56 protein-coding genes and 1 tRNA gene (1 of these 57 running past the window's edge) are annotated in these 55,694 nt (G+C 67.9%); 29 read left to right on the forward strand and 28 right to left on the reverse strand.

The window, feature by feature from the left end; genetic code table 11:
* Positions 1–534: transposase (locus EWE75_RS07590; RefSeq protein WP_130156080.1), on the forward strand; the 534-nt coding region annotated here is incomplete at its 5' end.
* A gap of 131 nt (positions 535–665) precedes the next feature.
* A complete protein-coding gene (locus tag EWE75_RS07595; RefSeq protein WP_130156082.1) occupies positions 666–1,595 on the forward strand; it encodes a right-handed parallel beta-helix repeat-containing protein in 930 nt (309 codons plus the stop codon).
* Between the two features lie 15 nt (positions 1,596–1,610).
* Here the strand turns inward: EWE75_RS07595 and EWE75_RS07600 are convergent, their stop codons facing one another.
* The 3 genes from EWE75_RS07600 to EWE75_RS07610 all read right to left on the reverse strand — a co-directional run bounded on the left by EWE75_RS07600 (position 1,611) and on the right by EWE75_RS07610 (position 5,211).
* Positions 1,611–2,255 carry a DUF4893 domain-containing protein gene (locus tag EWE75_RS07600; RefSeq protein WP_231708266.1) on the reverse strand — a complete coding sequence of 215 codons (645 nt, stop codon included), beginning with the start codon at positions 2,253–2,255 and terminating at the stop codon, positions 1,611–1,613.
* Between the two features lie 67 nt (positions 2,256–2,322).
* Positions 2,323–3,420 carry a histidinol-phosphate transaminase gene (hisC, locus tag EWE75_RS07605; protein WP_130156084.1) on the reverse strand — a complete coding sequence of 366 codons (1,098 nt, stop codon included), beginning with the start codon at positions 3,418–3,420 and terminating at the stop codon, positions 2,323–2,325.
* 90 nt (positions 3,421–3,510) lie between these two features.
* Entirely contained in the window at positions 3,511–5,211 is a 1,701-nt protein-coding gene (locus EWE75_RS07610) for a DEAD/DEAH box helicase (protein ID WP_130156086.1), read from the reverse strand.
* Positions 5,212–5,386: 175 nt separating this feature from the next.
* Between EWE75_RS07610 and EWE75_RS07615 the strand changes: the two genes are divergently transcribed.
* Positions 5,387–6,565, forward strand: a complete 1,179-nt coding sequence (locus EWE75_RS07615) for an acyltransferase family protein (RefSeq protein ID WP_130156088.1) — start codon at positions 5,387–5,389, stop codon at positions 6,563–6,565.
* A 2-nt stretch (positions 6,566–6,567) separates the two neighbouring features.
* Here EWE75_RS07615 and EWE75_RS07620 read toward each other — a convergent pair whose 3' ends face one another.
* Entirely contained in the window at positions 6,568–7,521 is a 954-nt protein-coding gene (locus EWE75_RS07620) for a cation diffusion facilitator family transporter (protein WP_130156090.1), read from the reverse strand.
* Between the two features lie 75 nt (positions 7,522–7,596).
* Between EWE75_RS07620 and EWE75_RS07625 the strand changes: the two genes are divergently transcribed.
* The 6 genes from EWE75_RS07625 to EWE75_RS07650 all read left to right on the forward strand — a co-directional run bounded on the left by EWE75_RS07625 (position 7,597) and on the right by EWE75_RS07650 (position 12,246).
* Positions 7,597–7,842: an AbrB/MazE/SpoVT family DNA-binding domain-containing protein gene (locus EWE75_RS07625; protein ID WP_069204174.1), complete on the forward strand. Its 246-nt coding sequence runs from the start codon at positions 7,597–7,599 to the stop codon at positions 7,840–7,842.
* A 4-nt stretch (positions 7,843–7,846) separates the two neighbouring features.
* The gene (locus tag EWE75_RS07630) at positions 7,847–8,236 is read left to right on the forward strand and encodes a type II toxin-antitoxin system death-on-curing family toxin (protein WP_130156092.1); all 390 of its coding nucleotides are present in this window, start codon (positions 7,847–7,849) and stop codon (positions 8,234–8,236) included.
* Positions 8,237–8,277: 41 nt separating this feature from the next.
* Complete coding sequence (locus tag EWE75_RS07635; protein ID WP_130156093.1) at positions 8,278–9,402, forward strand: 8-amino-7-oxononanoate synthase; 1,125 nt, start codon at positions 8,278–8,280, stop codon at positions 9,400–9,402.
* Positions 9,399–10,013, forward strand: coding sequence for a dethiobiotin synthase (gene bioD / locus EWE75_RS07640; RefSeq protein ID WP_130156095.1), 615 nt, complete (start codon positions 9,399–9,401; stop codon positions 10,011–10,013). Before EWE75_RS07635 ends, bioD begins: the two co-directional genes overlap by 4 nt.
* A gap of 76 nt (positions 10,014–10,089) precedes the next feature.
* A complete protein-coding gene (locus EWE75_RS07645) occupies positions 10,090–11,355 on the forward strand; it encodes an adenosylmethionine--8-amino-7-oxononanoate transaminase (RefSeq protein ID WP_130156097.1) in 1,266 nt (421 codons plus the stop codon).
* 48 nt (positions 11,356–11,403) lie between these two features.
* Positions 11,404–12,246: an FAH family protein gene (locus EWE75_RS07650; RefSeq protein ID WP_130156099.1), complete on the forward strand. Its 843-nt coding sequence runs from the start codon at positions 11,404–11,406 to the stop codon at positions 12,244–12,246.
* 93 nt (positions 12,247–12,339) lie between these two features.
* Here the strand turns inward: EWE75_RS07650 and EWE75_RS07655 are convergent, their stop codons facing one another.
* The 5 genes from EWE75_RS07655 to EWE75_RS07675 all read right to left on the reverse strand — a co-directional run bounded on the left by EWE75_RS07655 (position 12,340) and on the right by EWE75_RS07675 (position 18,940).
* Positions 12,340–13,788 (reverse strand): mannitol dehydrogenase family protein, encoded by a 1,449-nt coding sequence (locus EWE75_RS07655; RefSeq protein WP_130156101.1) that lies wholly within the window; start codon positions 13,786–13,788, stop codon positions 12,340–12,342.
* Positions 13,785–15,197, reverse strand: a complete 1,413-nt coding sequence (gene uxaC / locus EWE75_RS07660) for a glucuronate isomerase (protein WP_130156103.1) — start codon at positions 15,195–15,197, stop codon at positions 13,785–13,787. The genes EWE75_RS07655 and uxaC overlap by 4 nt, the downstream gene beginning before the upstream one ends.
* Before the next feature lie 85 nt (positions 15,198–15,282).
* On the reverse strand, positions 15,283–16,590 hold the full coding sequence (locus EWE75_RS07665) for an MFS transporter (RefSeq protein WP_130156105.1): 1,308 nt from the start codon (positions 16,588–16,590) through the stop codon (positions 15,283–15,285).
* Positions 16,591–16,691: 101 nt separating this feature from the next.
* Positions 16,692–18,170, reverse strand: coding sequence for a UxaA family hydrolase (locus tag EWE75_RS07670; protein ID WP_130156107.1), 1,479 nt, complete (start codon positions 18,168–18,170; stop codon positions 16,692–16,694).
* Positions 18,171–18,223: 53 nt separating this feature from the next.
* Complete coding sequence (locus tag EWE75_RS07675) at positions 18,224–18,940, reverse strand: FadR/GntR family transcriptional regulator (protein WP_130156109.1); 717 nt, start codon at positions 18,938–18,940, stop codon at positions 18,224–18,226.
* A gap of 122 nt (positions 18,941–19,062) precedes the next feature.
* Here EWE75_RS07675 and EWE75_RS07680 point away from each other — a divergent pair, with 122 nt between their 5' ends.
* Positions 19,063–19,377 carry an L-rhamnose mutarotase gene (locus tag EWE75_RS07680; RefSeq protein WP_130156111.1) on the forward strand — a complete coding sequence of 105 codons (315 nt, stop codon included), beginning with the start codon at positions 19,063–19,065 and terminating at the stop codon, positions 19,375–19,377.
* Positions 19,378–19,577: 200 nt separating this feature from the next.
* Entirely contained in the window at positions 19,578–20,759 is a 1,182-nt protein-coding gene (locus tag EWE75_RS07685; RefSeq protein WP_130156113.1) for an SGNH/GDSL hydrolase family protein, read from the forward strand.
* 51 nt (positions 20,760–20,810) lie between these two features.
* On the opposite strand, the gene rhaT is transcribed toward EWE75_RS07685, so the two are convergent.
* The 5 genes from rhaT to rhmD form a co-directional block, all read right to left on the reverse strand.
* A complete protein-coding gene (gene rhaT, locus EWE75_RS07690) occupies positions 20,811–21,878 on the reverse strand; it encodes an L-rhamnose/proton symporter RhaT (protein WP_130156115.1) in 1,068 nt (355 codons plus the stop codon).
* Positions 21,875–22,777 (reverse strand): amidohydrolase family protein, encoded by a 903-nt coding sequence (locus tag EWE75_RS07695; protein WP_130156117.1) that lies wholly within the window; start codon positions 22,775–22,777, stop codon positions 21,875–21,877. The genes rhaT and EWE75_RS07695 overlap by 4 nt, the downstream gene beginning before the upstream one ends.
* A 220-nt stretch (positions 22,778–22,997) precedes the next feature.
* A complete protein-coding gene (locus EWE75_RS07700) occupies positions 22,998–23,747 on the reverse strand; it encodes an SDR family NAD(P)-dependent oxidoreductase (protein WP_130156119.1) in 750 nt (249 codons plus the stop codon).
* Positions 23,744–24,601, reverse strand: a complete 858-nt coding sequence (locus EWE75_RS07705; RefSeq protein ID WP_130156121.1) for a 2,4-didehydro-3-deoxy-L-rhamnonate hydrolase — start codon at positions 24,599–24,601, stop codon at positions 23,744–23,746. Before EWE75_RS07705 ends, EWE75_RS07700 begins: the two co-directional genes overlap by 4 nt.
* A 24-nt stretch (positions 24,602–24,625) precedes the next feature.
* Positions 24,626–25,819, reverse strand: coding sequence for an L-rhamnonate dehydratase (gene rhmD, locus EWE75_RS07710; RefSeq protein WP_206364715.1), 1,194 nt, complete (start codon positions 25,817–25,819; stop codon positions 24,626–24,628).
* 177 nt (positions 25,820–25,996) lie between these two features.
* On the opposite strand from rhmD, the gene EWE75_RS07715 reads away from it, so the two are divergent.
* Genes EWE75_RS07715 through EWE75_RS07745 form a run of 7 tightly spaced genes read left to right on the forward strand, consistent with a single transcriptional unit; the run spans position 25,997 to position 32,130 of the window.
* A complete protein-coding gene (locus tag EWE75_RS07715; RefSeq protein ID WP_130156126.1) occupies positions 25,997–26,821 on the forward strand; it encodes an IclR family transcriptional regulator in 825 nt (274 codons plus the stop codon).
* A gap of 22 nt (positions 26,822–26,843) precedes the next feature.
* A complete protein-coding gene (gene lra1, locus EWE75_RS07720) occupies positions 26,844–27,608 on the forward strand; it encodes an L-rhamnose 1-dehydrogenase Lra1 (RefSeq protein WP_130156127.1) in 765 nt (254 codons plus the stop codon).
* Positions 27,605–28,408 carry a rhamnogalacturonan acetylesterase gene (locus EWE75_RS07725; protein WP_130156129.1) on the forward strand — a complete coding sequence of 268 codons (804 nt, stop codon included), beginning with the start codon at positions 27,605–27,607 and terminating at the stop codon, positions 28,406–28,408. The genes lra1 and EWE75_RS07725 overlap by 4 nt, the downstream gene beginning before the upstream one ends.
* Complete coding sequence (locus EWE75_RS07730; RefSeq protein WP_130156131.1) at positions 28,405–29,376, forward strand: alpha/beta hydrolase; 972 nt, start codon at positions 28,405–28,407, stop codon at positions 29,374–29,376. Before EWE75_RS07725 ends, EWE75_RS07730 begins: the two co-directional genes overlap by 4 nt.
* A complete protein-coding gene (locus EWE75_RS07735; RefSeq protein WP_130156133.1) occupies positions 29,373–30,140 on the forward strand; it encodes a (Fe-S)-binding protein in 768 nt (255 codons plus the stop codon). The genes EWE75_RS07730 and EWE75_RS07735 overlap by 4 nt, the downstream gene beginning before the upstream one ends.
* The gene (locus EWE75_RS07740) at positions 30,137–31,528 is read left to right on the forward strand and encodes a lactate utilization protein B (RefSeq protein WP_130156136.1); all 1,392 of its coding nucleotides are present in this window, start codon (positions 30,137–30,139) and stop codon (positions 31,526–31,528) included. The genes EWE75_RS07735 and EWE75_RS07740 overlap by 4 nt, the downstream gene beginning before the upstream one ends.
* The gene (locus EWE75_RS07745; protein ID WP_130156138.1) at positions 31,525–32,130 is read left to right on the forward strand and encodes a LutC/YkgG family protein; all 606 of its coding nucleotides are present in this window, start codon (positions 31,525–31,527) and stop codon (positions 32,128–32,130) included. The genes EWE75_RS07740 and EWE75_RS07745 overlap by 4 nt, the downstream gene beginning before the upstream one ends.
* A 91-nt stretch (positions 32,131–32,221) precedes the next feature.
* Here EWE75_RS07745 and EWE75_RS07750 read toward each other — a convergent pair whose 3' ends face one another.
* The 6 genes from EWE75_RS07750 to EWE75_RS07775 all read right to left on the reverse strand — a co-directional run bounded on the left by EWE75_RS07750 (position 32,222) and on the right by EWE75_RS07775 (position 37,183).
* A complete protein-coding gene (locus EWE75_RS07750; protein WP_130156140.1) occupies positions 32,222–33,235 on the reverse strand; it encodes a sugar kinase in 1,014 nt (337 codons plus the stop codon).
* Positions 33,236–33,245: 10 nt separating this feature from the next.
* The gene (kduD, locus tag EWE75_RS07755) at positions 33,246–34,001 is read right to left on the reverse strand and encodes a 2-dehydro-3-deoxy-D-gluconate 5-dehydrogenase KduD (RefSeq protein WP_130156142.1); all 756 of its coding nucleotides are present in this window, start codon (positions 33,999–34,001) and stop codon (positions 33,246–33,248) included.
* Positions 33,998–34,840: a 5-dehydro-4-deoxy-D-glucuronate isomerase gene (gene kduI / locus EWE75_RS07760; protein ID WP_130156144.1), complete on the reverse strand. Its 843-nt coding sequence runs from the start codon at positions 34,838–34,840 to the stop codon at positions 33,998–34,000. Before kduI ends, kduD begins: the two co-directional genes overlap by 4 nt.
* A 98-nt stretch (positions 34,841–34,938) precedes the next feature.
* Positions 34,939–36,225, reverse strand: a complete 1,287-nt coding sequence (locus EWE75_RS07765; RefSeq protein WP_231708267.1) for an ATP-binding protein — start codon at positions 36,223–36,225, stop codon at positions 34,939–34,941.
* Between the two features lie 26 nt (positions 36,226–36,251).
* Complete coding sequence (locus EWE75_RS07770) at positions 36,252–36,998, reverse strand: response regulator (protein ID WP_130156148.1); 747 nt, start codon at positions 36,996–36,998, stop codon at positions 36,252–36,254.
* Positions 36,998–37,183, reverse strand: coding sequence for a hypothetical protein (locus EWE75_RS07775; RefSeq protein ID WP_130156150.1), 186 nt, complete (start codon positions 37,181–37,183; stop codon positions 36,998–37,000). The genes EWE75_RS07770 and EWE75_RS07775 overlap by 1 nt, the downstream gene beginning before the upstream one ends.
* 197 nt (positions 37,184–37,380) lie before the next feature.
* Between EWE75_RS07775 and EWE75_RS07780 the strand changes: the two genes are divergently transcribed.
* Entirely contained in the window at positions 37,381–38,217 is an 837-nt protein-coding gene (locus EWE75_RS07780; RefSeq protein WP_130156152.1) for an alpha/beta fold hydrolase, read from the forward strand.
* Between the two features lie 45 nt (positions 38,218–38,262).
* Here EWE75_RS07780 and EWE75_RS07785 read toward each other — a convergent pair whose 3' ends face one another.
* The 3 genes from EWE75_RS07785 to EWE75_RS07795 form a co-directional block, all read right to left on the reverse strand.
* Complete coding sequence (locus tag EWE75_RS07785; RefSeq protein WP_130156154.1) at positions 38,263–38,535, reverse strand: DUF1488 family protein; 273 nt, start codon at positions 38,533–38,535, stop codon at positions 38,263–38,265.
* Positions 38,536–38,642: 107 nt separating this feature from the next.
* Positions 38,643–40,055, reverse strand: a complete 1,413-nt coding sequence (locus tag EWE75_RS07790; RefSeq protein ID WP_231708269.1) for a glycoside hydrolase family 43 protein — start codon at positions 40,053–40,055, stop codon at positions 38,643–38,645.
* 29 nt (positions 40,056–40,084) lie between these two features.
* Positions 40,085–42,973: a TIM-barrel domain-containing protein gene (locus tag EWE75_RS07795; protein ID WP_231708270.1), complete on the reverse strand. Its 2,889-nt coding sequence runs from the start codon at positions 42,971–42,973 to the stop codon at positions 40,085–40,087.
* A gap of 293 nt (positions 42,974–43,266) precedes the next feature.
* On the opposite strand from EWE75_RS07795, the gene EWE75_RS07800 reads away from it, so the two are divergent.
* Both EWE75_RS07800 and EWE75_RS24930 read left to right on the forward strand, forming a co-directional pair.
* Entirely contained in the window at positions 43,267–45,129 is a 1,863-nt protein-coding gene (locus EWE75_RS07800; protein WP_427915776.1) for a beta-L-arabinofuranosidase domain-containing protein, read from the forward strand.
* A gap of 72 nt (positions 45,130–45,201) precedes the next feature.
* Entirely contained in the window at positions 45,202–45,348 is a 147-nt protein-coding gene (locus tag EWE75_RS24930) for a hypothetical protein (RefSeq protein ID WP_165388299.1), read from the forward strand.
* A 55-nt stretch (positions 45,349–45,403) separates the two neighbouring features.
* On the opposite strand, the gene EWE75_RS07805 is transcribed toward EWE75_RS24930, so the two are convergent.
* A tRNA-Gly gene (locus tag EWE75_RS07805) sits at positions 45,404–45,478 on the reverse strand.
* 202 nt (positions 45,479–45,680) lie between these two features.
* Here EWE75_RS07805 and EWE75_RS07810 point away from each other — a divergent pair.
* Both EWE75_RS07810 and EWE75_RS07815 read left to right on the forward strand, forming a co-directional pair.
* Positions 45,681–46,577, forward strand: coding sequence for a tetratricopeptide repeat protein (locus EWE75_RS07810; protein WP_130156308.1), 897 nt, complete (start codon positions 45,681–45,683; stop codon positions 46,575–46,577).
* 23 nt (positions 46,578–46,600) lie between these two features.
* A complete protein-coding gene (locus EWE75_RS07815; RefSeq protein ID WP_130156161.1) occupies positions 46,601–47,242 on the forward strand; it encodes an LON peptidase substrate-binding domain-containing protein in 642 nt (213 codons plus the stop codon).
* Between the two features lie 171 nt (positions 47,243–47,413).
* On the opposite strand, the gene EWE75_RS07820 is transcribed toward EWE75_RS07815, so the two are convergent.
* The 3 genes from EWE75_RS07820 to hemC are packed head-to-tail and all read right to left on the reverse strand — an operon-like array spanning position 47,414 to position 49,953.
* On the reverse strand, positions 47,414–48,349 hold the full coding sequence (locus EWE75_RS07820; protein ID WP_130156163.1) for a hypothetical protein: 936 nt from the start codon (positions 48,347–48,349) through the stop codon (positions 47,414–47,416).
* 30 nt (positions 48,350–48,379) lie between these two features.
* The gene (locus EWE75_RS07825) at positions 48,380–49,048 is read right to left on the reverse strand and encodes a uroporphyrinogen-III synthase (RefSeq protein WP_130156165.1); all 669 of its coding nucleotides are present in this window, start codon (positions 49,046–49,048) and stop codon (positions 48,380–48,382) included.
* Positions 49,045–49,953, reverse strand: a complete 909-nt coding sequence (gene hemC / locus EWE75_RS07830) for a hydroxymethylbilane synthase (RefSeq protein ID WP_130156167.1) — start codon at positions 49,951–49,953, stop codon at positions 49,045–49,047. The genes EWE75_RS07825 and hemC overlap by 4 nt, the downstream gene beginning before the upstream one ends.
* Positions 49,954–50,143: 190 nt before the next feature.
* Between hemC and tsaD the strand changes: the two genes are divergently transcribed.
* From tsaD to EWE75_RS07845, 3 genes are all read left to right on the forward strand, one after another.
* Positions 50,144–51,181 carry a tRNA (adenosine(37)-N6)-threonylcarbamoyltransferase complex transferase subunit TsaD gene (gene tsaD, locus EWE75_RS07835; protein WP_130156169.1) on the forward strand — a complete coding sequence of 346 codons (1,038 nt, stop codon included), beginning with the start codon at positions 50,144–50,146 and terminating at the stop codon, positions 51,179–51,181.
* 8 nt (positions 51,182–51,189) lie between these two features.
* Positions 51,190–52,167, forward strand: coding sequence for an NAD(P)H-dependent glycerol-3-phosphate dehydrogenase (locus EWE75_RS07840; RefSeq protein ID WP_130156310.1), 978 nt, complete (start codon positions 51,190–51,192; stop codon positions 52,165–52,167).
* An 84-nt stretch (positions 52,168–52,251) separates the two neighbouring features.
* Positions 52,252–53,133 (forward strand): AraC family transcriptional regulator, encoded by an 882-nt coding sequence (locus tag EWE75_RS07845; RefSeq protein WP_130156171.1) that lies wholly within the window; start codon positions 52,252–52,254, stop codon positions 53,131–53,133.
* Between the two features lie 117 nt (positions 53,134–53,250).
* On the opposite strand, the gene EWE75_RS07850 is transcribed toward EWE75_RS07845, so the two are convergent.
* A complete protein-coding gene (locus EWE75_RS07850; RefSeq protein WP_130156173.1) occupies positions 53,251–53,409 on the reverse strand; it encodes a DUF1674 domain-containing protein in 159 nt (52 codons plus the stop codon).
* Between EWE75_RS07850 and EWE75_RS07855 the strand changes: the two genes are divergently transcribed.
* The 3 genes in view from EWE75_RS07855 to EWE75_RS07865 are tightly spaced (at most 37 nt apart) and all read left to right on the forward strand, a layout consistent with a single transcriptional unit that may run on beyond the window.
* Positions 53,389–54,765: an RsmB/NOP family class I SAM-dependent RNA methyltransferase gene (locus EWE75_RS07855; protein WP_130156175.1), complete on the forward strand. Its 1,377-nt coding sequence runs from the start codon at positions 53,389–53,391 to the stop codon at positions 54,763–54,765. The genes EWE75_RS07850 and EWE75_RS07855 overlap by 21 nt on opposite strands.
* A gap of 37 nt (positions 54,766–54,802) precedes the next feature.
* The gene (rpe, locus tag EWE75_RS07860) at positions 54,803–55,465 is read left to right on the forward strand and encodes a ribulose-phosphate 3-epimerase (protein WP_130156177.1); all 663 of its coding nucleotides are present in this window, start codon (positions 54,803–54,805) and stop codon (positions 55,463–55,465) included.
* A protein-coding gene (locus EWE75_RS07865) for a heparinase II/III family protein (RefSeq protein ID WP_231708272.1) crosses the window boundary here: on the forward strand, positions 55,462–55,694 show its start. 1,516 nt of this gene lie beyond the right edge of the window; only the first 233 of its 1,749 coding nucleotides appear in the window; the start codon lies at positions 55,462–55,464; its stop codon lies off the right edge, out of view. Before rpe ends, EWE75_RS07865 begins: the two co-directional genes overlap by 4 nt.

Genomic DNA, 55,694 nt, shown 5'->3' on the forward strand with positions numbered 1-55,694 from the left:
GTTGCCCAGCGCATCCAGCTCGGCAATCAGCTCGAGACCCTCGACGACCCTGCCATGCGCCGCCTGGTCAAAGCCCAGGTCGGCAACCTCAAGGCGCTCGCCCTGCGGATCGAAAAGGCCATCGCCGCCCTCATCGCCGCAAGCCCCGATCTGGCGACACGCGAACGCCTGATGCGCTCGGCACCCGGAATCGGCCCGATCGTGGCGGCATGCCTGCTCGCGCACATGCCAGAACTCGGCGCGCTCTCCAGCCGACAAGCCGCAGCCCTCGTCGGTGTCGCCCCCTTCGACCGGCAAAGCGGCGCCACCCGAAAACCCGGACGGTGCGCCGGCGGAAGACCCGCTGTACGCAGGTGCCTCTACCTCGCCGCTCTCGCTATCGCACGCTCCAAAAAAGGCCACCTCGCACAAACCTGCCAGCGCCTCCGCGACAACGGCAAACCCGCCAAGGTCGCCCTCGTCGCAACCATGCGAAAACTCATCATCACACTCAATGCCATGCTCAAATCACAGCAAACATACCGGCCGGCATGAACACAGTTGCTCGGCACGAACGGCTTTGGTTTGACTCTCGGGGTTGTGAACACGGAACAGGTTAACCCTCAATTCGCCTTCTCAAATCCCCGCCGCGCGCGCATCCCCTCGCGTCCAAGGGAGTCCGGTACATGCGTCACATCCTGCCGATCGCGCTGCTCGCGCTCGCCGCGCCGGTCGCGGCACAAAGCCCCGCGCAGCCGTTCACCGTCCAGGGTGGGCAGGGTTTCGCCAAGCTCGACGAGGCGCTGATGGCGGTGCGCGGGCAAGACGCGACGATCCTGATCGCGCCCGGCACCTATCACGAATGCGCGATCCAGCAGGCCGGGCACATCACTTTCAAGGCGGCCACGCCCGGCCGCGTGATCTTCGAGCAGACCGCGTGCGAGGGCAAGGCGGCGCTGGTGCTGCGCGGCGACGGCTCGGTGGTCGATGGCATCGTCTTCCGGGGGTTCCGCGTCAGCGACGGCAACGGCGCGGGCATCCGCATCGAGCGCGGCGAGCTCACCGTGCGCAACGCGATGTTCCTCGACAGTCAGGAGGGCATTCTCGGCGGAGCGGGCGCGGACATGCCGATCACGATCGACCACACCACTTTCTCCGGCCTCGGCCAGTGCGACGAAAGCCCGAGCTGCGCGCATTCGATCTATCTGGAGACGCAAGGCCTAGTTACCGTCACCAATTCCCGCTTCGAGCGCGGGCGCGGCGGGCATTACGTCAAGGTACGCGGGCCGCGCGTGATGATCGCCAACAACAGTTTCGACGATACCGCCGGGCACAAGACCAATTACATGATCGACCTGCCCAACGGCGCGACCGGCACGATCCGCGGCAACACGTTCGTTCAGGGCCGCGACAAGGAAAACTGGACCGGCTTCATCGTCGTCGCCGCCGAAGCGCACGATCACAGCGCGGCGGGTTTGCGGATCGAGGGCAATACCGCCAGCCTCGCGCCGGGCGAGACCCGCAGCCCCGCCTTCGTCGCCGACTATAGCCACGAACGCCTCGCGATCGGCACCAACACGCTCGGCAAGGGCGTGCGCGCGTTCGAGACGCGGTAAACCCGCCCGACCGCGTTACGCCGGCACGATCTCGATGATGTCGAGCATCGATTCGAAGCGCGGTGCGGGCAGCACCAGCCGCCAGCGCTTCTCGCCGATCCGCTCGATATAGCCGGCCATGTCGCGCAGCCGGTCTTGCCCGTAGCGGAACGGCTTGTCCTCGTCGCCGTACACCATCGTGCCGAGGAAGATCGCGCGCGCGCCGTCCGGGTAGAGCAGCCCGTCGGGGCGCTGCACGCCACCGGTTTTGTGGAATTCGAACAACCCGCCGCCGCCCGCGATCTCGCATTCGGTCGGTTCGAACTTGGTGAAATCGGCCATCGCGGTGCCGTTCGCGCCGATCTTGTAGACCGTGCAGCGGTACGCGCCGGCCGGCGGCAGCGGATCGGTGAGCGCGCGGTCGGCATCGGCGAGTTCGTGCAGGCCGTCGATCGCGGCACCGCGCCCGCCCTTGCGCGCCTTGTCGACCGCCGCCAGCCAGGTGTCGCGCCAGCCGCGCAGCCGGTTGCGATCGTCATCGGTGGCGATCAACCGCCAGTTCTGCTCAGGCGCGACGGCAGCGGCGGGCGCAGCGCCCTCCGGCTTGGGCCGCTCCTTGCCGCCGCAGCCGGCCAGCGCCGCGCAGCCGCACAAGAGCGTAACGATTGCGGCTGTTCTCAAGCGACCGTCTTCCTTGTCATCGGCGCACACCTAACCACGCAGGCCGCGCGTTGCCAAGGCCGTGCTCTTAAACCCCGGCGACGATATCGCGCAGCGCCGCCGCGACACCGCGCGTTTCGTCCTCGGTGCCGATCGTGATGCGCAGCCCGTTCGCCAGCCCCTGTCCGGGCAGCCAGCGCACGATATAGCCGCGCTCCATCAACTGTGTGTAGGCCGTCTCGGCGGTCAGCGCGCCCTCGAACAGCACCAGCACGAAGTTCGCCTCGCTCGGCACCACGCGCAGGCTCGCCGCGCTCAGCTTGCCGATTTCCTCGGCGAACCACGCGCGCCACACGCGGTTGTGCTCGCGCGTCTGCTCGACCCACGCATCGTCCTGCACCGCCGCGATCGCCGCCGCCTGCCCGGCGATCGTGCAGCAGAACGGTGCGCGGATACGGTGCATCGCCGCGACCGCCTCGGCCGAGCCATAGCCCCAGCCGATCCGCTCGGCGGCGAGGCCGTGGATCTTGGAGAAGGTGCGGGTCACGATCACGTTGGGCGCGGTGCGCGCCAGATCAAGCGCGCCATCGTCATCCTCGGCATCGAGGAACTCGGCATAGGCCTGATCGATCACCAGCATCACCCGGTTGGGCAGATTGGCATGCAACCGCGCGATTTCCGCGCGCGAGGTGAAGGTGCCGGTCGGGTTGTTGGGGTTGGCGATGAAGACGACGCGAGTCGCGCTCGTCATGCAGGCAAGGATCGCATCGACGTCGGTCGCATAGTCCTTGTCGCGCGCGATCACCGGCAGCGCGCCGACGCGCCGCGTCGCGATCTCGTACACGGTGAAGCCGTAGCGGACGTGGATCACCTCGTCGCCCGGGCCGGCATAGGCGCCGGCGATCAGATGGAGAATTTCATCCGATCCGGTGCCGTAGATGATCCGGTCCGGTTCCAGATCATATTTCGCGCCGATCGCCGCGCGCAATTCGGTCGCGCTGGCGTCGGGGTAGCGCGCAAGATCGGTGCTATGCGCGGCGAAGGCGGCGATCGCCTTCGGGCTGGTGCCGAGCGCGTTCTCGTTCGAGGAGAGCTTGACGGCTTTCGCGCCGCCATCGACCGACGATCGCCCCGGAATGTAGGGGGCGATCGCCATGATCCAGTCTTTGGGTTTGGGTGCCAGCATGGCAGTCGCTTAGCGTCCGCATGCCACCCGCGCTAGTCCCGAGCGCAGGTCGCGTTCCGGTGTGCTTAATCGGCACCAACCGCGCTATGCTCAGCGTTGTGGGCGCTTGCTGCGCAGCGTCGGACGGGCGGCGGGGCGCACGGGGGCCGGGCCGTTGGCGCGGCGGGGTCCGCGCGGCGCCTCCTGCGGCGCGTTGGCGAGTTGCTCGAACTGCACGTTGCCTTCGGCTTCCTCGCCCTGCGTGCGCTTGACCGAGGCGAGGAACTTGCTCGCCAGCCCGCGCGGAATCTGGAACGCGGTCTCGTTGGCGGCGATGCGGATCGCGCCGACCTCGTTCTTGGTGATGTGCCCACGGCGGCAGATCAGCGGCAGAATCCAGCGCGGATCGGCATTCTCCCGACGGCCGATGTCCATGCGGAACCACACCACGTCGTCGAAGCCCTCGCGGTGATGCTCCTTGCCGGGCGCACGCTCGGACGGACCCTCGGCGAGCATCTCCTCGGGCGCTGGCATACGCGCGCGGAACGAGCGCACCAAGGCGGCGGCGATTTCCTCAGGCGTCTTCTGTTCGAGCAGCTTGGCGGCGAGTGCGCGATCGTCCTCGTCGACCTCTACGGGTTCGAGAAGCTGGGTCATCAGCCGCTCACGATCGGCCTTGCGGATGTCATCGACGCTCGGCACCGGCAGCCATTCGACCGCGATGCGCGCGCCGCGCAGCATCATCTCGACCCGGCGCTTGCGCTGATACGGCACGATCAGCACGGCAGTGCCCTTCTTGCCGGCGCGGCCGGTGCGGCCCGAACGGTGCTGGAGCGTCTCGGCATCGCGCGGCAGTTCGACATGGACGACGAGCGTGACGGTCGGCAGATCGATACCGCGCGCCGCCACGTCGGTGGCGACGCAGACCCGCGCGCGCTGGTCACGCAGCGCCTGGAGCGCCGCGTTGCGCTCATTCTGGCTATGCTCGCCCGACAGCGCCACCGCCGAGAAGCCACGCTCGATCAGCCCGGCATGGAGATGCCGGACGTTGTCGCGCGTCGCGCAGAACAGAATCGCGGTCTCGGCTTCGTGGAGGCGAAGCAGGTTGACGACGGCGTTCTCGATGTCGGGCGGCGCGACCGTGACCGCCTGATAGCTGATATCGCCATGCCCGCGATCCTCGCCGACGGTGGTGATGCGCAGCGCATCCTTCTGGTAGCGCTTGGCGAGCGCGACGATCGACTTGGGCATCGTCGCCGAGAACATCAACGTGCGGCGGCCATCCGGCGTCGCGTCGAGAATCTGTTCGAGATCCTCGCGGAAGCCCATGTCGAGCATCTCGTCGGCTTCGTCGAGGATCGCGGCCTTGAGCTGCGACAGATCGAGCGCGCCGCGTTCGATATGGTCGCGCAGGCGGCCCGGCGTGCCGACGACGATATGCGCGCCGTGGGCGAGGCTACGGCGCTCACGCGAGGCGTCCATGCCGCCGACGCAGGTCGAGATGCGCGCGCCGGCCTTGCCATAGAGCCATTCGAGCTCACGGCTGACCTGAAGCGCGAGTTCGCGAGTCGGCGCGATGGCGAGCGCGAGCGGGCTGCGCGGCGGCGGCAGCGTGCCGTCCTCGGTCAACAATTGCGGCGCGATGGCGAGGCCGAACGCGACGGTCTTGCCGGAGCCGGTCTGCGCGGAGACGATCAGGTCGCGCCCCTCAGCTTCGGGCGCGATAACGGCGGCCTGGACTGGGGTCGGCGCGGCATACCCGCGTGCGGTGAGCGCTTCGCCAAGAAGCGCAGGAAGATGGGTAAAAGGCATGATTTTCCGAATGCTGGACGCGCAAGTCGCGCGATGAGCGCGGTTCCATAGCAGATAACGTGGACAAACGCACGCCCTTAGAAAACGGGCAGGTTCGGGACGAACGGTTCACCTGGGCGGTTCGCTGGATATTTCGTTACGGAGCCATTCAGCCGGGACGCGGTTATTCTGGGCTATGGACGCAGGATCACCCCGCCGCCCCGGCGCGCGCCAGCATTATTGGGATACGCTTCGAGCGGCGCTGATGCTGCTCGGTATCCCGTATCACAGCGCACTCGCCTTTCAGATGGGCGGCTGGATCGTCGCGACGCACCACCATTCGCCGGTGCTCGATTATGTCGCGGAGGCGATCCACCTGTTCCGCATGCCGGCGTTCTTCATGGTCGCGGGCTATTTCGCGGCGCTGAGCCTGACCAAATATCCGCCCGGCGGCTGGTTCCGCGCGCGGCTGACGCGGCTCGGCATTCCGTTCCTCGCCAGCCTCATCACGATCATCCCTGTGCTCAACATCGGCTGCGAACTGTCCAACTTCGCGCCGGCCGACGCGCTCGAATCGTGGCGGCATCTGTCGCTCACCTCGGGCGGCTATTGGGTACGGCATCTGTGGTTCATCATCGTGCTGCTGTATCTGTGCGGCGCGACCGCGCTGGCGGCGCGAGTTTGGCCACGGTTGCGCGCCGCCGCGCTGCCCGAACGCATCGACCGCTGGAGCGCGCAGCGTCCGCTCGCCGCGCTGCTGCTGCTCGGCGTCGCGGTCGGGCTGTTCGAAGCGGTGACGATCGAGCTGTTCTACAGCGCCGGCCTCAACACCACGCTGCCGCAGGAAATCCTGCGCCTCGACGATCTGCTCGGCGCGCTGCCGTGGTTCGGGCTCGGCCTTGCGCTCCAGCGTGGGCCGCACGCGCTCGCCGCGATGGGCGAGCGGCGGGCGGGCGTCGCGGTGCTGGCGGTGGCGGCGACCGCGCTGGCGCTCGCGCTCTACGGGCATAGCTGGCCGCCGCTCTACCGCTTCGTCGGCACGATCGCGGCAATTCTGGTGACTCAGGTGATCCTCTCGGTCGCGCGGCAATCGTTCGATCGCCCCAGCCCGGTCACCGACCGGCTCGTGCGTGGATCGTTCGTCGTCTATCTGTTCCATGTGCCGGTGATCGTGTGGCTGGCGCTGATCGCCGATGGCATCGGCCTGCCGCCGGCGATCAGCTTCGTTCTGGTGGCGAGCGGCACGCTGGCAGCAACGCTCGCCATCGCCGCTGTGGTCGAGCGCTCGCCGGTGCTGAGCCTGCTCTATAGCGGCACCCGCAGCGTGGCGCGACCGCGTCGCCGCGAGTCGATGACGGCGGTGACGGCGGAGTAGCGCTACGCCGCCGGATCGACCATCGGCAGGATCGCCGCATTCTCGCGCTTTTCGGGGCGGATGTAGATCGACGACAGGATCGGCAGGCGCGCCTTGAGGTCGGTCTCGATCGTCTCGATGATCGTCTCGGCATCCCCCATCGTCAGCGAATCCTCGAAATCCGCGCTGATCGCGACGAACACGCTGTCGGGCGCGGTATGGATGGTGCGGACGTGGTTGACCGAGGTGATGACCGGATAGGCATCGACGATCGCGCGCACCTCCGCCACGATCGCGGGGTCGGCGCCCTCACCGATCAGCAGCCCCTTGGCCTCGCGCGCGAGCACCATCGCGATCAGCCCGAGCAGCACGCCGATCAGGATCGAGGCGACGCCGTCGATGCGCGGATCGTTGAAATGGTGGCTCGCCCACACACCCGCGCCGGCGATAAGCAGACCGGCGAGCGCCGCCGAATCCTCGAACAGCACGATGAAGCCCGCCGGGTCTTTCGAGCGCCGCACCGCGCTCCACCAGCCGCGCCCGCGATTGTCGGCGGCGAACCCGCGCATCGCGAGGAACCACGATCCGCCCTCCATCGCGAAGGCGACGGCGAGCACGATATAATTGACGAGCGGATCGCGCAGCGGCTCGGGCTCGTCGATATGGATGATGCCCTCGTACACCGAGACGCCCGCGCCGACCGCGAAGATCAGGATCGCGACAACGAAGCTCCAGAAATACAGCTCGCGGCCGTAGCCGAACGGATGATCGACATCGGGCGGACGCTTGCCGCGATGTTGCCCATAGAGCAGCAGGATCTGGTTGAGACTGTCGACGACCGAGTGAAACCCCTCGGTCAGCATCGACGACGACCCGCTGATCGCCGCCGCGATGAACTTGGCGACGGCGATGCCGAGGTTGGCGGCGAGCGCCGCGAAGATGACGAGGTTCGATTCCCCCTGTTTGGACGACGACATGCAGTTCTCCCGGTGCGGCGATGGCGTAGCGGGTGAACGGTTGAGGGCCAAGCGTGTGTGTGTTATAACGCGCGTATGAACGCACCCGCCAATCTCGCCAAATCGCTGAAGCTCATCAAGGTCGGCAATTCGACCGGCGTGATCCTGCCCAAGGACGTGCTGGCGAAACTCGGCGTCGAGGCTGGCGATTCGCTCGACCTGAGCGATGTGCCAGGCGGCATTACGATCACCCGCCACGATGACGGCTTCGCGGCGCAGATGGAAGCCGCGCGCGAGGTGATGAAGCGTCGCCGCAACGCGCTGCGCGAACTCGCGAAATAGACCAGTGTCACACGATTGGATCTGGGTCGACCCTGCGGTCGCGGTCGCCGCGCATGGCGAACAGCTCGCCGAGCATGGCGGGGCCGCTGGCGTGCGTGACATGAGCATGCTCGAAAGCGCGATGGCACGGCCGCTCAACCTCGTCGCCTATGGCGATCCCGATGTCGCCGAACTCGCCGCAAGCTATGCGTTCGGGATCGCGCGCAACCATCCGTTCACCGATGGCAACAAGCGGACAGCGGCGGTGGTGAGCGAAACCTTTCTCATGCTCAACGGCTATCGGCTGGTGTGCAGCGATGTCGAACTTGTGACGACCTTCCTCGCGCTGGCCGCCGGAGAGCTGACCGTAGACGCGCTGAGCGACTGGTTTCGGAACAATATCGTCGCCGCCTAGACGCTTGAGCATTTCGCAAACTGCGCTAACGAACGTTGCAAATGTCGATCCTCGCCGCCCATGCCCATGATCTCGCGCAGCTTGCCGCGCGTGACCGGCTGCGGGGGCTGTTCCCGCGTGCTGGCGTGGACTTTTCCTCGAACGATTATCTCGGGCTGGCTTCCTCCGACCGGCTGCGCGATGCGGTGACCGAGGCGTTGGCGCGTGGGGTGGCGGTCGGTTCGGGCGGGTCGCGGCTGTTGCGCGGCAACGATCCCGAGCATGATGCGCTCGAAGCCGAGGCGGCAGCGTTCTTCGGCAGCGAGGCGGCGCTGTATTTTTCGAGCGGCTATACCGCCAACGCGGCGCTGATCGGTACGCTGCCGCAGCGCGGCGACCTCGTCGTGCATGACGCGCTGATCCACGCCAGCGCGCATGAGGGGATTCGGCTCGGCCGTGCCGAGGCGGTGGCGGCGGCGCACAACGATCCGCAAGGGTTCGACGACGCGATCGGCGCATGGCGGGCGCGCGGCGGCACCGGCCGGGTGTGGATCGCGGTCGAGAGTCTCTACAGCATGGACGGCGACCAAGCGCCGCTGGACGATCTCGCTGTGGTCGCGGCGCGGCATGACGCCGTCCTGCTGATCGACGAGGCACATGCAACCGGGGTGTTCGGGCCGAACGGACGCGGCCTCGCCGCCGCTCTCGAAGGGCGCGAGAACGTCATCACACTGCGCACCTGCGGCAAGGCTTTGGGGTGCGAGGGCGCGTTGGTGTGCGGCCCGCGCGTGGTGCGCGATTTCCTCGTCAATCGCGGGCGCGGCTTCATCTTCTCGACCGCGCCGTCGCCGCTGATGGCGAGCGCGGTGCGCGCCGCCCTGCGAATCCTCGCCGACGAACCCGAACGGCGCGAGCGGCTGCACGCTTTGGTGGAATATGCGGAGAGAGCGCTGGCGCCGCATGGCGTCGCGCCGACCGGATCGCAGATCCTCCCGCTGGTGCTCGGCGACGATGCGACGACGATGCGCGTCGCCGGCGCAGTGCAGGCGGCGGGCTATGACGTGCGTGGCATCCGCCCGCCGACCGTGCCGGCGGGATCGTCGCGGCTGCGCATCTCGGTAACGCTCAACGCCTCCACCGCCGATCTCGACGGACTGGCGCGGGCGATCGGCGCGGCGCTGGCATGAAGACGATCATCGTCACCGGCACCGATACCGATGCGGGCAAGACGGTGTTCGCCGCCGGCCTCGCGGCGGCACTCGGCGCGGCTTATTGGAAGCCGGTGCAGGCGGGTCTGGATGACGGCACCGATGCGGCACGGGTCACCGCGCTCGGCGTGACGCGGGTGTTGCCCGAGGCGTACCGGCTGAACACGCCCTGCTCACCGCACCGCGCCGCCGAAATCGACGGCGTGACGATCGATCCCGCGCGGCTGATACCACCGGCGGTCAACAGGCCGCTCGTCATCGAAGGCGCGGGCGGCGTGCTGGTGCCGGTGACGCGCGACCTGCTGTTCGCGGACTTGTTCGCGCGCTGGGGGCATCCGGTCGTGGTGGTCGCCCGCACCGCGCTGGGGACGATCAACCATAGCCTGCTGTCGATCGAGGCGTTGCGCGCGCGCGGGGTGCCGATCCTCGGTGTGGCGTTCAGCGGCGACGCCAACGAGGACAGCGAAGCGACGATCGCGGCGATCGGCGGGGTGAAGCGGCTGGGGCGGTTGCCGTGGCTGGAAACGCTGGATGCGGAGAGCCTGCGGGCGGCGTTCGCTGAGCATTTCGACCTTGAGGATTTCGCATGACCATCCCTGCTCGTGATCGAGGCGCGGCGCTTGGGGCACGTCCCTCGCCTTCGCTCAGGACGAACGGAGGGGCGCTGTGACCCCCTCCCCCGTCTGGCATCCGTTCACCCAACACGGCCTCGGCGAGCCAATTCCGCTCGTCACACACGCGGAGGGCGCGGCACTCTACATGCAGGATGGGCGGCGGATCGTCGATGCGATCTCGTCGTGGTGGGTGACGACGCACGGCCATCGCAACCCGCGCATCATGGCGGCGATCGCCGCGCAGACGCAGAAGCTCGACCAGATCATCTTCGCGGGTTGGACGCACGAACCCGCCGAAGCGCTCGCGCGCGGGCTGACCGCGATGCTGCCGCCCGCGCTCACTCGCGTGTTCTATTCGGATTCGGGGTCGACCAGCGTCGAGGTCGCGCTCAAGATGGCGCTGGGCTTCTGGGCGAACCGAGGCGAGCCGCGCCACCGCATCCTCGTGCTCGAACACAGCTATCACGGCGACACGATCGGGGCGATGTCGGTCGGCGCGCGTGGGGTGTTCAACCGGGCGTATGCGCCGTTGCTGTTCGACGTCGGCACGATCCCCTTCCCCGCCGCCGGGCATGAACAGGCGACGCTCGACGCGCTTGAGGCGGAATGCCGGGCGGGCGCAGCGGCGTTCATCGTCGAACCGCTGCTGCTCGGCGCGGGCGGGATGCTGATCTATTCGCCCGAGACGCTCGCGACGATGCGCGACATCTGCGCGACGCATGGCGTATTGTTCATCGCCGACGAGGTGATGACCGGCTGGGGCCGCACCGGCACCTTGCTGGCGTGCGAGCAGGCGGGTGTGGTGCCCGACATCCTGTGCCTGTCGAAAGGGCTGACTGGCGGCGCGATCCCGCTCGCCGTCACGCTGGCGACCGAGCCGATCTACGCCGCGCATTGCTCGCAGGACCGCGCGACGATGTTCTTCCACTCGTCGAGCTACACCGCCAACCCGATCGCCTGCGCCGCCGCGCTCGCCAATCTGGAGATCTGGCGCGACGAGCCGGTCGCCGCGCGGATCGCCGATTTGTCGCGGCGGCAGGCATCGCGGCTGGCGGCGCTCGATCACCCCGCGATCGGCGGCAAGCGTCAGCTCGGCACGGTTACCGCGCTTGAGATCGCTGACCCGAATGGCGGCTATCTCTCGACCTTGGGGCCGCGCCTGCTCGGCTTCTTTCGCGAGCGCGATCTGCTGCTGCGTCCGCTCGGCAACACCGTCTATGTGATGCCGCCGTATTGCATCGACGACGCCGATCTCGACGCGATCTATGCCGCGATCGGCGACTCCTGCGCGATGCTCGCTGTCCGACAAATCGATTGACCCGGCGCGGGCGCGGAGTAGCTTCCGGGTAAAGGGACGCGAAGGCCGATGATCGACAGCCTGATCCAGTTCGAAGACGGCGCCCGCGGAGTCGCTGCGCTGATCGGCGGGTTCGCGCGGCGCATCAAGGGCGCCGCGACCTTGGCCGATCTCGCCGAGCATGCGCTGGAGACGGGCGTACCGCTCGCCGACGCGGCGGCGCCGCGGCTTGGCGAGCCGCTCAACCTGCGGATGGTGCGGCTGCTCGCGCCGATCGACCTGCCCGATCCGGCGCGGCTGCATGTCAGCGACAGCGGTGCGGCGGCGGCAAGCCGCGATTCGGGGTGGCGCTATCGCGGCGACGGGCGTTCGCTGGCCGGGCCGGGCATCGTGCTGACCGTGCCCGAATTCGCGCTCGACGGCAGCGAGCGGCCCGAGATCGCCGGCCTGTATCTGATCGCGGCGGATCGCACGCCGGTGCGGATCGGCTTCGTGCTCGGCAACCGCTTCCACGATCATGCCGCCGCGCGCACCCACCGCCACTTCCCCGCGCAGCTCAGCCCACGCCCGACCGCGCTCGGCCCCGAGGTGCTGCTCCGCACCTTGCCGGAGGAGATCATCGTGACGAGCCGGGTACTCCGCGACGGCGTGGTCGAGCGCGAACGTCGCTTCGGCGCGGGCAACGCGCATCTCCCGCACCCGATCGCCGAACTCGAACGCCGACGGTTCGAAGGCGGCATCGTCGGGCGGCCGGGCGATGTGCTGGTGCATTTCTTCGTCGGGACAAGCGGCGACGCGGAGGCGGCGGTACGCACCCAGCCCGACGATGCGTTCGAGGCGACCGCAACCGGCTTCACGCTGCCGATGCGCAACCCGATCGCCTTTGCGCCGAGGGTGCGGGCGAAGAGTTAGCCGTCACTTCCGTTTGCCCCGAGCGAAGTCGAGGGACCGCAACGAAGCGCAGGTGTCTCGACTTCGCTCGACACGAGCGGTTGGGAGGAGACGTCAGCCGAAGCGGCTTACCGCCCCGCGCGCGCCTTCGGTTTCCAGCGTGGTCAGATGCCCCACCAACGTCTCGCGCAAGTCGGCATCCACTTCGAAGCCGAAGAACCCGAGCAAAGCGTCCACCCGCGCGCCCGTATCCGCCGCCCCTGCCGACAGCGCGCCAAGCGTCTCTGCGGCGGGATCGTCGATCGTGAACGTCTCGCCGGCATCGGTCACGCCCGCCTGCCAGCGCATCCACGCCGCCACCGCCAGCGCGAGCGCATCGACCGAAGCGCCGCCCGCGCGGCGTTCGGCGATCGTCGCGAGCAGGCGCTGCGGGAGCTTCTGCGAGCCGTCCATCGCGATCTGGCGAGTGCGGTGCTGGAGCGCGCTGTTCGCGAAGCGGCCCATCAGTGCAGTGCGATAGGCGGCGATGTCGAGCCCCTCGGGCGGATTAAGCGTGGTCTGTGCCTCGTCCCACAATGCCTCGACGAAGCCGCGCCCGGCGGCGGTCGCGACGAAATCATGGACGAAGTCGTCGCCGGCGAGCGCGCCGAGATAGGCGATGCCCGAATGCGCGCCGTTGAGCAGGCGGAGCTTGGCGTCCTCCCACGGTGCGACGGCCTCGGTAAGCTGCACGCCGAGCGCGGCGAAATCGGGGCGTTCGGTGACGAAGCGGTCCTCGATCACCCACTGCGTGAACGGCTCGGTCTTGACCATCGCCCGGTCTTCCACGCCGAGATCGGTCGCGAGTGCGGCGATGTCGGCATCGGTGGTGGCGGGGACGATACGGTCGATCATCGATGCCGGGAAGGCGACTTCGGCGGCGATCCACTCGGCGAGCGCGGGATCGTTCGCGCGCGCGACCGCCAGCACCGCTTCACGCAACAAAGCGCCATTGTGCGGCAGGTTGTCGCACGAGATCACCGTCAGCGGCCCGAGGCCAGCGGCGCGGCGCGCGGCGAGGCCGGCGGCGAGGAAGCCCGGCGCGGTGCGCGGTGCGGCGAGCGAGGCGCAATCGGCGGCGACATCGGCATCGTCGGCGAGCAAAATGCCCTTGGCACGATCGAGCTTATAGCCTTTCTCGGTGATCGTCAGCGTGACGATCCGCGCCTCGGGATGCGCGAGCGCGGCGATGACGGCGGCGGGGTCTTCGGGCGCGACCAGCACCGCCTGTTCGGCACCGACGATCGCCACGCTGCGCGCGTCACCGTCGCGCACCACCAGCGCATACAGGCAATCCTGCGGGGCGAGTTGATCGCGCACCCCGGCTGAGCGCAACGATACCGAGGTGATGCCCCACCGCAGATCGCCCGCCGCCAGCGCCGCCTCGAAATAGGCCGCCTGATGCGCGCGGTGGAACGCGCCGATGCCGAGATGGACGACGCCGCGCTTCACCGCACTCCGGTCATAAGCCGGGCGCGCGATGTCGGCGGGCAGACGGCTGAGCGTTTCGTTGGAGAGCCTCACAGCTTGTACGCCTTTTTGACGAGATCATACGCGAGCGCGTGCGCGACTTCATGCGCCTCGTCCTCGGGCAAGCGATGCTCGGCGACGAGCTGCGCGAGCCACACGCAATCCATCCGCCGCGCGACATCGTGCCGCGCCGGGATCGACAGGAAGGCGCGGGTATCGTCGTTGAAGCCGACCGTGTTGTAGAAACCGGCGGTCTCGGTGGTGCGTTCACGGAAGCGGCGCATGCCCTCGGGGCTGTCGTGGAACCACCACGGCGGGCCGAGCCGCAGGCACGGATAATGGCCGGCGAGCGGCGCCAGTTCGCGGCTGTAGACATCCTCGTCGAGCGTGAAGAGGATCAGCGTCAGCCGGGGATCGGTGCCGAAGCGATCGAGCAGCGGCTTGAGCGCATCGACGAACTCGCCCTCGGTCGGGATGTCGGCGCCCTTGTCGCGGCCGAAGCGCGCCAGCACGGCGGCATTGTGGTTGCGGTGGACGCCGGGGTGAAGCTGCATCACCATGCCGTCTTCGATGCTCATCCGCGCCATTTCGGTGAGCATCTGCGCGCGGAACAGTTCGGCATCCTCAGGCGTCGCGTCCACCAGCACGCGCGCGTAGAGCGCGGCGGCGTCTTCGGGCGCGAGATCGGCAGTGCGCGCCGACGGGTGGCCGTGGTCGGTCGAGGTCGCGCCGGCCTCGCGGAAGCGCGCGCGGTGCAAGCGGTGCGCGGCGAGATAGCCGTCCCAGCTCGAAACGTCCGCGCCGGCGGTCTCGCCGAAACGGCGGACGTTATCGGCGAACTTGGCCGCCTCCGGGTCGACCACCGGATCGGGCCGATAGGCGGTAACGACTCGCCCGCCCCAGCCGCTCGCGCGGATCGCGGCGTGGTGGACGAGTGGATCGAGCGGGCTTTCGGTGGTGGCGATCGCTTCGATGTTGAAGCGTTCGAACAAGGCGCGCGGACGGAACGCCTCGGTCTTCAGCGCGGCGTCGATCGTGTCGTAATAGAGGTCGGCGGTCTCGGCATCGAGCAGCACGTCGAGCCCGAACACAGCCGAGAACACCCAGTCGAGCCACATCCGCGAGGGCGTGCCGCGAAACAGATGATAGTTGCTGGCGAGCACATGCCAGATCTTGCGCGAATCGGTCTCGGTCAGGCTGCCATCGACGGTCGGCACGCCGATCGTTTCGAGCAACGTTCCCTGGCTGAACAGCATGCGGAACACGTAATGATCGGGCACGATCAGCAGCGATGACGGATCGCTGAACGGTTCATTGGTCGCGAACCACGCCGGATCGGTATGACCATGCGGGCTGACGATCGGCAGATCGGCGACGCCGGCATAGAGCCGCCGGGCGATGTCGCGGACGGTCGGCTCGGCGGGGAACAGCCGATCGGGGTGGAGCGTGAGCGGTTTTGTCATACGGGCGACAGGTCCGAATACGGTAAGCGATGCGTCAGCCTTAACCGCGCGCGCGCCGCGCGGAAAGAGCCGTGTCTGACCAATTTTACACAGGCGCGATCGAAACGCGGGCAAGCCGCGGCGACAGCATCTGCACGATCAGCAGCGCAGCGAAATAGGCGGCGGCGGCGACGAGGAAGATCGGCGCGTAGCTGCCAAGCTCCTGAAGCACGCGACCGATGTAGAGCGAGAACAGCATGCCGCCGACCCCGCCGATCGCGCCGCCGATGCCGATCACCGAACCCACCGCCGAGCGCGGGAACAGATCGGACGGCAAGGTGTAGAGGTTCGCCGAAAACGCCTGATGCCCGGCGGTCGCCAGACCGATGATGAACACCGCCGTCCACAGATTGTCGATCGATTGCACCGCAAAGATCGGCAGAATCGCGCACGCGCAGATCAGCATCGTCGTCTTGCGCGCGGCGTTGACGCTCCAGCCCGCCTTCATCATCCGCCCCGACAGCCAGCCGCCGACGACCGAGCCGACATCCGACATCAGATACACCACGACCAAAGGCGGCCCGAACGACTTGAGATCGAGGTGATAGCGCTCGCCGAGATAGCCCGGCAGCCAGAACAGATAGAACCACCAGACCGGATCGATGCAGAATTTCGCCGCCGCATAGGCCCAGGTCTCACGGAAGCGGATGATGTCGCGCCAGCGCATCGGCGTGGTCGGATCGGCGGGGTCTTGCTCGATCCAGGCGAGCTCTTCTGGCGAGACGCGCGCATGTTTCGCGGGCGAACGGTACAGGATGACCCACGCGACCAGCCAGACGAGGCTGACCACGCCGGTGATGACGAACGCCGGCCGCCAGTTGCCGCCGTACAGCGCGACCAGCCACGGCACGAGCAATGGCGTGACGATCGCGCCGACGTTCGCTCCGGCATTGAACACGCCGATCGCGAAGGCACGCTCGCGCGCCGGAAACCATTCGGTGACGGCGCGGATCGCGACCGGGAAGTTGCCCGATTCGCCGATGCCGAGCGCGAAGCGCGCCATCGCGAACTGGGTGATGCTGTTGACCGCGCCGTGCGCGATGTGCGCGGCGGTCCAGATCGCGAAGGCGACCGCATAGCCGACCCGCGCGCCGACCACGTCGACGAAGCGGCCGAAGCCGATATAGCCGATCGCATAAGCCGCCTGGAACCAGAACACGACATTGGCATAGTCGATCTCGGTCCAGTGCAGGTCGCTCGCCAGCACCGGCTTGAGCACGCCGATCATCTGCCGATCGACGTAGTTGATCGCGGTGACGGCGAACAGCAGGCTGCAAATTACCCAGCGATAGCGGCCATTGGGCGGCGCGATTTTAGACACCGGTGTCAATTGTTGGGCTTCCGCAGACGTCATCGCTCTCCCCTTCGCATGATCGACCGGCATGCTTTACGATATGGAACTGCGGAATCAGATAATGCGGTTTCCACGCGCTGTATAGCCGCTTCGCCCGCGCGTCAGAGCGTCACGCCGCGCTTCCAGATCGCGATGGCGCGTTCGTCGTTGATCTCGTTGCGGGTCTGCGCGCCCGAAGCGATCGCGATGATCCGGTCGAGCAGCCGGTCGGCGGCGACATCGAGACCGTCGTCGAGCACCGCGCCGGCATCGAAATCGATCCAGCCCGGCTTGGCGGCGGCAAGCGCCGCGTTCGAGGCGATCTTGACGGTCGGCACCGGGCTGCCGAGCGGGGTGCCGCGTCCGGTCGAGAACAGCGTCATCGTCGCCCCCGCCGCTGCCAGTGCGGTGGTCGAGACCGCGTCATTGCCCGGCGCCTCCAGCAAGGTGAGGCCGGCGCGGCGCACCCGCCCGGCATAGGGCAATACGTCGGTGACCGGGACGTGCCCGCCCTTCTGCACCGCGCCGAGCGATTTCTCCTCGAGCGTGGTGATGCCACCGCGAATGTTGCCGGGGCTGGGATTCTCCGACACCGGCTCGCCGTTGCGGACGAAATAGTCCTTGAAGCCGTTGACCAAAGCGACGAGCGAATCGAACGTCTCGCGGCTGGTGCAGCGGTCCATCAGCAATTGCTCGGCACCGAAGATTTCGGGGATTTCGGTGAGCAGCACGCGCCCGCCGGCATCGCCGACGCGGTCGGCGATGCGGCCGATCACCGGGTTGGCGGTGAGGCCGCTCAGCCCGTCCGAGCCGCCGCACTTGACGCCGAGCGTCAGCGCCGAAAGCGGCACAGTGCTGCGCCGGTCCTCGGCGGCAAGCGCGACCAGTTCGGCGATCGCCGCCTGCCCGTCGGCCATCTCGTCGCTCGACGCTTGCGCGCCGACCACACGGATACGGTCGCGGCGTTCGGGCGGGATCAGGTCGAGCATGCCGCTGAGCTGGTTCGATTCGCACCCCAAACCGAGCAGCAGTACGCCGCCGGCATTGGGATGGCAGGCGAGCGCGGCGAGCACCTGCGTCGTGCCGGCGAGATCATCGCCGAGTTGCGAACAGCCGAACGGGTGCGGGAAGGCGACGACGGCATCGACCCCGGCGGGCAGATCGCCGCCAGCGCGCGCGGCCAGCCGCTCCGCCGTGCGCCCGACGCAGCCGACCGAGGGGATGATCCAGATCTCGTTGCGCGTACCGACCGACCCGTCGGCGCGGACATAGCCTTCGAACGTGTGTGCGCTCGGCGGGGTCGCCGCTGCGGCAGGTGCAGGCGCGTAGCGATAGCTGCCGGCGGTGGCGAGCGCGGTCGCGACGTTGTGCGTATGGACATGCGCGCCGGGCGCGATGTCGGCGCGCGCGGTGCCGATCGGGAAGCCATAGCGCAGCACGGGCTGACCCGCTGTTACCGGTGTCACGGCGAATTTGTGCCCGGCCGGAATATCCTCGACCAGCCGCACGTCCGCGCCGCCCACGGTCACGAGATCGCCCGCCGGCAGCGCTTCCATCGCCACGGCGACATCGTCGCGCTGTTCAACCTTGATCGCTCGCATCTTGCACCTCTATTGTCTGAGTAATCGAGGCGCGTGCTTTTTTCAAGCTGGCGTCAGTCGCCCAGCACCGTGTTGGTGTCCTCCAGCGCCAGCGAAACCAGCGCGGTCATCGCCTCGCGCGCCTGTGCGGCATCGCCCGCCGCGATCGCCGCGAACACCGCGCCATGATCGTCGAGCGGATCGCGCGGCACGGCATTTTTCCGGTATTTGAACGCGGTGGTCCAGCGCACCGCAGCAGTGATCGTGCTCGACAAGGACGCGAGCGGCTCGTTGCCGGTCGCGAGAAGGATGAGGCTGTGGAAATCCTGATCGGCTTGCCGCCCCTCGGGCGTGCTGAGGCCATGCCGCCCCATGCCCTCCAGCGCTTGCCCCATCCGCGCGAGCTGCGGCTCGGTGCGCCGCACCGCTGCGAGCGCGGCGGCGGCGGGTTCGACGATCAGCCGCATCTCGAACAGGCTACGCACGAACGGCTCGGGCGGCTCGTTGACGAACGCCCAGGCGAGCACTTCGGGATCGAGCATGTTCCAGCGCGACCGTTCGCTGACACGGGTGCCGGTCTTGGTGCGGCTCTCGACCAGCCCCTTGGCGGCGAGCATCCGCACCGCCTCGCGATAGGCGCTGCGCGACACCTTGAGCTGCGCGCTGAACTCGATCTCGCCGGGCAGCACCGCACCGGGCTGATACTGGCCGCTGACGATCGCGACACCGAGATCGCGCGCGACGCTGGTATGGATTCGCGGCGCAGCGCCCGCGCTGGTCTTTTCGATCACGCCGTTCTCCCCCTGGCGTGCTCATGCTCCGAACCGGCGGACCTGTCGAGATCACGGCGGACTCGTTGACCCACGCGCGCCATCGTAGGATAGCGCGTCAACGACCGGAGAGAAGACCGCTTATGTCGATCCACGCCTTCAGGATGCAGCTCAAGCCCGGCGTGATCGACGAATACCGCGCGCGCCACGACGCGATCTGGCCCGAGCTTTCGGCGCTGCTCACCGAGAGCGGAATCTACGATTACTCGATCTTCCTCGACGAAGCGACGCTGAGCCTGTTCGCGGTGCTCAAGCTGACCGAGGACAATGCCCGCGACGCGCTGCCGGATCATCCGGTGATGAAGCGGTGGTGGGATCATATGGCGCCGCTGATGGAGGTCGAGGCCGACAACCGCCCGCGCGAATGGCCGCTGCCGCTGATCTTCCACCACGCCTGACGCGAAACCTATGCGAAAGCCCCTTAGTGTTCTCCCGCGCATGCGGGAGTCCAGAGTTCCAAGAGCCGCAATCGGCGTTTTGCTTGGCTCTGGGTTCCCGCTTTCGCGGGAAAACACGATAAAAATGCACGTTCGGCGGCCTTCGCAAAGATCCCGCCCGAAGCGGGCATATCCCTACCCGCGCCCCTGAGGAGATTGCCATGAAGACCGGCCTGCCGTTGCTGATCGTCGCCGCGCTCGCGCTGCCCGCGCCGGGCGTCGCATCCTGGTCGCGGAGCTGGGCGGTCGCGCCACAAAGCCCGGGCAAGCCCGGCGATGTGCCCGATCTGACCGGGCGGACGCTGCGTCAGGTGGTGCGGATCAGCAGCGGCGGCGCGCGCATCCGGCTGCGGCTGACCAACGAACTGTCGGCGAGCGCGCTCAAGCTTGGCAGCGTGCATGTCGCCTTGGTCGACGCGAGCGGCAAGATCGTGGCGGGCAGCGACCGCGCCGTCACCTTCGACGGCGTAGCGGCCCCCACCATCCCCGATCGCGCGCCGCTGGTCAGCGATCCGATCGCGCTGCGGGTCACCCCGCTCACGCATGTCGCGATCAGCCTGTACTTCCCGCAAGGCGCGCCCGACCCTACCGTCCACGGCTATGCCGCCGCGACCGCGTGGATCGCGGCGGGCGACCAGACCGGCGCGGCCACGCTCGACGGCGCGACCAAATTCACCCAGCGGATGGTGATCGATGCGATCGACGTCGATACGCCGCAACGCGGATCGACCGTAGTCGCGTTCGGCGATTCGATCACCGACGGCGTGCGCGCCACCGCCGATGCTGACACGCGCTGGCCCGATCAGCTCGCCGAGCGGTTGCAGAAGGCCGGGCGCACCAGCGTCGGCGTCGCCAATCTCGGCATCAGCGGCAACCGCGTGCTGGCGGAGGGCGCGGGCAACAACGCGCTCGCGCGCTTCGACCGTGACGTGCTCTCGATCCCCGGCGTCTCGCACGTCATCGTGCTCGAAGGCGTCAACGATATCGGCGGCGCGACCGCGCGCAAGACGCCGCTGCCGACCGTCGCCGACCTCACCGGCGGCTATCGCCAGATGGTCGCGCGCGCACACGACAAGGGCGTCAAGGTGATCTTCGCAACGATCCTGCCGTACAAGGGCGCGGGCTATTGGGGCGCCGAGGGTGAGGTGGTGCGCAAGCAGGTCAACACCTGGATTCGCACCAACACGGTCGCCGATGGCTATGTCGATCTCGCCAAGGCGGTCGCCGATCCGGCCGATCCCGACCGGTTTGCCAAGGCGTATGACAGCGGCGACGCGCTCCACCCGAACGATGCGGGCTTCACCGCGATGGCGGCGGCGATCGACCTCAAGCTGTTACGGTAACGCCCGTCCGTTCGTCCCGAGCGAAGTCGAGGGACATGTCCCTCGACTTACTCACGCCCCCAGGCTGTTGCCGTAGCCGATCACCACCGTCGCGAGCACGAGCAGGCCGATGCCGCTCCACACCATCGCCTTGACGCGTGGCGCGGCGGCTTTCCATTCCTTGAACGCGAAACCCCACAGCGTTCCGAAAATGATGATGCTCGCCATGTGCAGCGTCCAGCTCGAAAAGCCGAAGCGGCCCATCTGGCTTTCTCCCATCGTGTAGAAGAAGAACTGGAAATACCACATCGTCCCGGCCAGCGCGGAGAGCAGGTAGTTGAGCCCGAGCGGCGCGCCCGTAGCGACCGCGCCGCGCCCGAGCCATTGCCCCGCGCTGCGGTTCTTCACGATCAGCCACGCACACCACAGGCCGTTGGTGACCAGCCCGCCGAACATGACGAGGCACAGGATCGGCAGCCCGGTCCACAGCGGCCCGGTGCCGGCGGCGGCGGAGATCGCCTTGATCGGCTCGCCCGCCGCAAGGCCGAAGGCGAAGCACGATGACATGATCCCGGAAAAGATCGCGACCGCGACACCCTTGCGGAAGTTGAACTCGGCCACCGTCTCGGCCTTCTCCGCGTCGCTCAGCGCGGCGTCCTTGCGCGCGCCGGCGAACGCGACCGTGGCGATGCCGGCGAGCGTGATGGCGAGGCCGAGCAGCACGATCCGCCCCGATGCGGTCGCCAGCAGCTTTTCGTGGAAATCGCCCTGGACGAGCGGCGGGATCAGCGTGCCGAACACGGTACATAGCCCAAGCACCACCGCCATGCCGAGCGACAGCCCGAGGTAGCGCATCGTCAGCCCATAGGTCAGCCCGCCGAAGCCCCACAGCAGCCCGAACACCACCGGCCACACCAACGTCTGTAACGGCGCACTCCCCAGCACGCCGAGCAGATCGTTGGTCTGGATCGCGGCGAAAAACCACGGCGCGAGCAGCCACGAGAAGATGCCGCCGGTGAGCCAGTAGATCTCCCACGACCAGCGCTTCACGCCGCGATAGGGCACGTAGAAGGTCGCCGAGGCGAAACCGCCGAGCCAATGGTAGAGAACGCCGATCAGCGGGTTGGCATTGCCGTTCATACGCTCAGGCCCAGTCGATAGATGCGGTTGGCGTTGCCGGCGAACAGCGCGTGGCGTTCGTGCGGGGTGAAATCGGCGACGATGTCGGCATAGGTGTCCAGGTGCTGCGCGAAGCTGCCGAACAGCCTGTCAGTCGGGAAGTCGCTCGCGAACATCGCCCGGTCGGTGCCGAACAGGTCGATCGCGGCGCGGATCTGATCGCGCGCGAGCGTGCGCGTCCAGCGGCGGTCGCTGAAGCCGATGCCCGACAGCTTGACCGAGACGTTGGGAAGCGCGGCGAGCGCGGCCATGCCGCTGCGCCATTCGGCCTCCTCGCCGGGGATCATCATGCCCATGTGGTTGATGATGACCGACGTCTCGGGGTGACGCGCGATCAGCGGCACGAGGCCGGGGAATTGCCCGGCATAGGCTTGCAGATCGAAGCTGAGGCCATGCGCGCCGAGCAGCGCGAAGCCGGCGGCCCAGGCGTCGTCGCGCGTCACGTCGCGCGCGGTGTAGGTGCGCTTGGGGTCGGCGTGCCAGTTGACGATATGGCGGATGCCGCGAACGTTGGCGTGGGCGGCATGTGCGGCGAGCAGCGCGCCGACGTCCGGGTCATCGAGCGCGGCGAAGGCGACGATCGCATTGGGCATGCCGCGCGTGTCCGCGATGCGCTGGAGCCAGTCGGTCTCGGCGAGCGCATCGCCGGCATCCGCCCCCGCATCGATATGGACGATGCCGCGCACGTCCCAGCCCGCCGCATCGGCAAGATAATCGTCGAGCAGATAGGTGCGCGCGATCGGTTCGACGCTGCCGTTGGGGCCGTCATCAGCGAACGGCGGCGTCAGCCACGGATAGCGCAGATGCGCGAGATCCCACAGGTGGACATGGGCGTCTACGAAGGGGATCGAACCGGACATGTGCTCTCCATGCGGTGAGGCGCGCTGCCTCTAACGGACAGTAGCGCCGGTAGTCGTGCAATACTCCGTTCGTCCTGAGTAACTGCCGAGTAGCCCGAAGGGCGTATCGAGCTAGTGTATCGAAGGACAGCCCCCGCGCGGGACCGTGCTTCGATACACGCCTTCGATACGGGCCTGCGGCCCTACTCAGTCGCTACTCAGCACGAACGGTTGGAAGCATTTAGAATGTCGTCCGCCCGCCCGAGGTGTCGAACGTGGAAGCGGTGGTGAAGCTGCATTCCTCGCTTACCATGAAGCACACCATCGCCGCGCTCTCGTCGATCTCGCCCAACCGCCCCATCGGGATTTTCGAGCGCATGTAATCGACCTGGCTCTGCGGCAATTGCGCGAGGATCGGGCTTTCGAAGGTCGCCGGGGTCAGCGCATTGGCGATCACGCCCTTCTCGGCGAGCTCCTTGCCGAGCGACTTGGTGAGGCCGATCACCCCCGCCTTGGATGCCGAATAGGCCGAGGCGTTGGGGTTGCCCTCCTTGCCCGCGACCGAGGCGAGATTGGCGATGCGGCCATAGCCATTGGCGAGCATGAACGGCACCACCGCGCGGCAGCAATAGAACAGCCCGTTGAGGTTGATGTCGATCACGCGCCGCCAGCTTTCGAGCGGATATTCGTGAACCGGCGCGGTGGCGCCGGTGATGCCCGCCGAATTGACGAGGATGTCGATCCGCCCGAGCGCGGCGTTGGCGCCCGCCGCCGCCGCCTCGACCTGCGCCTGATCGGACACGTCGAGCGCGAACACCGCGACCGCGCCGGTCTCGGCCTGCGCCGCCGCGAGCGCATCCGCATTGACGTCCCACAGAGCGACGGTGCCGCCCTCGGCGACGATGCGCGTGGCGACCGCCTTGCCGAGCCCGGAGGCGCCGCCGGTCACGATCGCGGTGCGCCCCGCGAACCGGCCCGCGTACACGCTCATGCGAGCGTACCGTCGCCGAGGTGACGCCATGCGACGACCTGCTGGCGCTGCGTGCCGAGCTTGTCGATCGCCAGTTCCATCACGTCGCCGGCCTTGAGGTAGATTGCCTCGGGCTTCTTGCCCTCGCCCACGCCCGGCGGCGTGCCGGTGATGACGAGATCGCCCGGATAGAGCGTGATATACTCGCTGACGTAGGAGATAAGCTGCTTGACGTCGAAGATCATCGTCTTGGTGTTGCCGGTCTGCATCCGCGCGCCGTTGACGTCGAGCGACATGCCGAGATCCTGTGGATCACCAACCTCGTCGGGCGTCACCAGCCAGGGGCCGGTCGGGCAGAAGGTGTCATGGCCCTTGCCCTTCGACCATTGGCTGCCGCGCTGCTTCTGGTTGAACCGCTCCGACACGTCGTTGACGAGCGTGTAGCCGGCGACATGCGCCAGCGCTTCGTCTTCCGAAACGTAGCGGCAGGTCTTGCCGATGATGACGCCTAGTTCGACTTCCCAGTCGCCGTGCGTCGCGTCCCTCGGGAGCATCACATCGTCGTTCGGGCCGCTCAGGCTCGACAGCGCCTTCATGAACATCATCGGCTCGGTCGGGATCGGCAGGTTCGATTCGATTGCATGGTCGCGGTAGTTGAGGCCGATCGCGACGATCTTGCCGACGCCCTTCAGCGGCACGCCGTAGCGCGGGCTGCCCTCGGCGAGCGGCAGCGATTCGACATCGGCGGCGAGCGCGGCGGGGAGAGTCGCGATCGTGAGGTCGTCGATCACGCCCGACAGGTCGCGAAGCTGGCCGTCGGCATCGACGATGCCGGGCTTTTCCTGGCCCATCGGGCCGAAGCGGCAGAGTTTCATGAAAGGTCTCGCTCTTTTGAAGGATCAGTGGGTGTAGGGGCGGTGCGTCGCCACGTCGGGATTGAAGGTGACGCCGAAGCCGGGCGCGTCGAGCGCGCTCGCCTTGAGGCGGCCATTCTGTGGCACCGGCTCGCCGAGCAGTTGCGGCGCGAACATCGGCACCACCTCCGTCGGCCCGGGGTGCATCATCAGGAACTCGGCGAAGGGCGAGTTGTGGCGGGTGATGACGAAGTGATAGCTGTACACGGATGATCCGTGCGGCACGACCATCTTGCCCTTGGCATCGGCGAGCGCGCTGATCTTGAGCAATTCGGTGATGCCGCCACACCAGCCCACGTCGGGCTGGATGATGTCGCAGCATTCCATGTCGAGCAGCATGCGGAAGCCCCAGCGAGTCGCCTCATGCTCGCCGGTCGTCACCAGCATGCCCTTGGGCACGTTGCGGCGCAACTCGGCATAGCCCCAATAATCGTCGGGGCTGATCGCCTCCTCGATCCACTTCAGGCCATATTCGTGGGCGGCGATGGCGAGCCGGGTCGCATAGTCGACGTCGAGCGCCATCCAGCAATCCCACATCAGCCAGAAGTCCGGCCCGACGCGCTCGCGCATCTCGGCGAGTTCGGCGATGTTCTTCTTGAGGCCCTCGACGCCTTCGGCCGGGCCATGATGCAGCGCCATCTTGCCGCCGATGAAGCCGAGTTCCTTGGCGATGTCAGGGCGCGCGCCGGTCGCGTAGAATTGCAATTCGTCGCGCACCGCGCCGCCGAGCATATGGTAGACCGGCTCCTGCCGAAGCTTGCCGAGCAGATCCCACAACGCGAGGTCGACACCTGAGATCGCGTTGATGACGAGGCCCTTGCGGCCGTAATATTGCGTCGAGAAGTACATCTGGTCCCAGATCTTCTCATATTCGAGCGGTGAGCGGCCTTCGAGGAAGCGGGCGAGATGCTTCTCGACGATATAGCAGGCTGGCTCGCCGCCGGTCGTCACCGCGAAGCCGATCGTGCCGTCTTCCGCCTCGATCTCGACGACGAGCGTGCCGAGCACGTTGATGCCGAAGCTCTGCCGCGACTGCCGATATTCGGGATAGCGGCTCATCGGCGTGGCGATGTGGTTGTCGATCCAATGGCCTTCGCCCTGATCGTGATAATCAGCGCCGCCGCCGCGCACTGTGAAGGCGCGGACATGCTTGATCTTCGACAGGCTCTTCAACGTCACCGATGCGTCTCCCCGGATATGCGGTACGGCTGTTCAGAATGTGAAAGAGATCGTCGAATCGTTCCACATGATGATACGATGACGGTCCGAACGATCGGTGGTGTCATCGTCAAGAAAGCCGCCCCGGTCCTCCCTTTGCTGTTTACTTTCTCACTTTATGGGATAGGATGTTAATTGATGAGACAAGTCGCGTCAAACGAAGAATCGGGGAGTGGCGAGGAGCGCACCAAGATTCAGGGCAGCCAGACGCTACTGCGTGGCCTCGACATGCTCGACAAGGTGATCGACGGGCCGATCAAGCTCGCCGATTTGTCGGCGGCCATGGGGCTGACGCGATCGACCACGCACCGGCTCGCCAATGCGCTCGCCGATCGCGGCTTCCTCACCTTCCTGCCGCGCGAGGGCTATCAGCTCGGGCCGAAATTGCTCCAGCTCGGCTTCCTCGCGCAGAGCCAGGCCGATATCGTGCGGATCGCGCGGTCGCGGCTTGAGGCGCTCGCCGCGCACACCGAGGACACTGTCCATCTCGGCCGGCTCGACACCGATCTGGCGCTGTACCTCGACAAGATTCCCGGCCGCCGCCGTGTCGATATCTCCAGCCGCATCGGCGACCGTCACCCGCTGTCCTCGACCGGACTCGGCAAGGCGCTGCTGCTCGACACCCCCGAGGCCGAATGGCCGGCGCTGTTCGCGGCGTCGCGCGCGCGCGGCGCGCCCGTGGTCGAGTATGACGGCTGGGCGGAGCGGATGCGCGGCTATGTCGCCGCCGGCCATGCCTATGATCTGGAAGAGAATGAGGATTTGATCCGCTGCGTCGCCGCGCCCGTGCGCGACGCCTCGGGCCGGATCGTCGCCGCGATCAGCCTGTCGAGCGCGGCGCAATATATGGACGACGCCCGCATGGCGGCGCTCAGCGGCGAGGTGCGCGAGACCGCCGACCAGATCAGCACCGATCTCGGCTGGGTGCCCGGCGCCCGGCCATCCCGCCGCCCACGGCGATAACCGCAGAAGAGGAAATGCTTACGTGAAGCTGCTCGAAGGCAAGACCGTACTCGTCACCGGCGCCTCCACCGGCATCGGCCGCGCCGCCGCGATCGGCGCGGCGCAGCACGGCGCCGACGTGGTCATCAACTATCATGCCCGCGACGAGGATGCCGAAGCCTGTATCGCCGCGATCGAGGCGACCGGCCAGCGCGGCCTTGCCGTGAAGGGCGACGTGGCCGAGCCGGAAACCGCCAAGGCGTTCGTCGCCAAAGCGGTCGAAGCGTTCGGCAAGGTCGATGTGATGGTCAACAACGCCGGCATCTGCCCGTTCCACGCCTTCCTCGACATGCCGGTCGAGACGTTCGAGCGTACCATGCGCGTCAACCTGCACGGCGCCTATTTCATGGTGCAGGCCGCCGCCAACCAGATGGTCGCGCAAGGGCATGGCGGCGCGATCGTCGCGGTATCATCGATCTCGGCTTTGGTCGGCGGCGAATATCAGACGCATTACACGCCGACCAAGGCGGGCGTGCATTCGTTGATGCAATCGACCGCGATCGCGCTCGGCAAGTACAAGATCCGCTGCAACTCGCTGCTGCCCGGCACGATCCTCACCGAGATCAACAAGGACGATCTCGCCGACGACGCCAAGCGGACGTACATGGAAAGCCGCGTGCCGCTCGGCCGGCTCGGCGCGCCCGAGGACATGGTCGGGCCGATCGTGTTCCTCGCCTCCGACATGGCGGCCTATGTCACCGGCGCGGCGCTGCTCGTCGATGGCGGCATGTTCGTGAACCTGCAATGATCCGCGCCGGCCTCGCCGCTGCCGCCGCAGTGCTGCTGCTGGCCGGTGCGGCACCCGCGCCGGTGCCCGGTTTCGGCAAGATCCTGATCGCGAGCGATTCGACCGCATCGGTGTACGGCGAGGATCGCTATCCGCAGACCGGCTGGGGGCAGATGCTGTCCTGCGGGCTCGACGCCGGCACCGAGGTGGTCGATCTCGCGATGGCGGGGCGCAGCACCAAGACCTTCATCGCCGAGGGCCGCTGGGACGGACTGATGGCGCGGGTGCAGCCGGGCGACGTCGTGCTGATCCAGTTCGGCCACAACGACGCCTATAAAGCCAAGCCGGAGCGCTATGCCGATCCCGCCACCACCTATCGCGACAATCTGCTGCGCTTCATCTGGCAGGTGCGCGGCGCGCGCGGCATTCCCGTGCTGGTGACGCCGGTCGCGCAGCATATGTTCGGCGCGGATGGCAAGGCCAAGGCCAACTTCGCCGACTGGTCGGCGGTGATGCGCGATCTCGCCACCACCACGCAGACGCCGCTGATCGACCTCGAAACGCTGTCGCGCGGCTGGCTCGACCGGGTCGGCGAGCAGGCGTCACGCGGCTATTATCTGCATCTGCCCGCCAACGCCGCGCCGGGCTTTCCCAAGGGAATCGACGACGACACCCATTTCAGCGAACTCGGCGCGCGCCGGATCGCCGATCTCGTCGCGGGCGCGTTGAAGGCGCTCGATCTGCCGCTGTCGGGGCATGTGCTGGCCGAGCGCCCCGACCTCACGCGCGCCACCGCGCTCGGCCACAGGGGATGTTCATGACGATCGACCGAAGGACTTTGATCGCCGGCGGCACCGCACTCGGCCTCGCCGCTGCCGCCGCGAAAGGCGCGCAAACCGGGTCGGCGGTGCCGCCCGATTTCACCGTGCTGCCGCTGTGGCCGGGCAAGGTGCCGGGCGGCGAGCATGTCACCGTGACGCAGGAACAAGGCCCGCGCTCGGCGAAGAGCGACGCCTATGACACGTTCTTCGCGCACATCACCACGCCGACGCTCACCGTGCTGCGCCCGGCCAAGCCCAATGGCGCGGCGCTGCTGATGATTCCCGGCGGCGGCTACCGCCGTGTCGTGCTCGGCCATGAAGGCATCAACATCTCGCGGCGGTTCGCGCAGGCCGGCTTTACCTGCTTCTCGCTGCTGTACCGGCTGCCGGCGGACGGCTGGACGGCGGGGCCGGAGGCGCCGTTGCAGGATGCGCAGCGCGCGCTGCGCACGGTTCGGTCGCTGGCGCCGCGCTATGGCTATGACGCGAACCGGATCGGCGTGATCGGCTTTTCGGCGGGCGGGCATCTCGCCGGCTGGCTGACCAGCCGCCAGTCGGTCGCGACGCAAGCGGTGAACGACGCGATCGACCGCGAGCCGCTCAACCCCCGCGCCGCCGCATTGATCTACCCGGTCATCACCATGACCGCGCCGCTCGCGCACAACGGCTCGCGCGTCGAGCTGATTGGCGAACCGGCGAGCGACGAGAAACGCCGCGCCTATTCGCTGGAGAACGATATCCAGCCGACCACGCCGCCGACCTTCCTCGCCCATGCCATCGACGACAAGACGGTGCCGGTCGAGAACAGCCTGATGATGCTGGCGTCGTTGCGCGCCGCGCACATTCCGGCCGAGGCGCATCTGTTCGAAACCGGCGGGCACGGCTTCGGCCTGACCCTGCCCGATGGCACCGCCTCGCCCTGGCCCGATTTGTTCGAAACCTTCGCCAAGCGCCACGGCTTGCTGTGACACCTGCCGCGCCCGCCCCGCGCGTCGCGTTGTTCGTGACGTGTCTGGTCGATCTGATCCGGCCGCGCATCGGCTTCGCCGCGATCCGCGCGCTGGAGGCGGCGGGCTGTACCGTCGTCGTGCCGGCGGGGCAGACCTGCTGTGGCCAGCCCGCGCTCAATTCGGGCGCGCGCGACGAGGCGATCGCGATCGCCAGGCGCACGATCGCCTTGCTCGAAGGGCATGACGCGGTGGTGGTGCCGTCGGGATCGTGCGCGGCGACGATCCGGGCGCATTACCCGGAACTGTTCGAACACGATCCCGCCTGGCTGGCGCGTGCCGAGGCGGTGGCGGCGAACACCTATGAGATCATGGCCTATCTCGACGAAGTGCGCGGCTGGCGGCCCGATACCGCGCTCGCCGCGACCGCGACCTATCACGATAGCTGCTCGGGGCTTCGCGAACTCGGCATCAAGGCACAGCCGCGCCGGTTGCTGAACCATGTCGCGGGGTTGTCGCTCACCCCGCTCAAGGGCGCGGAGACGTGCTGCGGGTTCGGCGGCACCTTCTGCGTCAAATATCCGGCGATCTCGAACGCGATCGCGACCGAGAAAGCGGCGGCGATCGACGCGAGCGGGGCGGACCTGCTGCTGGCGGGCGATCTCGGCTGCCTGATGAACATGGCGGGCAAGCTCCACCGCGAGGGATCGCCGGTGCGCGCGTTCCACGCGATCGAGGTGATCGCGGGCATGGGCGACGGCCCCGCGATCGGCGAGGCGTCATGAGCGCGGCTTTCTCAAAACGCGTCGATGCAGCGCTCGCCGACCCGATCCTCAAGATCGCGGTCGAGCGCACCGCCGGCACCGCCGAAGCCAAGCGCGCCATTGCGGTAGACGCCTTCGCGCAGTTCGAGGCGGCACGCACCCGCGCGGCGGCGATCAAGGATCATGTCGTCGCGCATCTCGGCTATTATCTCGAACAGTTTGAGACGGCTGCGACCTCGGCCGGCGCGCACGTCCATTACGCGCGCACCGCCGATGAAGCGTGCAAGATCGTCATAGACATCTGCAAGGCGGCCGGCGCGCGCACCGTCGCGCGCTCGAAATCGATGATGGGCGAGGAGATCGGCCTGCCGCACGCGCTCGCCGAGGCCGGGATCGGGCGAGTCGAGACCGACCTTGCCGAACATATCATCCAGCTTGCCGACGAACGCCCCTCGCACATCGTTTGGCCGGCGATGCACAAGACCAGCGAGCAGGTCTCGGCGCTGTTCAAGCAGCATCACGCGCTGCCGCACAGCGAGGAAACGATTCCCGCAATGGCGGAGAGCGCGCGGCGGCATCTGCGCCAGGGCATGCTCGGCGCCGATGTCGGCATTTCGGGCGCGAACTTCCTCGTCGCGGATAGCGGCGCGGTCTGCACCGTCACCAACGAGGGCAATGCCGAGCTGTCGCTGGTGCCGCCGCGCGTCCATATCGTCACGGCGGGGATCGAGAAACTGGTGCCGTCGATGGGGCATGCGGTGCAGTTGCTGCGGCTGCTGGCGCGATCGGCGACCGGCGCGACGCTGACGCAATATACCACCTTCTACACCGGCCCCAAACGCGCCGCCGACCCCGACGGGCCGGACGCGATGCATATCGTGCTGATCGACAACGGCCGCAGCGCGATGCGCGAGGACGGGCTGGCCGAGATGCTGCGCTGCATCCGTTGCGGCGCGTGCATGAACCATTGCGTCGTGTTCCGCCAGATCGGCGGCCATGCTTACGGCGGCACCTATCCGGGGCCGATGGGCGCGGTGCTGACCCCGGCGCTCGACGGACTCGCGGCCAGCCGTGACTTGCCCAACGCCTGCACGCTCAACGGCAAGTGCCAGGAGGTGTGCCCGGTCAAGATCCCGCTGCCGACCCTGCTGCGCGGCTGGCGCGAAAAGAGCTGGCGCGAGGGGCTGGAGCCGGCGACGATGCGGCAGGGCATCGCCGCGTGGGCGTGGGTGGCGCAGCGGCCGCGCCTGTACCGGCTGGCGGTGCGCGCGGCGATCTTCGGCATGCGGCGGTTCGGGCGCGGCTGGATCAGGACGCTGCCGCTGGCGAGCGGCTGGACCGCACACCGCGATTTACCCGCACCCGATTCGGAGAGCTTCATGAATCGCTACGCGCGGGGCGAACGATGAGCGCGCGCGCCGACATCCTCGGCAAGCTCGGCACCGCCGCGCCGCCGCCGGGCACGGCCGAAGCGCTGCTCGCCGATCCGGTGCGACCGGCGGTGGCGGGGGATCGCGTCGCGACCTTCCTCACCGCGCTGGCGCTGCCGGCGAGCGGTGCGACGCACGAGCGGATCGGATCGGTGGCCGAGGCACCGGCGGCGGTCGCGCGCTACCTCGCCGAACATGCCCTCCCGCCGGCGGTGTTCGTGCCGGACGATCCCCGCCTCGCCGCCGACTGGTCCGGCTTCGCGCTCAGCCTGGCGATCACGCCCGACGAACCGGCGGTGATCGCATGGGCACGGCTCGGCATCGCCGAAACCGGGTCTTTGGTGTTCGAGACCGGCCCGCACGCGCCGATGCTGCCCAACTTCCTCGGCCTGCATCATATCGTGCTGCTCCCCGAAACCGCGATCGTCGCGCATCTCGAGGATGCCGCGCTACCGGGTCCGCAACCGCGCGCGCATTATTGGGTGACGGGCGTGAGCGGCACCACCGATATCGAAGGGCAATACATCCGCGGCGCGCATGGGCCGCGGTTTCTGCATGTGCTGGTGGTCGGCGAGCGATAGACGACTGGTACTCACCCGTTCGTGTCGAGCGAAGTCGAGACACCTGCGCGCTGGCCAGTCCCTCGACTTCGCTCGGGACGAACGGAGGTGGTTACCGCCTTACGTCGAACTGCCCCGACAGAAACGCGTCGATATCGCCCTGCCCGAACAGGCTCGCATCGCCGGGCAGCGAATGCTTGAGCGCGGTCAGCGCCAGCCCCGATTCCGCCGCACCGTCGATATCGTCCGGGTTACGCAGCAAACCGTGCAGCACGCCCGCCGCGAACGCGTCGCCCGCGCCGATCCGGTCGACGATGCCCGAGACCGCGATCTCCTCGGTCTGCGCGACCGCGTTGGGCGTTTCGACGCGCGCGGAGAGCAAATGCCGGTCGGCGGCTTCGACATGGCGTGCAGTCGAGGCGAGATGCTTGAGGTTGGGGAATGCCGCGAACAGCGCCGCCGCAGCCTCGCGCCGCCGGTCCTCGCCGTCGCTGGCGAAGCTGGTGGCGAGCAGCAAGGCGATGTCGCGGTGGTTGCCGAACATCATGTCGGCCAGCCCGACCAGTTCGGACAGCACGCCGCGCGGATCGCTGTCCCACGCTTGCCACAGCAGGGCGCGGTAATTGCCGTCGAAGATCAGGGTGAGGCCGCGATCCTTCGCCGCGCGCGCCGCCGCGATGGCGAGCCGCGACGATTGCGGCCCGAGCGCGGGGGTGATGCCGGACATCAGCAGGTGAGTCGCACCGGCGAACACCGCGTCCCAGTCGAAATCCGCCTCGGTCGCGCGCGCGAACACGCTGCCGGCGCGATCGTACACCACTTCGGACGCGCGCAGACCAGCGCCCGGGGTGAGGAAGTACAACCCCATCCGCCCCTCGGCCTGAACGACATGCGCGCAATCGACTCCCGCACCCATCAGCACCGATCGCGCCATGTCGCCGAGCGGATTGGCCGGCAACCGGCTGATCATCCGCGTGGTATGGCCGAGGCTGGCCAGCCCGATCGCCACGTTCGCCTCGGCACCGCCGACGGCGAGATCGAGCGTGCGCGCGCTGCGCAACAGCAGCTTGTCGGGCGGGGAAAGGCGGACGAGCAGTTCGCCGAAAAACGCTATCGTGGGTCGCATGGCCGTCTGCCTAGCGCGCGAGCCAGCCGCCGTCGACCGCGAGGATATGCCCGTCGACATAATCCGACGCGGACGACGCCAGAAACACCGCCGCGCCGCCGAGATCGGACGGCTTGCCCCAGCGCGCCGCCGGAATGCGCGCGAGGATCGCGGCGTTGCGGTCCTCGTCGTCGCGCAAAGCCGTGGTGTTGTTGGTGGCGATATAGCCCGGCGCGATCGCGTTGACGTTGACGCCCTTGGCCGACCATTCGTTGGCGAGCAATTTGGTCAAGCCGCCGACGCCCGATTTGGAGGCGGTATAGCTCGGCACGCGGATACCCCCCTGAAAGGTCAGCATCGAAGCGATGTTGATGATCTTGCCCCTGCCCTGCCGGATCATGTGTTTGCCCGCCGCCTGACAGAGGAAGAACACAGACTTCAGGTTGGTGTCGATCACCGCGTCCCAATCGGCCTCGGTGAAATCGACCGAATCGGCGCGGCGGATGATGCCGGCGTTGTTGACGAGGATGTCGAGCCCGCCGAGCTCCGCCACCGTCTGTTCGACGATGTCGCCGACCGGCGCGATGCTCGACAGATCGGCGGCGACGAACACCGCTTTCCGCCCGAGCGCCTGTACCGCAGCGACCGTCTCGTCGCAGGGCGAGCGGCCGACCGCGGCGATATCCGCGCCGGCTTCCGCCAGCGCGAGCGCGATCGCCTGGCCGATGCCGGTGTTGGCGCCAGTGACGACCGCGACCTTGCCGGTGAGATCGAACATCGCGTTCATGCGAGCTGGCAGATGTCGAGGACGTTCATGTCGGTATAATCCTGATTCTCGCCCGCCATCGCCCAGATGAACGCATAGGCCTTGGTGCCCGCGCCCATGTGGATCGACCACGGCGGCGAGATCACCGCTTCCTCGTTCTGCATGACGATGTGGCGGGTCGCCTCGCCCTCACCCATGAAGTGCATCACGCGATCCTTGTCGAGATCGTCGAGCTCGAAGTAGAAATAGATCTCGCTGCGGCGCTCGTGGATGTGCGGCGGCATCGTGTTCCACACCGAACCGGGCTTCAGCACGGTCAGCCCCATCACCAACTGCGCGCTGTCGCACACGCCGGGGATGACGAGCTGGAAGATCGTGCGCTCGTTCGATTCGGCAAGGCTGCCGCGTTCGAGCGCGTTCGCGTCGGCGATCGACAGCTTGCGCGTGGTGAACGCCTTATGCGCCGGACACGAGGCGAGGTAGAAACGCGCGCCGTCGCCGGAAAACTGCACGTCCTTCGCGCCCATCGTGACGTACAGGCAATCCTTGTTGCCGAGCGTGAAGCTCTCCCCATCGACGGTGACGATGCCGTCGACCGTACCGACGTTGACGATCGCCAGTTCGCGGCGTTCGAGGAACGGATGGCCCGCCGCCGAGGGCGGTTCGGTCTGGTCGGGCAGCTTGACGGTGCCCGAGACGACCGCGACGCCGCCGATTACGAAACGTTCGGCATGCGTGTAGTTGAGTACGCACTCGCCGGCGCGGAACAGATCCTGAATCAGATAGCGGTCGCGCAATTCGTCGTTGCTGACGCATTCCATCATGTCTGGGTGCGTGCCGTAATAGGTCTTGTCGAACATATCGCCCTCGCCTGTCGTTTGCGCTCGCATACCGACAAATATGCAGGGGGCCAACCCAAATAGGGAACCGGTGTCACAAGGCGGGCCGAAGCGATGATTCAGAGCGGCAGTTCGACCTGTGCGAGCAATCCGCCACCCGGATGATTGCGCATCCGCGCCGTGCCGCCGTGGAGCTGGACGACGGCGCGGACGCTGGCGAGGCCGAGGCCGATCCCGCCCGTATCCTTGTTGCGCGAGTGTTCGCTGCGGAAGAACGGTTCGAACACGCGGTCGAGATCGGCGTCGGGCAGGCCCGGCCCGTGGTCGCGCACGGTGATGATCGCCATGCCACGATCGCGCGCGATCGAAACTTCGGCATCGCCCGCGTAGCGCAGCGCGTTGGTCAACAGATTGTCGAGCACCGTGCGCAGCGCGACCGGATCGCCCTCGACCACCACCGGGTCGCCCGGCAACAGCACCACCTGCGCACCGCGATCGAGCAGGCCATCGACCACGCTTTCGGCCAGCGCGCGCAATTCGAGCCGGCGGCGCGTGCTCGGCCCGGTCGCGCCGCGCACATAATCGGTGGTCGCCGCGATCATCGCCTGCATGTCGGCGACATCGCGCTCGACACCGCGCCGCAGCGCTTCGGGCGCGTGTTCGAGCCGCAGCGCGAGCCGCATCAGCGGCGTGCGCAGATCGTGCGCGATCGCGCCGATCATGACGGTGCGATCATCGACATAGCGGTTGAGCCGGGTCTGCATCTCATTCATCGCGCGCGCGGCATGGGCGATCTCGGCGGGGCCGGAGACGGCGAGCGGCGCGGTGTGCGGATCGCGGCCAATCCGTTCGGCGGCATTGGCGAACACCGCGACTGGCCGAGTCACCCAGCGCGCGAGCAGCCACGCGAACGGCGCGACCGTGACGAGCGAGGCGAGCAGGAACAGCAGCAGCCGAATCCGCCACGCATCGACGCCGCTGCGCACCGGCGCTACCGCCAGCCAGCGCCCGTCGCCCCGGCGAAACGCCGCGCTGAACTCACCAACCAGCACCGCGTCGCGATTTTCGCCGGCGTCACGCGGCCGCGCCGCACCGCCGGGCGGGCCGTGGCGGAACATCGGCGGATCGGTGAAGGCGAGCCGCACCGCATCACGCGATACGCCCAGATCGCGCGCCAGCGCCGCCGCCAGCCATGTCGCGCGCCCGGGCCGGGTCGGTTCCGGCTCGCCGGTCAGCTTGAAGTGGAACGCGCCCGGCGCCGTCTCCCCGCCGCGCAAGGCGGCGGCGACCTGCGCGACCGTGAACAGCGGCGGGCGCGGCAGCGGCACGAATTGCAGCAGTGCGAAATTGGCGAACTGAACCGCGACCACCGCCGCCAGCAGCACCGCCAGCACGCGCGTCAGCATCCCCCAGCTCGCGCCGCGCCCCAATGTCATCGGCGTGTGACGGCGGGCACGAACATATAGCCTTCGTTGCGCACGGTGCGGATCATCTCGTCGCCCGGTGCGCGCAATTTGCGCCGCAGCCGGCTGATCTGCACGTCGATCGCGCGGTCGAACGCCTCCGAATCGGGGCCGCGCGCACCTTCGAGCAATTGCTCGCGCGACAGCACGCGGCGCGGCCGCTCGACGAACAGACGGAGCACCGCAAACTCGCCATCGGTGAGATCGACCAGCACGCCATCGGGGTCGGTCAGTTCCCATGCGCTCAGGTCCATCCGCCAGCCCGCGAACACCAGCACCGCCTCGCGTGCGCTCGCATCGTGGTGCGTGCGCAACGCCGCGCGGACGGTGGCAAGTACTTCGCGCGCGCTGCACGGCTTGGGCAGGTAATGGCTCGCGCCGGTCTCCAGCCCGAGGATGCGGTCGCTCTCGCTGCCGCGCGCGCTGAGCAGGATCACCGGCGGCCCGCCCGCGCGCCGCAACCGCCGGCAGGTGGCGATGCCATCCTCGCCGGGCATCATGATGTCGAGGATGACGAGATCGACCGGCCCGAGCCGGATGAGAGCATCGAGCTGGCGCGCGTCCGAGGCCATGCTGACGGTAAAGCCGTGTTCGACCAGGCTCTCCCACAGCAACGTGCGGATCTCGCGATCGTCATCGACGACGACGATGTGCGTGTCCGCCTCGTCCCGGGTGGCGTCGGCGGTCACGGAATCCTCATGGCGCACCGATAGCATCACGCCGCCACCGCGATCAAACGGCGCGCGCGGCGCGGCCGGCACGCGGCGGCGCGCGCCATCTCGGCGTGGAGCGCGGAGAGCCGGCGATGCGCGTCCGCCGCCGCCTCGCACGTCGCGTTGATGGCGGCGACCTGCTCCTGCAACGCGCGGCGGCAGAAATGGAGAAAACTGGGTTCGGACATAAGCAACACCTCCGTAGCGGGTGGTAGTGTCGCGATGTTTCGCCAGAATTTCCGAGTGGCCTACTCCAGACGGGGAAGCGGTGAATGGGGTCGTCGCGCGCGCCGCACCTGCGTATGGTAGCGCTCGCGCCAGCCTTCGCCGATATCCGCCGCAGACGGACCGGCGCCGCGCCGGCGTTCACCCGATGGAGGACAGCATGGCTTATGTGACCACCGCAGACGGCACCGAGATTTTCTACAAGGATTGGGGTCCGAAGGACGCCCAGCCGATCGTGTTCCACCACGGCTGGCCACTGTCGTCGGACGATTGGGACGCGCAGATGCTGTTCTTCCTCGGCCACGGCTACCGCGTCGTCGCGAGCGACCGGCGCGGGCATGGCCGTTCGGCGCAGACCAGCATCGGCCACGACATGGACCATTATGCCGCCGACGCCTCTGCCGTCGCCGAGCATCTCGACCTCAAGAACGCGGTCCATATCGGCCATTCGACCGGCGGCGGCGAAGTCGCGCGCTATGTCGCGCAGTTCGGCCAGCCGCAGGGCCGAGTCGCCAAGGCGGTGCTGGTCAGCGCGGTGCCACCGCTGATGGTGCAGACCGACGCCAATCCGGGCGGCACGCCGATCGCGGTGTTCGACGGTTTCCGCGCCGCGCTCGCCGCCAATCGCGCGCAATTCTTCCTCGATGTCGCTTCGGGGCCGTTCTACGGCTTCAACCGCGATGGCGCGGCGGTATCCGACGGCGTGATCCGCAACTGGTGGCGCCAGGGCATGACCGGCAGCGCGCTCGCGCATTACGAGGGCATCAAGGCGTTCTCGGAAACCGACCAGACCGAGGATCTCAAGGCGATCACCGTGCCGACCTTGGTGCTGCAGGGCGATGACGACCAGATCGTGCCGTATAAGGACGCGTCGCTGCTCCAGGCCGAATTACTGCCCAACGCGGAGCTGAAAATCTATCCGGGCTTCCCGCACGGCATGCTGACGACGCATGCCGAAATTCTCAACGCCGATCTGCTGGCGTTCGTCCAGAAGTGAGCAAGCGGGGCGGCGGGGTACGGACCCCGCCGCCTTCGTCCCGATCTATTCGAGATCGTTCTCGCTGATGACGATCACGTTCGCGGCATTGCCCCGCGCCAGCGCGACCAGCCCGGCTTCGGCGATCGTGTCGCTGAAGCGGTTGAACATATCGATCGCGTCATCCTCGGGCGCGTCGCCGCTCAGCGCTTCGAGCACGGCATATTGGACGACGAACTCATATTCGTCACCGTCCACCTCGGCGGTGAATTCGACGACATGGTCTTCCACATTGTCGAGCGCACTCGCCAGATCGATCTCCATCTTGTCGGCAGCCATGTAATCTCCTTCGGTCATTGTTCTCCCGACGCATCGGAGAAGCAAACGCGCCCGTCAACGCCGCGCGTGAAGCGGCGTTCCGTAAAACACCGACAAAGACGCCTGGGTCAGCGCGACGCGCGGGGTTTGCCGCGCCCGGTGCCGATCTGCCACGCGTCGAAGTTGAACAGGTCCGCGCCCGGTTTGCCGTGGAACACGAGGAAGACGTCGTGGACGCCGCGCGTGCGGGCGAGCGGCGTCGTTTCGCTGCGCCACGTCTCCGCCCCGCCGGTCGCCGGCACGGCCAGCGTCGCGACGCGCGGGCCGGTCAGGCTGTCGAGGCGGAGGTCGATCGTGCTGCCGCCGGCGGCCGCCGCCACCGTCGCGTCGAAGCTCTTGCCCGCGCCGGTGCCGAAATCGACCCCGCGCACGACGATGTAACCGCCGTCGAGCACATGCGTCACGTACATCCCCCCAGCACTCTTCGCCGTCCGCACGCCCGGCGCCCAATTGTGCGCGCCGCTCGCCGACGTGTCCGAGGCCGATGTCCAGGCGATCGTCTCGGCCTCGACTCGGCGGAACGGATTGATCGTGCCGAGCTGTTTGGCGCCGATTGTATCCCACCACGGCTGCATCGGGATGGTGCCGTCCGGGTTGTAGTGGAATTCGGTGACCGTCACCGAGCGCCGCTCGCGATGTTCGCGCGTCTGCGCGTCGTTGAAACGGTAGTTGAAGCCGAAGACGTAGCTGTGGCCCTTATAGTCGATGATGCCCGGATGGTTGCCCGACGAACGCTTGTCGTGGTCCATGATCGAGCCTTTGTACTGCCACGGCCCGGTCGCATGGTCGCTCATCGCGTAGCCGATACCTTCGGGGCAGCAGGTCGAGGCGAACGCCATGTAATAATGGCCGGCACGCCTGTAGAACCACGGCCCTTCCTGATAGTCGGTCAGGCGCGGCATCTTCACGGCCGGCCCCGAGGTGGAGATCATGTCGGGGTTGAGCTTGACCCGCCACAGATCGGGGTTGCCCCAATAGAGATAGGCCTGGCCGTCGCCGTCGATCGCCACGGTCGGATCGATATTGTCGTTGCCGGGCGGGATCAGCGCATGGCCGAGCGCGTCCTTGAACGGCCCGTAGGGCGTGTCCGCCACCGCCACCGCGAGGACGTTCTTGGGCGATCCCGCCACGCTGATCGGCACGTACAGATAGAATTTGCCGCCACGCGCGATCACCTGCGGCGCCCAGGCGTCATTGTCCTGCCGCGCCCACGGAAAGGTCTTGAGCGAGGCGACCGCGCCGTGATCGGTCCAGTTGACCATGTCGGTGGAGGTATACAGCCGCCAGTCGCGCATCACGAAGTTGCGCGCCTCGTCCTCGTCATGGCTGGTGTAGAGATAGACCGTGCCATTGTGGACCATCGGCGCCGGATCGGCGGTGAACAAAGTCTGGATGATCGGATTGTCGGCGCTGACCGGCGCTGGAAACAGCGCGGTCGCCAGCAGCACGCACAGCCCGGCGAGCATGGATCGGATTCGCAAGGTCTTGTCCCCTGGGGTCTTTGGAAAGATCATTTGAAGCGCACGCTCGCGGCGCGACCGTCATAGTCGATCGCGCGGGACGCCGCGCCCGCGCCGGCCAGCACGATATTGAGCCGGCGTTTCGCGACGAGGCCCGGATACGCGCCCTTGCGCGCGCCGACGCTCAGCGTGCGGGTCGTGTCGTTCCAGACGAGGTCGTAGGTCGCGAACTTGCCCTTCTCGTAATCATAGGTCTCGTTATCGTCTTCGTAGACGGTGAATGTCGCGTCAGCGCCGGGATAGACGCGCACCTCATACGGGGCGTCCGGGCTTTGCGTGGCATATTGCACGTCCGGCCCCATCGGCACGATCGACCCTGCGCGCACATAGAGCGGCACGACGTCGAGCGGCGCGTCGCGCGTCACGCGCTGCCCGCCGTCGAAGCGCTGGTTGGTCCAGAAATCGTACCAGCCCGCACTCTTGGGCAGATAGGTCTCGACCTTCGTGTCGAGCTTGGTCGCGTCGGGCAGCGCCTGCCGCTCGCTCGGCAGACGCCAGCCGAAGCGCAGGCTGCGATTGCCGTCGACCTGGAAATAGTCGATCGCGACCTTGACCACCTGGCCCTTGCGGAAGGTCTGTTCGGTGCTCTTGTAGCGCGACGCGCCCTTCTGCCAGCTATCGATCGCCGGCTTGCCGTCGAGGGTCAGGCGGAAGCCGTCATTGCCCTCCAGCCCGAGTTCATAGGTTCCGTCCTCGGGCGCAATGAGCGTACCCTGCCAGCGCGCCGAGAAATTGCTGAGGCTGGTGAGGCCGCCGGGAATGTCGGCGAACGGCGGGTCGGGCCAGTTATGGTCGATCTTGGTATCGACGAACGTGCCCTTGGGCGTCTGGAAAGCGTCGCCTTCGAAATATTGCCCGGCCAGCCCCGGCTGACCGTCGGGCGTGCGCAGATATTCGGCCGGCACCGTAACGGGGGGTGGCGGCACGATATGGTACATCGCGCGCGTCACCGGATGCACCAGCAGCGACGGCCCGAACATGAAGCTGTCGTCGATCGTGTCGGTGGCGCGATCGTCGGGGAAATCCATCATCAGCGGCCGCATCAGCGTGTAGCCGGCCGATGTGACCTTCCAGCTCAATGGATAGATATAGGGCAGCAGGCGATAGCGAAGCTGCGTGCTCTTGAGCAGCGATTCATACACTTGCGGGTCGAGCGTCTTGAAGCGGTACGGCTCGCGCTCGACATCGGTGCCGTGGATTCGCATCAGCGGGTTGAACGCGGAGAATTGCAGCCAGCGCGCATACAGTTCGCGCCACGCCGGATTCTGCGCGCCGCCGATGAACTCCGAGACGAAGAACCCGCCGGTGTCGTTGGTCCAATAGGGATTGCCGGTGACGGTGACATCGACGCCGCCGGCGATCTGCTGCTTGAACGTCTTCCAGCTCGCGTAGATGTCGCCGCTCCACGATGCGGCGGCGGTGCGCTGCGCGCCGGCCCAGGCCGAGCGGGTGAGCGTGAAGACGCGCTTGTTGCCGGTCGCGCGCTCGCCGTCATAGGTGCCCTGCGTCGTCAGCAGCGAATAGGGGTTGAGGTAGCGCGTGAAGTCGCCGAGCGCGTTCGATCCCAACGCCTTTGTGTCGCGGACATTGTCGGCGGCGTTCCACATCGCGCTGCTGACCTCGACCTCGGTGCCGTCCATCCACAGCGCATCGACGCCCTTGTCGAGCAGCCCGGTCTTGATCGCGTTGAAATAGATCTGCCGGCCGAGCTTGCTGTACGCATCATAGACGCGCGCGTGCTTGGAGATCCAGTGAAGCGGCTCGAAGCGGAGGTTATGCGCGTCGAGTTCGTGCGCGAGCGCGGTGTCGTTGCCGATCGACGGCCAGATCGACACCATCAGCTTGAGGTTCATGTCGTGAAGCTGGCGCGTCATCCCGGCGGGATCGGGGTAGCGGGCCTTGTCCCACGTCATCCCGCTCCAGCTTCCGTCCTTGTCGGAGCCCCAATATTGCCAATCCTGCACGATATAATCGAGCGGGAAGCGCTCGCGGCGGAAGGTCTGCGCGACGTCGATCAACTCGGCCTGCGTCTTGTAGCGTTCCTTGCTCATGAACAGCCCGAACGCCTGTTTGGGGAACATCGGCGCGGCGCCGGTCAGCCGGCGATAGGCGCCGACCACATCGTCGGGCGTGTCGCCGGCCATGAAATAATAATCGACCCCGCCCGGCGCGCTTTCCGCCCACAGCGACGCGCCCTGCGCATCGTCCTTGAAGCGCATCTGCGAATAGGTGTCCCACATCACCCCGTAGCGGCGCGACGACATCATCACCGGGATGATGATGCCCATGTTGGTCTGGACGAGCAGCAGATCCTTGCCGCGCCGGTTGCTGGTGTCGTCAGCGGTGAAGCCGAAGCCGTAAAGCGCCTCGTCGGGGCGCAGCGCGAAGGTGTTGGTCGCCTCGTAGCTCGGCTTGCCCGAGATCGTGACAGGCTTGAGCGTCTGCGGCGTATCGGCCTTCTCTTCGGTGTAGAGCTTGCCCGCGCCATCGAGGAAGCGCAGCGCGCCGGTCGCCTTGCTGATCTCGATCCTGACCTTTTCACCGACGATAGTGAGCAGGGTCGGCGTCTCGGCGATCGTGAACGGCACGGCGGCGGGCTTTTCGGTGACGACGATGCTCGGCGCGGTCCAATAGTTCGCGCCGAGATTGGCGTTCACCCGCACCGTATCCGGGCCGTAGAAGATCACGTTCTTGGTGACGCCACCGACCCGCACCTGCACGCCGTCGCTTAGCCGCACATAGCCAAAGGCCGCCGACGATGGCTGCGGTAGCGCAACCAGATGGCCATTGCCGTCGAGCCCGGTCGCGCTTTGCGCAAGCGCCGGAGACGCGATGGCCGAAGCGCACAGCATCAAGAGGGCCGAACCGCGTTTCGCCACATGCATCTCCCGGAACCGTAAACGTTTTCCCGCGAGGTCTGATCGGGGGGCCTCGACCTGTCAAGGCGTGTTGGCGCGGAGCCGGTAGCGATACCATCGGCGTTGCCTCGTAAGCCGGCTTCCCGTACTTCGGGCTGGTTTCCGCCATCAGGTGCGCAACGCACCAGCGACAGTCCCAAGGAGGGGTCAGCACCATGATCGAAACCCGCCGGAATCCATGCTGCGACCCGTCGCGCCGGAATTTCCTCGCCACCGCCGGCGCGGGCGCGCTCGTCACCGGCATGGCCGGGGCGATGCCAGCGCACGCCGCCACACCGACGCCGGGCGCGAGCCAGCCGGCGGCGGCGCTGAAGCCGTTCGACATGGCCGACGTGACCCTGTCCGACGGCCCGTTCCTGCACGCCCAGCGCATGACCGAAGCCTATCTGATGAAGTTGCAGCCCGATCGGATGCTGCACAATTTCCGCGTCAATGCGGGCCTGAAGCCCAAAGCGCCAGTCTATGGCGGGTGGGAATCCGAGCCGACCTGGGACGAGATCAACTGCCACGGCCATACGCTGGGGCATTATCTGTCGGCCTGTGCGCTTGCCTATCGATCCACCAAGGACGCGCGCTACAAGCAGCGGATCGACTATATCGCGGGCGAACTCGCCGCGTGCCAGCAGGCGGCGGGTTCTGGGCTGGTCTGCGCCTTCCCCAAGGGCGCGGCGCTGGTCGCGGCGCATCTGCGCGGCGACAAGATCACCGGCGTACCCTGGTACACGCTCCACAAGGTCTATGCCGGCCTGCGCGATGCCGCGCTGCTGGCGGACAGCGCACCGTCGCGCGCGGTGCTGGTGCGGCTGGCGGACTGGGGCGTGGTGGCGACCAAACCGCTGTCCGACGCCGAGTTCGAGACGATGCTCGATACCGAGCATGGCGGCATGAACGAAATCTATGCCGACCTCTTCTTCATGACCGGCAGTGCCGAGTATCGCACGCTCGCCGAGCGGTTCTCGCACAAGGCGATCCTGGCACCGCTGGCGCGCGGGCGCGACCATCTCGACGGGCTGCACGCCAACACGCAGGTGCCCAAGATCGTCGGCTTCCAGCGCGTCTATGAGATGACCGGCGACGCGGAATACCGTGATGCGGCGGCGTTCTTCTGGCGCACCGTGGCGAAGACCCGCTCGTTCGCGAGCGGCGGGCACGGCGACGAAGAGCATTTCTTCGCAATGGCCGATTTCGACAAACACGTCTTTTCCGCCAAGGGATCGGAGACGTGCTGCCAGCACAACATGCTCAAACTGACGCGCGCGCTGTTCCTGCACGATCCCCGCGCGGAGTATGCCGATTATTACGAACGCACGCTCTACAACGGCATCCTCGCCTCGCAGGACCCCGATACCGGCATGGCGACCTATTTCCAGGGCGCGCGGCCGGGCTACATGAAGCTGTACCACACCCCTGAGGACAGCTTCTGGTGCTGCACCGGCACCGGCATGGAGAACCATGTCAAATATCGCGATTCGATCTACTTCCACGATGATTCGGCGCTGTACGTGAACCTGTTCGTGCCATCGTCGGTGACGTGGCAGGAGAAGGGCGCGGTGCTGACCCAGACCACGACCTTCCCCGACACGCCGACCACGACGCTGCGCTGGGCACTGCAACGCCCGACCGAGGTGACGCTGAAGCTGCGCCACCCCGGCTGGAGCCGCACCGCGACCGTGCTGGTCAACGGCGCGGAGGCGGTGCGCTCGACCGTTCCGGGCAGCTATATCGACCTCGCGCGGACATGGCGCGACGGCGACCGCGTGGAATTGCGGCTGGTGATGGAAGCGGCCGTCGAAAGCGCGCCCGCCGCGCCCGACATCGTCGCCTTCACCTACGGCCCGCTGGTACTTGCCGGCGCGCTCGGCCGCGACGGTCTCGCGCCGGGCGCGGACATCATCGTCAGCGAACGCAAATACGGCAGCTACAACGACACACCCTTCACCGCCCCCACGCTCGCCGGCGATCCAAGGATGCTCGCGCAGGCCATCCGCCCCGGCGCCGGGCCGCTAGAGTTCACGATCGCCTCCGCAGAGGGGAAGCCAGTGCGGCTGATCCCATACCACCGCGTCGCGCATGAGCGTTACGCCACCTATTGGCAGGTGAAGCCGGCGGCCGCATGAACCCGCGGCGGCCCGCCCCGCGTTTCAGCCGGTGACGGCGGGGCGGGCCGCCCGAGATTTGGAGGATGCCGCATGAGTACCGATGACCTGATGATCGACACCCCCGACGGGCCGATGACCTTCGCCGAGTGGAAAAAGAAGCATCCTGTGCAAATCCCTTCGCGCCGCACCAAGGGCAAGGACCTGCCAGTCAAGGTGAAGCGCTTTACGGAGAAGTGATGCGGTGCTGGGCCGTCGCTGCGACGGCCAGGTCTTCCGATGCAACGGAAAACGCTGGAGCGGGCGAAGGGATTCGAACCCTCGACCCCAACCTTGGCAAGGTTGTGCTCTACCCCTGAGCTACGCCCGCTCTGGCGACTGCCTTCCGATGTGAACCGGAAGGCGGGTGAGGCGCGGCTGATACCGATGGGTGGGCAGGCTGGCAAGCCCCTTCTTCACGCTTTTCGCATTCAACGTGAAAAGCCTTGGCTTGTGCGCCCGAGCGCCCACATAAGGCGCCACACCTTCGATCCCGATTTCAGACATTGGAGCGCATTTTGGCTACCCTGGGAATGAGCGCCGCCGAACGCGAGGCCGTCGAGAGCTTCCGCCGCGACGTGGTCGAGCCGTCGATGACCAAACTCGTCATCATCGATTTCTGGGCGGAATGGTGCGGCCCGTGCAAGGCGCTGACGCCGATCCTCGAGAAAGTCTCGGCGGCCTATGCCGACAAGGGCGTCGTGCTCGCCAAGGTCGATACCGACAAGAACCAGTTCATCGCCACGCAATTCCAGATCAAGTCGATCCCGACCGTCTATGCGATGTTCCAGGGCCAGCTCGTCGCCGATCTGACGCCAGCGCGCACCGAATCGCAGTTGCGCACGATGCTCGACCAGATCCTCAAGCAATTGCCGATCGAGAGCGAAGAGGCCTCGCTCGAAGCCGAGATCGAGCCGCTCATCGCAATGGGCGAGCAGGTTCTGGCCGACGGCGATGCCGAGCGCGCGGTGAGCGTCTTCGCGCAGATCGTCGAGATGGCACCCGAACATCCGGGCGCGCTCGCCGGCCATGTCCGCGCCTTGGTCGCCGCGCACCGTGTCGATGAGGCCGATGCCGCGATCGCGGCGCTGCCCGAGGCGGTCGCCAAATCGCCCGAGATCGAGCGCGCCAAGGCCGCGCTGGCGCTCGCGCGCGATGCGAAGCCGGTCGATGATCTCGCGGCGCTCGCCGCCGAGGTCGCCGCCAACCCGCACGACATGGACAAGCGCTTCGAACTCGCCGGCGGCCAGATGGCGGCGGGCGACCGCGAAGCCGCCGCCGCCACGTTGCTCGCGATGATCGCCGAGAACAAAGCGTGGAACGAGGCCGCCGCGCGCACCCAGTTGCTCAAGCTGTTCGAAGTGGTCGGTCTCGAAGACCCGTGGGTGTCGGCACAGCGCCGCAAGCTCTCCGCGATCCTGTTCGGATGAGCGAGCCGAGCGGGAGCGATGCGGTGAAGACCACGCGGCTGTCGATCTTCCCGCTGCCGGGGGCGTTGCTGTTCCCGCGCATGCATCTGCCGCTGCACATCTTCGAGCCGCGCTACCGGGCGATGGTGTCCGACGCGATGGCGCGCGACCGGCGGATCGGCATGATCCAGCCACGCCCAAGAGACACAGGGGCCGACAAGGCCGGTCGCAAGGACGGGCCGCCGCTGTTCGAGATCGGCTGCGTCGGCAAGATCGGCGAGTTCGAGGCGAGTGAGGACGGGCGCTACAATCTGGTGCTGGAAGGCGTCGCGCTGTTCCGCGTCGTGCGCGAGCTAGACGTGACGACACCGTTCCGCCAGATCGAGGCCGAGCTGCTGCCCCTCGCCGCCGAGCCGGAGATGCTGTCGCTGTCGCGCCGCTCGCTGCTGGAGACCGAATCGCGTGCCTTCGCCGATGCGCAGGGCTATGCGGTCGATTGGGAGGCGGTGACCCGGCTCGACGATGAGGCGTTGGTCAACGGCATCGCCCAGATCGCGCCGTTCGATGTGGCGGCGAAACAGGCCTTGCTCGAATCGCCCGATATCGAGGACCGCGCCGAGCTCATCATCCAGCTCATGCACTTCTTCGGCCGGCATGACGGCGAGGATTCGGTAACGCTGCAATAGCGGCGTGTTCCGTCGATCTGGAGCGGGATGACGTTACATATCCCCGTTCGTGCTGAGTAGCGGCCGAGTAGCCCGCAGGGCGTATCGAGGTCGCGTATCGAAGCACAGGCCCCAAGCGATCACTTGTGCGTCGATACGCTTTCGATACGGGCCTTCGGCCCTCCTCAAGCGCTACTCAGCGCGAACGGGTGAAGCGACCGCCGGCACTGCCGTCGGAGTCGGAGCCGGAGCCGGCTGCACCACCGGCGGCGGAGCGACCGTGCCCGCCGCCTGCCCCGCCATCGCCGCCGATTCGAGAATGTCGAGCGCATGGCGCGAATCGATGTAGCGCCGCGCCGCATCGGTCCAGCGGCCCGCATCGGCCGCGCCGGGCAGCCGCGCGACCTCGCCGAGCGCCGCTTCGATCCGCCCGCCCTCGACCAGCCGGCGCGCGCGCACGAGCCGGTCGGCGGGAAGCGGCGACGGCGTGCCGGCGCGGTGCAGCGAAATCAGGCCGGTCAGTTCCCGCCGGAAACTCGCGACCAATCCACCGCGAAACCCGCCCGTCACCAGATCGGGGCCGATCGCATCGAGGCCGCCGCGCAGATCCTCGATCGTGACCGGCTCGCGCGCCGCCTGCACGATCGTCGCGACCGCACCGGGCTGGCTCGCGCCGAACCGATAGCGCAGCCGTTCCTCGAGATAGCCGAGTCCGACCCCGCGATCGAGCGCGCGCCGCGCCGCGAAGGCGATCAGCATCCCCTCGGCGCGCGTAGCGTTGCCGGCGGCGGCCTGCGCATCGGCGCCCACGCCAGCGGTGCGCTCCTCCAGCGTGTCAAGTTGCGCGGCGAGCGTCGCCTCGCGGGAGGAGAGCGCGTCGAGATCGATCGTCGCGCCTTGTGCGCCACCCTTGGCGGGGACGATGACCACCGGCGATTGTGATCCGCCCGCGCCATTGCTCACCGGCAAGGTCAGCGTGGTGGTCTTCGGCGCGGGGCCAAGCCCGAACACGCGGAACAGCGCGAACGCACCAGCGGCACCGGCCAGAACCAGCAATATCGCGAGGAGCGTGATCGTTCGCCAGCCCGCGCGTCGGGCGGGAACCGGGGTCGGCGGCGCTTGATCCATGCCACCTTATTCCCGCCGAACGCGAGCCGGTCAACGCCCAAGCGCATCGATCGCCGCGAACAACGCTACATCGCTTGGGCTCGCCGCGACGGCGACCGCTTGCCAGCCCGATCCGGCGGCGGTGGCGATCGCCGTACTGAACGCGCCGATCGTGACATGCGCGCGCGAAATCCCCGCAGAATCGAGCAGCGTCCCGAGCCGCGTCGCCGCGCGTGCCGAATGGAGCAATGCGACGCTGCCAGCCAGCCCGGCGAGATCGGCGGGCGCGACGGCGCGCGGTTCGCTCGCATAAACCGCGATGGCGCGCGTGACGCCGTCAACCGGCGTCCGCTCGCGACCGCCGAGGTGCAGCGCGCGCGAGACGCCGCGCTCGGCAAGCAAGGTCGCCAGCGCTTCCGCATCGCTGCTCCCCGTCGCCGCGACGGTCAGCCCGGCGGCGCGCGCGGCGGCGGCGGTCTGCTCGCCCACCGCGATCACCGGCAGCGTGGCGAGGCTCGCAAGCGCCGGGCCGGCGGCACGCACGGTATTGGCGCTGGTCAGCACCAGCGCGTCGTGATCGCGCGGGTCGGGCACCGGCCAGTCGAGCGGCACCACCGCGAACAACGGCAGCCGCAGCACCGCATGTCCCGCCGCCGTGGCACGCGCCGCCGTGGCCGCATTGCCCGGCTCGGGGCGCAGCACGGCGAGCGTGCGGCTCATCCCGCGAACAGCCGCCGGACCGATTCGGGTGCGCGGTCGAGCAAGTCGTCCGCCAAGGCTTCGGCCAGCGCCGCGCCGGGGTCGCCGCGAATCGCGCCGGTGACATGCGCGCTGCCATCCTCGGCGAGCAGTTCGGCGACGATATGCATCACCCCGCCCTCCATGGTCGCCAGCGCCGCGACCGGCGAGTGGCAATCGGCGACCAGCCGCGCAAGCAACGCCCGCTCCGCCCCCACGCACGCCTGCGTCACGCCGTCGCCGATCGCCTCGACCAAAGCGCCCGCCGCATCATCGTCAGCGCGCACCTCGATGCCAACCGCACCCTGCGCCGGCGCCGGCAGCAGCAGCGCGGTATCGATCGCCACGCCGACATCGTCACGCCCGAGCCGCTCCAGCCCCGCCGCCGCGAGCAAGGTCGCATCGGCTTCGCCCGCCGCCAGCTTGGCCAGCCGGGTGGCGACGTTGCCGCGAAACAGGATTGTCGTCACGTCGGGGCGCAGCCGCTTGACCTGTGCGGCGCGGCGCGGGCTGCTGGTGCCGAGCACCGCGCCCGGCCGCAGCGTGGCGATGCTGTCGGCGCCGACCAGCCGCTCGCGCACGTCGGCGCGCGGCAGCAGCGCGGCGATGCGGATCGCCTCCGGGCGGATCGTCTCGACATCCTTCATCGAATGCACCGCGCAATCGATCTCGCCGGCCAGCAGCGCACGGTCGAGTTCCTTGGTCCACAGCGCCTTGCCGCCGATCTCGGCGAGCGCACGGTCCTGCACGCGGTCGCCGGTGGTGCGGATCACGACGATCTCGACGTCACTTTCGGGCCAGCCATGCATGGCGCACAAAGCATCGCGCACCATATGCGCCTGGACGAGCGCCAGCGGCGAACCGCGCGTACCGATACGGAAGGTCATTCGGCTTCCCGAAAAAATGTGCGGCAGATCGGTCTTACTCCCGTTCGTCCCGAGCGAAGTCGAGGGACAAGCCCCAAGCGCAGGTGCCTCGACGTCGCTCGGCACGAACGGTTCTGGTTTGGGCGCTCGCTGTAAGGGAAAACGCCGCCCTTCGACAAGCGTGCGGCGACGCGTTAGGGACGAACGGATCATGACCAAGCTCATCCTCGGCCTCGAATCGAGTTGCGACGAGACCGCCGCCGCGATCGTCACCTCGGATCGTCGCGTGCTGTCGCACCGGCTCGCCGGGCAGGAAGCCGCGCACCGGCCATATGGCGGCGTCGTCCCCGAAATCGCCGCGCGCGCGCATGTCGAGGCGCTGATCCCGCTGGTCGAGGGCGCGCTTGCCGATGCCGGCGTCAGCCTCGCCGATGTCGATGCGGTCGCGGCGACGGCGGGGCCGGGGCTGATCGGCGGGGTGATGGTCGGGCTCGTCACCGGCAAGGCGCTCGCGCATGCGGCGGGCAAGCCGCTGATCGGGGTCAACCACCTCGAAGGCCATGCGCTGAGCCCACGCCTCGCCGATCCCGATCTCACGTTTCCCTATCTGCTGCTGCTCGTCTCGGGCGGGCATTGCCAGTTGCTGCTGGTCGAAGGCGTCGCGCGCTACCGCCGGCTCGCCACCACGATCGACGATGCTGCTGGCGAAGCCTTTGATAAAACAGCCAAAATTCTGGGCCTCGGCTTCCCCGGCGGCCCGGCGGTGGAACGCGCCGCCGCGCTCGGCAACCCCAAAGCGGTGCCGCTGCCGCGCCCGCTGAAGGGATCGGCCGAGCCGCATTTCTCCTTCGCTGGCCTGAAGAGCGCGGTGGTGCGCGCGCACGCCGCCGGGCAATGGTCGCCCGAGGATATCGCCGCCTCGTTCCAGGCGGCAGTGGTCGATTGCCTGATCGACCGCACCGCCCGCGCCCTCCACCGCGCCGAGGACGCCACCGCGCTGGTCGTCGCGGGCGGGGTCGCCGCCAATAGTGCGGTACGGGCGAGCTTACTGAAATTGGCGAATGACAACGCGCTGCGCTTCGTCGCGCCGCCACTGTGGCTCTGCACCGACAATGCCGCGATGATCGCCTGGGCCGGCGCCGAACGCTTCGCCGCCGGCCTAACCGACCCGCTCGACATGCCCGCGCGCCCGCGCTGGCCGCTCGATCCCTCGGCAGAGGCCGTGCGCGGTGCGGGGGTGAAGGCATGAACATCGGTATGCGCATCGGTATTTTGGGCGGCGGCGCGTGGGGCACCGCGCTCGCGCAGGTGATGGCGGCGGGCGGGCATGACGTGCGGCTGTGGGCGCGTGAGGCCGACGTGGTCGCGGCGATCAACGACACCCGCGCCAACCCGCTGTTCCTGCCGGGGATCGACCTTTCGCCCGCGATTCGCGCGAGCGACGATCTTGCGGCAGCCGCCGAAACCGATCTGATCCTCGTCGTCACCCCCGCGCAGCATGCCCGCGCGGTGCTGCGCGATCTGCCCAGGCACGGCCAGCCGCTGCTGCTCTGCTCGAAGGGTATCGAGGCGGGCAGCCACAAATTGCTGAGCGAAGTCGCCGCCGAGGAGCATCCCGCCTCGCCGATCGGCGTCCTCTCCGGCCCGACCTTCGCCGGTGAGGTCGCGCGCGGCCTGCCGACCGCCGTCACGCTGGCGATGGCGGACGAGGACGCCGCCGCGCGCATGGCCGAGGCGCTCGCGCTGCCGACCTTCCGCCCCTACGCTTCGGACGATGTGATCGGCGCGGAGATCGGCGGCGCGGTCAAGAACGTGCTCGCCATCGCCTGCGGTGTCGTCGAGGGCGCCGGTCTCGGCCAGAACGCCCGCGCCGCGCTGATCGCGCGCGGCTTCGCCGAGATGACGCGCTTCGGCCTCGCACGCGGCGCCCGCGCGGAAACGCTCGCCGGCCTGTCGGGGCTGGGCGATCTGGTGCTGACCTGCTCCTCGACCAGCAGCCGCAATTTCTCGCTCGGCCTCGGGCTGGGACAAGGCCGCAAAGCGACGGAGCTGATGGCGGATCGCCGCACCGTCGCCGAAGGGGCTTTCACCGCGCCGGTGCTGTGCGCGGCGGCGGCGGCGGCGGGCGTTGCGATGCCGGTTTCCGAAGCGGTGGCCGCGCTGTTGGCAGGCGCCGAGGTCGGCGCGGTGATCGGCACTCTGCTCGCCCGCCCGCTGACACGCGAACACGCCTGACACTTCGCCGCCGTTGAAAAGCGCAAGATCGGTCGAGCGCCCGCCCCCCGCCACCGCCTAACTGGCCGCGCCACGGAGGATGCGATGACGAAGGCGGCGCTCGAACATTATCATGCCCGGATGCAACGGGTGCTCGATCATATCGATCGGCATCCCGACACAGACCTCAGACTCGACGTGCTGAGCGGGATCGCCGCTTTCTCGAAACATCATTTCCACCGGCAGTTCACGGCGACCTTCGGGCTGTCCGTGCATCGCTACGTCCAACTCGTCCGCTTGAAGCGCGCCTCCTATCATCTGGCGTTCCGCGAAACGGACACTGTGACGGGCGTAGCGATGGATGCAGGCTACGAAGCGCCGGATGCCTTTGCCCGCGCGTTTCGCCAACGCGTCGGGCAATCGCCCTCGGCCTTCCGAAAAACGCCCGACTGGGCGCCGTGGCATGCGGCCTTCGCGCCGCTCACCCATGCCAGGAGCAAGCACATGACCACCCATAGCTTTAACGATGTCACCGTTCGCGATTTCCCCGCCACCCCCGTCGCGCTGATGGAGCACAAGGGCGATCCCGCCCGTGTGTATGAGACGGTGCAACGCTTCATCGCGTGGCGCCGCGCCGCCGGTCTCGGGCGCGACGCGGCGGCGACCTTTACGGTGTTCCATTCCGACCCGCGCGCCACGCCGCCGGAGGACTTCCGGCTCGATGTCTGCGCCAGCACCGATCGCCCGATCGCGCCGAACGCCGCCGGTGTGGAAGCAGGCCTGATCCCCGCCGGTCGCTGCGCGGTGCTGCGCGTGATCGGCGGTGCGGAGGACCTGGAGGCGCCCGCGCTGTTTCTGTATCGCGACTGGCTGCCGGCAAGCGGCGAGGAAGTGCGTGACTTCCCGCTGTTTTGTCAGCGGATCACGCTCTACCCGGATGTGCCCGAGCAGGAGACGGTGACGGATCTGTTCTTGCCGCTGGTGTAGTGATTTGGTTCGTCCTCACCCTTCCGTCGCTACGCTCCTCCCTCCCTCTCCCATAGGGAGAGGGAAGGGGCCCGCCCGGCGCAGCCGGGTGGGAAGGGTGAGGGTGACGCCCGCGCCTCAAAAATCGACCGCAATACCCTTCAGCGTCCAGTCGCCGTAGCGGGTCGGATCGAGCGGGAGCGGGTCCTTGGTCTCGACCTTGGGCTGGGGTTCGGGCACCGGCGTGTTCTTGGAAAGATGGGCGGGTGGCTTCACATGGGGCGGTCGGCGGCTCATGGAGGCTCCTTTGGTGCGGGACTCCCCAGATCGCGCGCCCAAGCTGAGAGTTCAAGACCCGTGGCCGAATCGTCCCAGTCCAATGCCCCCAAACCCGCCGATCCGCCCGGCGTCCCCGCGCGCCGCGCCGCGCTGAAATTGCTCGATGCGGTGTTGCGGCAGGGGTTGCCGCTGGAAGCGGCGCTCGGCCGCGCCACGGCGGGAATCGAGCGTGCCGATGATCGCGCGCTTGCCCACGCCATCGCCGCCGAAGTGCTGCGCCGCCTGCCCGATCTCGATTCGCTGATCGATTCGGCGACGCCGCGCGCGCTGCCCGAGGATGCCAAGGCGCGCTTCGTGCTGCGCATCGCTTTGGTGCAGGTGCTGTCGCTCGGCACGCCCGCGCATGCCGCGATCGCGACGGTGCTGCCGCTGGTCGATGGCGGGCCGAAAAAGCTCGTCCACGGCGTATTCGGCGCGCTCTCGCGGCGCGGCGACACCTTGCCCGAAATCCCGGCGCTGCCCGATCCGGTCGCGATCCGCTGGCACGCCGCCTGGGGCGACGACATGATCGAGGCGGCCGAACATGCCATCGCCGCCCCGCCGCCGCTCGACCTGACGCTCGCCGATCCCGCCACCACCGCAGACTGGGCCGAGCGACTCGGCGGCACCTCGCTGCTGCCCGGCCATGTCCGGCTCGAATCGGCGCATGTCCCCGAACTGCCCGGCTTCGAAGCGGGCGCGTGGTGGGTGCAGGATATCGCGGCCTCGCTGCCCGCGCGGCTGATCGGGAATGGCACGGGCACCGCGCTCGATCTCTGCGCCGCGCCCGGCGGCAAGACGATGCAGCTCGCGCATGCCGGCTGGTCGGTGATCGCGGTCGATGCGTCCGAAGCGCGCCTCACCCGGCTGCGCGCCAACATCGCGCGCACCGACACCAAGGCGCGCGTCATCACCGGCGACGTGCTGCACTGGTCGCCGCAGGAGAGTGTCGATGCGGTGCTGCTCGATGCGCCGTGCAGCGCGACCGGCATCTTCCGCCGCCACCCCGACGTGCTCTACCGCACCCGCCCCTCGGTGATCGCGCAGATGGCGGTGACGCAAGCCCGGCTGCTCACGCGCGCCGCCGGCTGGGTCAAGCCGGGCGGCACACTGGTCTACGCGACCTGTTCGCTCGAACGCGAAGAGGGCGAGACGCGGATCGAGGCGTTCCTCGCCGACCATCCCGACTATGCGATCGATCCCGTCCGGCCCGAGGAATTGCCGGCGGGCGTGACGCCGCACGAAAACGGCTGGCTACGGCTGCTGCCGGGGCAAGTGCAGCCCGGCGGCAACGACGGCTTCTTCATCGCACGGTTGCGCAGGGCCGATAGGTAGCTTGCGGGCGTTTGCGCGCGGGCTTAGAGCCTCGACGATGCAACTGCCCGTCCGCATCGCCCCCTCGATCCTCTCCGCCGATTTCGCCAAGTTGGGCGAGGAGGTGCGCGCGATCGACGCCGCCGGCGCCGACTGGATTCACGTCGATGTGATGGACGGGCATTTCGTCCCCAACATCACCATCGGCCCGCAGGTGGTGAAGGCGCTGCGCGCGCACACCGCCAAGCCGTTCGACGTGCATCTGATGATCGCGCCGGTCGACTCTTACCTCGACCAGTTCGCGGAGGCCGGCGCCGATACGATCAGCATCCATGTCGAGGCCGGCCCGCACACGCATCGCAGCCTCCAGCACATTCGCAAGCTCGGCAAGCGCGCCGGCGTGGTGCTGACCCCGCAGACGCCGGCGAAGGCGCTCGAATATCTGATCGATTCGGTCGATCTGGTGCTGGTGATGAGCGTCAATCCCGGCTTCGGCGGGCAAAGCTTCATCCCCAGCGCTTTGCGCAAGATCGCGGCAGTGCGCCAGATGATCGACAAGGGCGGCTACCAGGTCGATCTCGAAGTCGATGGCGGCATCGATGTCGAAACCGCGCGCGACGCGATCAACGCCGGTGCCGACGCGCTCGTCGCCGGCACCGCCACTTTCCGCGGCGGGCCGGATCGGTATGCCGAGAATATCCGGGCGCTGAGGGGCGCGTGAACGATCTGCCGTCGCATGACGATGCGAATACCGGCGAAGGCGACGACTCGGTCGAGGGCAAGTGGCTGGTCCGCGCCGATGGCGACAAGGGGCTGTCGCTGGCCGATCGCATCAGCGAGCATTTCCACCGGCTGACCTGGCGCACGCCGATCCACGGATTGCGGCTGAAGGGGCGCTATCCGCTCAAATTGCTGGCGGTGCCCGACGATCCCTTCCTCGGCGATGTGAA

This window comes from Sphingomonas populi, assembly GCF_004208535.1.
Taxonomy (GTDB): Bacteria; Pseudomonadota; Alphaproteobacteria; order Sphingomonadales; family Sphingomonadaceae; genus Sphingomonas; species Sphingomonas populi.

Coding starts and splice junctions, on each gene's coding strand:
- EWE75_RS07595 (WP_130156082.1), top strand. CDS start 666: ATGCGTCACATCCTGCCGATCGCGCTGCTCGCGCTCGCCGCGCCGGTC.
- hisC (WP_130156084.1), bottom strand. CDS start 3,420: ATGCTGGCACCCAAACCCAAAGACTGGATCATGGCGATCGCCCCCTAC.
- EWE75_RS07610 (WP_130156086.1), bottom strand. CDS start 5,211: ATGCCTTTTACCCATCTTCCTGCGCTTCTTGGCGAAGCGCTCACCGCA.
- EWE75_RS07615 (WP_130156088.1), top strand. CDS start 5,387: ATGGACGCAGGATCACCCCGCCGCCCCGGCGCGCGCCAGCATTATTGG.
- EWE75_RS07620 (WP_130156090.1), bottom strand. CDS start 7,521: ATGTCGTCGTCCAAACAGGGGGAATCGAACCTCGTCATCTTCGCGGCG.
- EWE75_RS07625 (WP_069204174.1), top strand. CDS start 7,597: ATGAACGCACCCGCCAATCTCGCCAAATCGCTGAAGCTCATCAAGGTC.
- EWE75_RS07635 (WP_130156093.1), top strand. CDS start 8,278: ATGTCGATCCTCGCCGCCCATGCCCATGATCTCGCGCAGCTTGCCGCG.
- bioD (WP_130156095.1), top strand. CDS start 9,399: ATGAAGACGATCATCGTCACCGGCACCGATACCGATGCGGGCAAGACG.
- EWE75_RS07650 (WP_130156099.1), top strand. CDS start 11,404: ATGATCGACAGCCTGATCCAGTTCGAAGACGGCGCCCGCGGAGTCGCT.
- uxaC (WP_130156103.1), bottom strand. CDS start 15,197: ATGACAAAACCGCTCACGCTCCACCCCGATCGGCTGTTCCCCGCCGAG.
- EWE75_RS07665 (WP_130156105.1), bottom strand. CDS start 16,590: ATGACGTCTGCGGAAGCCCAACAATTGACACCGGTGTCTAAAATCGCG.
- EWE75_RS07670 (WP_130156107.1), bottom strand. CDS start 18,170: ATGCGAGCGATCAAGGTTGAACAGCGCGACGATGTCGCCGTGGCGATG.
- EWE75_RS07680 (WP_130156111.1), top strand. CDS start 19,063: ATGTCGATCCACGCCTTCAGGATGCAGCTCAAGCCCGGCGTGATCGAC.
- EWE75_RS07685 (WP_130156113.1), top strand. CDS start 19,578: ATGAAGACCGGCCTGCCGTTGCTGATCGTCGCCGCGCTCGCGCTGCCC.
- rhaT (WP_130156115.1), bottom strand. CDS start 21,878: ATGAACGGCAATGCCAACCCGCTGATCGGCGTTCTCTACCATTGGCTC.
- EWE75_RS07695 (WP_130156117.1), bottom strand. CDS start 22,777: ATGTCCGGTTCGATCCCCTTCGTAGACGCCCATGTCCACCTGTGGGAT.
- EWE75_RS07700 (WP_130156119.1), bottom strand. CDS start 23,747: ATGAGCGTGTACGCGGGCCGGTTCGCGGGGCGCACCGCGATCGTGACC.
- EWE75_RS07705 (WP_130156121.1), bottom strand. CDS start 24,601: ATGAAACTCTGCCGCTTCGGCCCGATGGGCCAGGAAAAGCCCGGCATC.
- EWE75_RS07715 (WP_130156126.1), top strand. CDS start 25,997: ATGAGACAAGTCGCGTCAAACGAAGAATCGGGGAGTGGCGAGGAGCGC.
- EWE75_RS07725 (WP_130156129.1), top strand. CDS start 27,605: ATGATCCGCGCCGGCCTCGCCGCTGCCGCCGCAGTGCTGCTGCTGGCC.
- EWE75_RS07730 (WP_130156131.1), top strand. CDS start 28,405: ATGACGATCGACCGAAGGACTTTGATCGCCGGCGGCACCGCACTCGGC.
- EWE75_RS07740 (WP_130156136.1), top strand. CDS start 30,137: ATGAGCGCGGCTTTCTCAAAACGCGTCGATGCAGCGCTCGCCGACCCG.
- EWE75_RS07745 (WP_130156138.1), top strand. CDS start 31,525: ATGAGCGCGCGCGCCGACATCCTCGGCAAGCTCGGCACCGCCGCGCCG.
- EWE75_RS07750 (WP_130156140.1), bottom strand. CDS start 33,235: ATGCGACCCACGATAGCGTTTTTCGGCGAACTGCTCGTCCGCCTTTCC.
- kduD (WP_130156142.1), bottom strand. CDS start 34,001: ATGAACGCGATGTTCGATCTCACCGGCAAGGTCGCGGTCGTCACTGGC.
- kduI (WP_130156144.1), bottom strand. CDS start 34,840: ATGTTCGACAAGACCTATTACGGCACGCACCCAGACATGATGGAATGC.
- EWE75_RS07765 (WP_231708267.1), bottom strand. CDS start 36,225: ATGCTGACGCGCGTGCTGGCGGTGCTGCTGGCGGCGGTGGTCGCGGTT.
- EWE75_RS07770 (WP_130156148.1), bottom strand. CDS start 36,998: ATGCTATCGGTGCGCCATGAGGATTCCGTGACCGCCGACGCCACCCGG.
- EWE75_RS07775 (WP_130156150.1), bottom strand. CDS start 37,183: ATGTCCGAACCCAGTTTTCTCCATTTCTGCCGCCGCGCGTTGCAGGAG.
- EWE75_RS07780 (WP_130156152.1), top strand. CDS start 37,381: ATGGCTTATGTGACCACCGCAGACGGCACCGAGATTTTCTACAAGGAT.
- EWE75_RS07785 (WP_130156154.1), bottom strand. CDS start 38,535: ATGGCTGCCGACAAGATGGAGATCGATCTGGCGAGTGCGCTCGACAAT.
- EWE75_RS07800 (WP_427915776.1), top strand. CDS start 43,267: ATGCCAGCGCACGCCGCCACACCGACGCCGGGCGCGAGCCAGCCGGCG.
- EWE75_RS24930 (WP_165388299.1), top strand. CDS start 45,202: ATGAGTACCGATGACCTGATGATCGACACCCCCGACGGGCCGATGACC.
- EWE75_RS07810 (WP_130156308.1), top strand. CDS start 45,681: ATGAGCGCCGCCGAACGCGAGGCCGTCGAGAGCTTCCGCCGCGACGTG.
- EWE75_RS07820 (WP_130156163.1), bottom strand. CDS start 48,349: ATGGATCAAGCGCCGCCGACCCCGGTTCCCGCCCGACGCGCGGGCTGG.
- EWE75_RS07825 (WP_130156165.1), bottom strand. CDS start 49,048: ATGAGCCGCACGCTCGCCGTGCTGCGCCCCGAGCCGGGCAATGCGGCC.
- hemC (WP_130156167.1), bottom strand. CDS start 49,953: ATGACCTTCCGTATCGGTACGCGCGGTTCGCCGCTGGCGCTCGTCCAG.
- tsaD (WP_130156169.1), top strand. CDS start 50,144: ATGACCAAGCTCATCCTCGGCCTCGAATCGAGTTGCGACGAGACCGCC.
- EWE75_RS07840 (WP_130156310.1), top strand. CDS start 51,190: ATGCGCATCGGTATTTTGGGCGGCGGCGCGTGGGGCACCGCGCTCGCG.
- EWE75_RS07845 (WP_130156171.1), top strand. CDS start 52,252: ATGACGAAGGCGGCGCTCGAACATTATCATGCCCGGATGCAACGGGTG.
- EWE75_RS07855 (WP_130156175.1), top strand. CDS start 53,389: ATGGGGCGGTCGGCGGCTCATGGAGGCTCCTTTGGTGCGGGACTCCCC.
- EWE75_RS07850 (WP_130156173.1), bottom strand. CDS start 53,409: ATGAGCCGCCGACCGCCCCATGTGAAGCCACCCGCCCATCTTTCCAAG.
- rpe (WP_130156177.1), top strand. CDS start 54,803: ATGCAACTGCCCGTCCGCATCGCCCCCTCGATCCTCTCCGCCGATTTC.